At 61.8% G+C, this 55074-nt stretch carries 59 protein-coding genes and 2 riboswitches (2 of these 61 only partly in view); of the genes, 22 read left to right on the forward strand and 37 right to left on the reverse strand.

What is annotated here, in order from left to right:
* The 5 genes from cobJ to AC02Y0_RS08955 all read right to left on the reverse strand — a co-directional run.
* A protein-coding gene (cobJ, locus tag AC02Y0_RS08935) for a precorrin-3B C(17)-methyltransferase (protein ID WP_476383546.1) crosses the window boundary here: on the reverse strand, positions 1 to 966 show its 5' portion. Its footprint begins 870 nt before the window's first position; 966 of the gene's 1836 nt are visible here — the first part of the coding sequence; the start codon lies at positions 964 to 966; its stop codon lies off the left edge, out of view.
* Positions 966 to 1703, reverse strand: a complete 738-nt coding sequence (gene cobI / locus AC02Y0_RS08940) for a precorrin-2 C(20)-methyltransferase (protein ID WP_476383547.1) — start codon at positions 1701 to 1703, stop codon at positions 966 to 968. The genes cobJ and cobI overlap by 1 nt, the downstream gene beginning before the upstream one ends.
* A complete protein-coding gene (cbiE, locus tag AC02Y0_RS08945; RefSeq protein ID WP_476383549.1) occupies positions 1700 to 2941 on the reverse strand; it encodes a precorrin-6y C5,15-methyltransferase (decarboxylating) subunit CbiE in 1242 nt (413 codons plus the stop codon). Before cbiE ends, cobI begins: the two co-directional genes overlap by 4 nt.
* Positions 2934 to 3596 (reverse strand): precorrin-8X methylmutase, encoded by a 663-nt coding sequence (locus AC02Y0_RS08950; RefSeq protein WP_476384002.1) that lies wholly within the window; start codon positions 3594 to 3596, stop codon positions 2934 to 2936. The genes cbiE and AC02Y0_RS08950 overlap by 8 nt, the downstream gene beginning before the upstream one ends.
* A gap of 887 nt (positions 3597 to 4483) precedes the next feature.
* The gene (locus AC02Y0_RS08955; protein ID WP_476383550.1) at positions 4484 to 5845 is read right to left on the reverse strand and encodes a sirohydrochlorin chelatase; all 1362 of its coding nucleotides are present in this window, start codon (positions 5843 to 5845) and stop codon (positions 4484 to 4486) included.
* Positions 5846 to 6194: 349 nt separating this feature from the next.
* Here AC02Y0_RS08955 and AC02Y0_RS08960 point away from each other — a divergent pair, with 349 nt between their 5' ends.
* The 3 genes from AC02Y0_RS08960 to AC02Y0_RS08970 all read left to right on the forward strand — a co-directional run bounded on the left by AC02Y0_RS08960 (position 6195) and on the right by AC02Y0_RS08970 (position 7603).
* Positions 6195 to 6980, forward strand: coding sequence for a TSUP family transporter (locus AC02Y0_RS08960; RefSeq protein ID WP_476383551.1), 786 nt, complete (start codon positions 6195 to 6197; stop codon positions 6978 to 6980).
* Between the two features lie 75 nt (positions 6981 to 7055).
* A complete protein-coding gene (locus AC02Y0_RS08965) occupies positions 7056 to 7310 on the forward strand; it encodes a type II toxin-antitoxin system ParD family antitoxin (protein WP_476383552.1) in 255 nt (84 codons plus the stop codon).
* A complete protein-coding gene (locus AC02Y0_RS08970) occupies positions 7307 to 7603 on the forward strand; it encodes a type II toxin-antitoxin system RelE/ParE family toxin (protein ID WP_476383553.1) in 297 nt (98 codons plus the stop codon). The genes AC02Y0_RS08965 and AC02Y0_RS08970 overlap by 4 nt, the downstream gene beginning before the upstream one ends.
* 27 nt (positions 7604 to 7630) lie before the next feature.
* Here the strand turns inward: AC02Y0_RS08970 and cobO are convergent, their stop codons facing one another.
* From cobO to AC02Y0_RS09030, 12 genes are all read right to left on the reverse strand, one after another.
* On the reverse strand, positions 7631 to 8263 hold the full coding sequence (gene cobO, locus AC02Y0_RS08975) for a cob(I)yrinic acid a,c-diamide adenosyltransferase (protein WP_476383554.1): 633 nt from the start codon (positions 8261 to 8263) through the stop codon (positions 7631 to 7633).
* Positions 8260 to 8706, reverse strand: coding sequence for a GNAT family N-acetyltransferase (locus AC02Y0_RS08980; protein WP_476383555.1), 447 nt, complete (start codon positions 8704 to 8706; stop codon positions 8260 to 8262). Before AC02Y0_RS08980 ends, cobO begins: the two co-directional genes overlap by 4 nt.
* Positions 8703 to 9122, reverse strand: coding sequence for a GFA family protein (locus AC02Y0_RS08985; RefSeq protein WP_476383556.1), 420 nt, complete (start codon positions 9120 to 9122; stop codon positions 8703 to 8705). Before AC02Y0_RS08985 ends, AC02Y0_RS08980 begins: the two co-directional genes overlap by 4 nt.
* Positions 9115 to 12960 (reverse strand): cobaltochelatase subunit CobN, encoded by a 3846-nt coding sequence (gene cobN, locus AC02Y0_RS08990; protein ID WP_476383557.1) that lies wholly within the window; start codon positions 12958 to 12960, stop codon positions 9115 to 9117. The genes AC02Y0_RS08985 and cobN overlap by 8 nt, the downstream gene beginning before the upstream one ends.
* 3 nt (positions 12961 to 12963) lie before the next feature.
* Entirely contained in the window at positions 12964 to 14040 is a 1077-nt protein-coding gene (gene cobW, locus AC02Y0_RS08995; RefSeq protein WP_476383558.1) for a cobalamin biosynthesis protein CobW, read from the reverse strand.
* Positions 14041 to 14043: 3 nt separating this feature from the next.
* Positions 14044 to 14574 (reverse strand): bifunctional adenosylcobinamide kinase/adenosylcobinamide-phosphate guanylyltransferase, encoded by a 531-nt coding sequence (gene cobU / locus AC02Y0_RS09000; RefSeq protein ID WP_476383559.1) that lies wholly within the window; start codon positions 14572 to 14574, stop codon positions 14044 to 14046.
* A 185-nt stretch (positions 14575 to 14759) separates the two neighbouring features.
* A riboswitch (cobalamin riboswitch) is annotated at positions 14760 to 15133 on the reverse strand.
* Between the two features lie 67 nt (positions 15134 to 15200).
* Positions 15201 to 16019 (reverse strand): hypothetical protein, encoded by an 819-nt coding sequence (locus tag AC02Y0_RS09005; RefSeq protein WP_476383560.1) that lies wholly within the window; start codon positions 16017 to 16019, stop codon positions 15201 to 15203.
* Between the two features lie 63 nt (positions 16020 to 16082).
* On the reverse strand, positions 16083 to 16889 hold the full coding sequence (locus AC02Y0_RS09010) for an ATP12 family chaperone protein (RefSeq protein WP_476383561.1): 807 nt from the start codon (positions 16887 to 16889) through the stop codon (positions 16083 to 16085).
* Positions 16890 to 16898: 9 nt separating this feature from the next.
* Entirely contained in the window at positions 16899 to 17552 is a 654-nt protein-coding gene (locus AC02Y0_RS09015) for an HAD-IA family hydrolase (RefSeq protein ID WP_102019915.1), read from the reverse strand.
* On the reverse strand, positions 17549 to 18538 hold the full coding sequence (locus tag AC02Y0_RS09020; protein ID WP_102019914.1) for an RluA family pseudouridine synthase: 990 nt from the start codon (positions 18536 to 18538) through the stop codon (positions 17549 to 17551). Before AC02Y0_RS09020 ends, AC02Y0_RS09015 begins: the two co-directional genes overlap by 4 nt.
* A gap of 96 nt (positions 18539 to 18634) precedes the next feature.
* Complete coding sequence (gene crcB, locus AC02Y0_RS09025; RefSeq protein WP_476383562.1) at positions 18635 to 19012, reverse strand: fluoride efflux transporter CrcB; 378 nt, start codon at positions 19010 to 19012, stop codon at positions 18635 to 18637.
* Between the two features lie 61 nt (positions 19013 to 19073).
* Positions 19074 to 19610, reverse strand: coding sequence for a flavodoxin domain-containing protein (locus tag AC02Y0_RS09030; protein WP_476383563.1), 537 nt, complete (start codon positions 19608 to 19610; stop codon positions 19074 to 19076).
* Between the two features lie 203 nt (positions 19611 to 19813).
* Between AC02Y0_RS09030 and AC02Y0_RS09035 the strand changes: the two genes are divergently transcribed.
* Complete coding sequence (locus AC02Y0_RS09035) at positions 19814 to 20089, forward strand: hypothetical protein (RefSeq protein ID WP_476383564.1); 276 nt, start codon at positions 19814 to 19816, stop codon at positions 20087 to 20089.
* Between the two features lie 77 nt (positions 20090 to 20166).
* On the opposite strand, the gene AC02Y0_RS09040 is transcribed toward AC02Y0_RS09035, so the two are convergent.
* Both AC02Y0_RS09040 and AC02Y0_RS09045 read right to left on the reverse strand, forming a co-directional pair.
* Positions 20167 to 21231: a DUF1775 domain-containing protein gene (locus AC02Y0_RS09040; RefSeq protein ID WP_476383565.1), complete on the reverse strand. Its 1065-nt coding sequence runs from the start codon at positions 21229 to 21231 to the stop codon at positions 20167 to 20169.
* Positions 21232 to 21302: 71 nt separating this feature from the next.
* A complete protein-coding gene (locus tag AC02Y0_RS09045; RefSeq protein ID WP_476383566.1) occupies positions 21303 to 21674 on the reverse strand; it encodes a hypothetical protein in 372 nt (123 codons plus the stop codon).
* A gap of 185 nt (positions 21675 to 21859) precedes the next feature.
* Positions 21860 to 21947: riboswitch (glycine riboswitch) on the forward strand.
* Positions 21948 to 22096: 149 nt separating this feature from the next.
* On the opposite strand from AC02Y0_RS09045, the gene gcvT reads away from it, so the two are divergent.
* The 5 genes from gcvT (at position 22097) to AC02Y0_RS09070 (ending at position 27500) form a co-directional block, all read left to right on the forward strand.
* On the forward strand, positions 22097 to 23236 hold the full coding sequence (gcvT, locus tag AC02Y0_RS09050; protein ID WP_476383567.1) for a glycine cleavage system aminomethyltransferase GcvT: 1140 nt from the start codon (positions 22097 to 22099) through the stop codon (positions 23234 to 23236).
* Between the two features lie 23 nt (positions 23237 to 23259).
* A complete protein-coding gene (gene gcvH / locus AC02Y0_RS09055; RefSeq protein WP_102019907.1) occupies positions 23260 to 23622 on the forward strand; it encodes a glycine cleavage system protein GcvH in 363 nt (120 codons plus the stop codon).
* Positions 23622 to 26480: an aminomethyl-transferring glycine dehydrogenase gene (gene gcvP, locus AC02Y0_RS09060; protein ID WP_476383568.1), complete on the forward strand. Its 2859-nt coding sequence runs from the start codon at positions 23622 to 23624 to the stop codon at positions 26478 to 26480. The genes gcvH and gcvP overlap by 1 nt, the downstream gene beginning before the upstream one ends.
* 135 nt (positions 26481 to 26615) lie before the next feature.
* On the forward strand, positions 26616 to 26942 hold the full coding sequence (locus tag AC02Y0_RS09065) for a DUF1236 domain-containing protein (RefSeq protein ID WP_476383569.1): 327 nt from the start codon (positions 26616 to 26618) through the stop codon (positions 26940 to 26942).
* Between the two features lie 231 nt (positions 26943 to 27173).
* On the forward strand, positions 27174 to 27500 hold the full coding sequence (locus tag AC02Y0_RS09070; RefSeq protein ID WP_476383570.1) for a flagellar basal body protein: 327 nt from the start codon (positions 27174 to 27176) through the stop codon (positions 27498 to 27500).
* Between the two features lie 440 nt (positions 27501 to 27940).
* Here AC02Y0_RS09070 and AC02Y0_RS09075 read toward each other — a convergent pair whose 3' ends face one another.
* The 6 genes from AC02Y0_RS09075 to sufA all read right to left on the reverse strand — a co-directional run bounded on the left by AC02Y0_RS09075 (position 27941) and on the right by sufA (position 31521).
* Complete coding sequence (locus AC02Y0_RS09075; protein WP_476383571.1) at positions 27941 to 28234, reverse strand: hypothetical protein; 294 nt, start codon at positions 28232 to 28234, stop codon at positions 27941 to 27943.
* 1 nt (position 28235) lies between these two features.
* Positions 28236 to 28937: an acyl-homoserine-lactone synthase gene (locus AC02Y0_RS09080; RefSeq protein WP_476383572.1), complete on the reverse strand. Its 702-nt coding sequence runs from the start codon at positions 28935 to 28937 to the stop codon at positions 28236 to 28238.
* A gap of 72 nt (positions 28938 to 29009) precedes the next feature.
* Positions 29010 to 29750 carry a helix-turn-helix transcriptional regulator gene (locus tag AC02Y0_RS09085; RefSeq protein WP_476383573.1) on the reverse strand — a complete coding sequence of 247 codons (741 nt, stop codon included), beginning with the start codon at positions 29748 to 29750 and terminating at the stop codon, positions 29010 to 29012.
* Positions 29751 to 29912: 162 nt separating this feature from the next.
* Entirely contained in the window at positions 29913 to 30548 is a 636-nt protein-coding gene (locus AC02Y0_RS09090) for a LysE family transporter (protein ID WP_476383574.1), read from the reverse strand.
* A 1-nt stretch (position 30549) separates the two neighbouring features.
* Positions 30550 to 30999 carry an Lrp/AsnC family transcriptional regulator gene (locus AC02Y0_RS09095; protein ID WP_102019899.1) on the reverse strand — a complete coding sequence of 150 codons (450 nt, stop codon included), beginning with the start codon at positions 30997 to 30999 and terminating at the stop codon, positions 30550 to 30552.
* Between the two features lie 135 nt (positions 31000 to 31134).
* On the reverse strand, positions 31135 to 31521 hold the full coding sequence (gene sufA / locus AC02Y0_RS09100) for a Fe-S cluster assembly scaffold SufA (protein WP_476383575.1): 387 nt from the start codon (positions 31519 to 31521) through the stop codon (positions 31135 to 31137).
* 445 nt (positions 31522 to 31966) lie between these two features.
* On the opposite strand from sufA, the gene rutA reads away from it, so the two are divergent.
* From rutA to AC02Y0_RS09125, 5 genes are all read left to right on the forward strand, one after another.
* Complete coding sequence (gene rutA / locus AC02Y0_RS09105; RefSeq protein ID WP_476383576.1) at positions 31967 to 33058, forward strand: pyrimidine utilization protein A; 1092 nt, start codon at positions 31967 to 31969, stop codon at positions 33056 to 33058.
* Positions 33055 to 33798: a pyrimidine utilization protein B gene (gene rutB / locus AC02Y0_RS09110; RefSeq protein ID WP_476383577.1), complete on the forward strand. Its 744-nt coding sequence runs from the start codon at positions 33055 to 33057 to the stop codon at positions 33796 to 33798. Before rutA ends, rutB begins: the two co-directional genes overlap by 4 nt.
* A gap of 34 nt (positions 33799 to 33832) precedes the next feature.
* Positions 33833 to 34222: a pyrimidine utilization protein C gene (gene rutC / locus AC02Y0_RS09115; RefSeq protein WP_076396123.1), complete on the forward strand. Its 390-nt coding sequence runs from the start codon at positions 33833 to 33835 to the stop codon at positions 34220 to 34222.
* Positions 34223 to 34419: 197 nt separating this feature from the next.
* A complete protein-coding gene (rutD, locus tag AC02Y0_RS09120) occupies positions 34420 to 35205 on the forward strand; it encodes a pyrimidine utilization protein D (RefSeq protein ID WP_476383578.1) in 786 nt (261 codons plus the stop codon).
* 11 nt (positions 35206 to 35216) lie between these two features.
* Positions 35217 to 35744, forward strand: a complete 528-nt coding sequence (locus AC02Y0_RS09125; protein ID WP_476383579.1) for a flavin reductase — start codon at positions 35217 to 35219, stop codon at positions 35742 to 35744.
* 51 nt (positions 35745 to 35795) lie between these two features.
* Here AC02Y0_RS09125 and AC02Y0_RS09130 read toward each other — a convergent pair whose 3' ends face one another.
* The 6 genes from AC02Y0_RS09130 to AC02Y0_RS09155 form a co-directional block, all read right to left on the reverse strand.
* Positions 35796 to 36170 carry an SUF system Fe-S cluster assembly protein gene (locus tag AC02Y0_RS09130; protein ID WP_006728551.1) on the reverse strand — a complete coding sequence of 125 codons (375 nt, stop codon included), beginning with the start codon at positions 36168 to 36170 and terminating at the stop codon, positions 35796 to 35798.
* Positions 36171 to 36182: 12 nt separating this feature from the next.
* Positions 36183 to 37427, reverse strand: coding sequence for a cysteine desulfurase (locus AC02Y0_RS09135; protein ID WP_476383580.1), 1245 nt, complete (start codon positions 37425 to 37427; stop codon positions 36183 to 36185).
* Complete coding sequence (gene sufD, locus AC02Y0_RS09140) at positions 37420 to 38697, reverse strand: Fe-S cluster assembly protein SufD (protein WP_476383581.1); 1278 nt, start codon at positions 38695 to 38697, stop codon at positions 37420 to 37422. Before sufD ends, AC02Y0_RS09135 begins: the two co-directional genes overlap by 8 nt.
* A gap of 30 nt (positions 38698 to 38727) precedes the next feature.
* Positions 38728 to 39483: a Fe-S cluster assembly ATPase SufC gene (gene sufC, locus AC02Y0_RS09145; RefSeq protein ID WP_102019889.1), complete on the reverse strand. Its 756-nt coding sequence runs from the start codon at positions 39481 to 39483 to the stop codon at positions 38728 to 38730.
* A gap of 249 nt (positions 39484 to 39732) precedes the next feature.
* On the reverse strand, positions 39733 to 41202 hold the full coding sequence (gene sufB / locus AC02Y0_RS09150; protein WP_476383582.1) for a Fe-S cluster assembly protein SufB: 1470 nt from the start codon (positions 41200 to 41202) through the stop codon (positions 39733 to 39735).
* Positions 41203 to 41343: 141 nt separating this feature from the next.
* On the reverse strand, positions 41344 to 42510 hold the full coding sequence (locus tag AC02Y0_RS09155; RefSeq protein WP_476383583.1) for a cysteine desulfurase family protein: 1167 nt from the start codon (positions 42508 to 42510) through the stop codon (positions 41344 to 41346).
* Positions 42511 to 42715: 205 nt separating this feature from the next.
* On the opposite strand from AC02Y0_RS09155, the gene AC02Y0_RS09160 reads away from it, so the two are divergent.
* Genes AC02Y0_RS09160 through AC02Y0_RS09175 form a run of 4 tightly spaced genes read left to right on the forward strand, consistent with a single transcriptional unit; the run spans position 42716 to position 44924 of the window.
* Positions 42716 to 43393 (forward strand): alpha/beta hydrolase, encoded by a 678-nt coding sequence (locus tag AC02Y0_RS09160; RefSeq protein ID WP_102019886.1) that lies wholly within the window; start codon positions 42716 to 42718, stop codon positions 43391 to 43393.
* A gap of 1 nt (position 43394) precedes the next feature.
* Complete coding sequence (locus AC02Y0_RS09165) at positions 43395 to 43835, forward strand: putative toxin-antitoxin system toxin component, PIN family (RefSeq protein ID WP_476383584.1); 441 nt, start codon at positions 43395 to 43397, stop codon at positions 43833 to 43835.
* Positions 43816 to 44025, forward strand: a complete 210-nt coding sequence (locus AC02Y0_RS09170) for a hypothetical protein (protein WP_476383585.1) — start codon at positions 43816 to 43818, stop codon at positions 44023 to 44025. Before AC02Y0_RS09165 ends, AC02Y0_RS09170 begins: the two co-directional genes overlap by 20 nt.
* A 32-nt stretch (positions 44026 to 44057) precedes the next feature.
* The gene (locus tag AC02Y0_RS09175) at positions 44058 to 44924 is read left to right on the forward strand and encodes a patatin-like phospholipase family protein (RefSeq protein ID WP_476383586.1); all 867 of its coding nucleotides are present in this window, start codon (positions 44058 to 44060) and stop codon (positions 44922 to 44924) included.
* Between the two features lie 3 nt (positions 44925 to 44927).
* Here the strand turns inward: AC02Y0_RS09175 and AC02Y0_RS09180 are convergent, their stop codons facing one another.
* Entirely contained in the window at positions 44928 to 46058 is a 1131-nt protein-coding gene (locus tag AC02Y0_RS09180) for an anhydro-N-acetylmuramic acid kinase (protein ID WP_476383587.1), read from the reverse strand.
* A gap of 138 nt (positions 46059 to 46196) precedes the next feature.
* On the opposite strand from AC02Y0_RS09180, the gene tyrS reads away from it, so the two are divergent.
* The 3 genes from tyrS to trmFO all read left to right on the forward strand — a co-directional run bounded on the left by tyrS (position 46197) and on the right by trmFO (position 49412).
* Positions 46197 to 47453 carry a tyrosine--tRNA ligase gene (gene tyrS / locus AC02Y0_RS09185; protein WP_476383588.1) on the forward strand — a complete coding sequence of 419 codons (1257 nt, stop codon included), beginning with the start codon at positions 46197 to 46199 and terminating at the stop codon, positions 47451 to 47453.
* Positions 47454 to 47715: 262 nt separating this feature from the next.
* Positions 47716 to 47859: a DUF1127 domain-containing protein gene (locus AC02Y0_RS09190; protein WP_082511209.1), complete on the forward strand. Its 144-nt coding sequence runs from the start codon at positions 47716 to 47718 to the stop codon at positions 47857 to 47859.
* A gap of 143 nt (positions 47860 to 48002) precedes the next feature.
* Positions 48003 to 49412, forward strand: a complete 1410-nt coding sequence (gene trmFO / locus AC02Y0_RS09195) for a methylenetetrahydrofolate--tRNA-(uracil(54)-C(5))-methyltransferase (FADH(2)-oxidizing) TrmFO (RefSeq protein WP_476383589.1) — start codon at positions 48003 to 48005, stop codon at positions 49410 to 49412.
* Positions 49413 to 49420: 8 nt separating this feature from the next.
* Here trmFO and AC02Y0_RS09200 read toward each other — a convergent pair whose 3' ends face one another.
* The 5 genes from AC02Y0_RS09200 to yajC all read right to left on the reverse strand — a co-directional run bounded on the left by AC02Y0_RS09200 (position 49421) and on the right by yajC (position 54222).
* Entirely contained in the window at positions 49421 to 49870 is a 450-nt protein-coding gene (locus AC02Y0_RS09200) for a hypothetical protein (RefSeq protein ID WP_476383590.1), read from the reverse strand.
* 109 nt (positions 49871 to 49979) lie between these two features.
* Positions 49980 to 50834 carry a phytoene/squalene synthase family protein gene (locus AC02Y0_RS09205; protein WP_476383591.1) on the reverse strand — a complete coding sequence of 285 codons (855 nt, stop codon included), beginning with the start codon at positions 50832 to 50834 and terminating at the stop codon, positions 49980 to 49982.
* A gap of 22 nt (positions 50835 to 50856) precedes the next feature.
* Positions 50857 to 51255 (reverse strand): Mth938-like domain-containing protein, encoded by a 399-nt coding sequence (locus AC02Y0_RS09210; protein ID WP_444557274.1) that lies wholly within the window; start codon positions 51253 to 51255, stop codon positions 50857 to 50859.
* Between the two features lie 4 nt (positions 51256 to 51259).
* A complete protein-coding gene (gene secDF, locus AC02Y0_RS09215) occupies positions 51260 to 53812 on the reverse strand; it encodes a protein translocase subunit SecDF (RefSeq protein WP_102019876.1) in 2553 nt (850 codons plus the stop codon).
* Between the two features lie 62 nt (positions 53813 to 53874).
* Positions 53875 to 54222, reverse strand: a complete 348-nt coding sequence (gene yajC, locus AC02Y0_RS09220) for a preprotein translocase subunit YajC (protein WP_476383592.1) — start codon at positions 54220 to 54222, stop codon at positions 53875 to 53877.
* Positions 54223 to 54428: 206 nt separating this feature from the next.
* On the opposite strand from yajC, the gene AC02Y0_RS09225 reads away from it, so the two are divergent.
* Positions 54429 to 55074, forward strand: partial view of an ATP-binding protein gene (locus AC02Y0_RS09225; protein ID WP_476383593.1) — the 5' portion only. Its footprint extends 227 nt past the window's final position; only the first 646 of its 873 coding nucleotides appear in the window; it begins with the start codon at positions 54429 to 54431; its stop codon lies beyond the right edge, outside the window.

The following is a 55074-nucleotide window of genomic DNA, read 5'->3' on the forward strand; positions in this document are numbered from 1 at the left end:
GACAAGGAGTTCGCCGGACGCGCCGACAGCCGCAAGTGCTGCCCCTTCGGCAACGCCATGGCAGCCGACTTCGGCAAAGACGACCTCGGACGGGTTTTTCAGACGCGGCGCCTCGGCTTCGAGCGTGGCTGCGCTGAAGAAGCGGGCAGGCACGCCGAAATGGGCGGCCACCGCATGGATCGCCGTTTCGTCGGCCTTGAGGTCGATCGAGCAGACGGAAGCGAGGCTTGTCTTCGCGAAACCACCCTTGGACAGCGCTTCCTCGGCCAAGGCAATCGCCTCTTCCGGCTTTGCATGCCGCTCGCAGCCCATGCCGAGCACCAGCGTCTTCGGATGATAGACGAGTTCCAGCTCGCCTGCGGTCTTCTGTTGGTCGGTCACGGTCAGCGTCACGCGGGCCTCTTGTTGGAATGGAAGTCTTGATTGGGTTAGCCAGTTCGCAGATGCACCCTCGAGCCGGGCGCCAGCGCCGGCCACAAGTTCGGCCATCACCGCCTTGGCCCTGTCGGGATTGGCGAGCACATAACCTTCCGGCGGCTGATCAAGCGCTACACCAAATTTCAGGTCGCCGGCCGTCGTGATTGCGGCATGGGCACCGATGGCGGTCGCGATCTGGCGTGCGAGATCATTGGCGCCGTGATGACCGCCGAGCAGCGGCACGACGGATGAACCATCCTCGGCGACGGCGAGCACCGGCGGTTCCGAGTGCTTGTCGGAGAGAATCGGCGCGAGGAGACGAATAAGCGCGCCAGACGCCATCACGGCAACGATCGGTCGGCCTCCGGCAAATAGCGCCTGCACGTGATCCTTGGCAGATGCAAAGCGCAGATCTGCCTCCTCGACGCGGGCGGCAGCGCCATGCAGTTCGCCGCCGATGTCAGCTGCAATGCGGCGACCCAGCGAAGCGGCGGCCTCACTCAGGATGACGACGACCGGTTTGGCCGGGGATGCGGCGATGCTTGTCATCAGACCGCGCTTCCCAGCGTCTTGGCGAGTGCCGGATGCCAGCGCTCCTCACCCTTGTAGATCAGAATCATCGAGAAATAGGGCGCGGTATCCTCGGCCACCTCGGCAAGCGGTGTCAGCTTCTGTTCGGCAAGGCTGACGCGCTCCGCATAGCCAGCCTGCGCGGTCAGCCCAAGGCTTTCGATCAGCGCGCGGATGCGGGCGAAATGACGGCCGAGCTTGATGATCGCGACGGCGCCGGAGGCCTCGATGCGCGCGGCAAGTTCATCATCCGACAGAGGACCGGGGAGCACCGTCAGCACATCGTTGCGGGCTGCAAGCGGCCGACCGAGGCCAGCGGCAGCGGCCATCATCGAAGAGACGCCGGGCACGACCTCTGTCGGATATCGATCCGCCAAGCGCTCGAAGAGATACATGAAGGAGCCATAGAAGAAGGGGTCACCTTCGCAGAGGACGGCGACATCCGATCCGGCATCGAGATGATGCGACAGCGTCTCGGCTGCTTTCGTGTAGATATCCTGCGCTGGAAAGCGCTCGACGCGCATCGGCACGATGATCGGCACTTCCAATTGAGCGGCGGTCAGATAGGGGGCTGCGATCTGGCGGGCGAAGCTCGGGCCGGTGTCGGGGGCCGGATAGGCAACAACAGGGCACTGCGTCAGGATGCGATGCGCCTTCAGGGTCAGCAGTTCCGGATCGCCGGGCCCGAGCCCAAGGCCATAGAGTTTTCCGGTCATTCACCCTCTCCCTTTACAACCGTCCACATCGTGACCGGCATTAGCGACTTCCAGCCGCAAAAGCGCCCGACCGGGGCCGCCCGCGAGACCTGGATACGCACGAGTTCACCGCCGTGCTGGCCGCGCAGTTCCGCCAGTCGCGCTTCACCCTCGATCGTCACGGCATTGGCAACCAGAAGGCCACCTACTCCCAGAGCTGACCAGCAGGTGTCGAACAGCCCCTCCCCGGTAATGCCGCCACCGATGAAGATGACATCCGGGCGCTTGAGACCGGACAGTGCTCCCGGCGCATGGCCCTCGACAATCTCCAGATCCGGCACGCCCAGGGTTTCGGCATTGGCGCGGATCATCGCCACCCGCTCTGGTTTCGGCTCGATGGCAATCGCCTTCGTACCCATGCCCGCGCGCATCCATTCGATGGCGATCGAGCCGCAGCCGGCGCCAACGTCCCAGAGCAGCGCATTCGGAAAAGGTGCCAGTTGCGCCAGCGTCGCGGCGCGGATTTCGCGCTTGGTCAACTGCCCGTCGTGGCGGAAAGCCTCGTCCGGCAGACCGGGTACCGGTGCCAGAAGCGGTCCGTCTTCAGCGCAATCGATGGCCAGCGTATTGAAGTCCGACATCGCAGGGCACGTCTCGGCCATTTCCAGCGCGGTCATGCGCAGAATGCGCTCGCGATGGCTGCCCATGTGTTCGAGCACATGCAGCACCGAGGCGCCAAAGCCACGCTCGGCGAGCAGCACGGCGGCCGCCTGCACGGTGGAGGCATCCGAGGTCAGCGCCAGAATGCGAGCGCGCGGCATGACATGGCGATTGAGGAAAGCGAGCGGTCGGCCATGCAGGGAGATCTGCGTGACCGATTGCAGCGGCCAGCCGAGCCGGGCAGCAGCCAGAGAGAAGGCGGACGGGCTCGGGAGCACCATCATCTCCTCAGCCGCCACATATCGACGGAGCGTGGCACCAATGCCGAAATGCATGGGATCACCGGTGGCGAGAACCGTTACCGGCGTGCCGCGCAGTTTCAAGATCTGCGCCAGCGTCTCGCGGAAACCTGCACCCCAGGTGAGGATGCGTTTCAGCCCGGGCAGGCTCGCGCCATCGATGACTGCATCCAGCCGCTCTCCAATCACGAGCGTCTCCGCCTGCCAGACGACCGCCTGTGCCTCGGGAGTCAGGCTTTCCAGACCGTTGTCGCCGATGCCGATGATGGTGAGCCAGGGGCCGTGCGCGTGCTCAGACATTGGTGCCGAGCCCTCCTGCCAAGGCATTCACCGCTGCGGACGCCATGGCCGAGCCGCCGCGACGACCACGGACTGCGATATAGGGAATGCCTCTGGAATTGGCGATCAACTCATCCTTGCTTTCGGCGGCACCCACGAAGCCAACGGGAAATCCGAGGATGATCGCAGGCTTCGGCGCACCAGCGTCAATGCGTTCCAGCAGGCGGAAGAGTGCCGTCGGCGCATTGCCGATAGCGACGACGGCCCCGCCGAGATGTTCATCCCAAAGGTCGACCTGGGCGGCCGAGCGGGTATTGCCAATCTCAGCTGCCTTCGGGCGCACACGCTCGTCGTTGAGCAGGCAGAGGACCTCGTTTTCCGCAGGGAGCAAGCGGCGGATCACGCCGTGGCGGACCATTTCGACATCAACGAGGACCGGCGCGCCTTTTTCAAGCGCCGCGGCACCCGCCTCGAAGGCCCCGTCCGACCATCTGACGTCATCGGCAAGGTCGACCATGCCGCAGGCATGTATGAGGCGGATGACCAGTGGCTGCAGGACGGTCGGGAAACGCTCAAGATCGGCTTCGTCGCGGATGGTGGCGAAGGACTGGCGGTAGATTTCGGCGGGGTCGCGGATGTAGTCGAGTGGCGCCGCTTCGGCGTCTTCGCCCGTGATCACCAGATCCCGATGCCCGATCCCGAGCACCCAGCCCTCTTCCGCAATGGAAACGGCCACCTCGTCATCCGTCAGCACCGCCGGACGATCAAGCAAGGCGCCAAGCCGGCCATCCGCATCGAACCGCGCAAAGGTGTCAGCAACGGTCCGCACCTGAAGGGCGTCCTTGACCTCGTCGCCCTCTGGCAGCGCAAAGAGCGACGGGTAGATTTCGGCGAAGACCACAGGTTTTTCGAAGGTGCCGGCAAACCCCGTCTCGAACGGCCATACGGCCACGTTTTCACCCTGACCGCTCTCATCGAGGAAGCGGGACAGACGCGCGATGCCAAGCAGTGTCTGGCTGCCCACGGAGCCGTTATAGGTCAGCTGCCAGACGGACTTCGCCCCCTTGGTAAAATACTCCGATCGGCGGAAGGCAAGCGGCCCCGATTGAGGGGCTGGCGGCTTCTTGTCGGAAAGATCGGCATAGGCATGCTGATGCGGCCGCCCCCAGAAGCGCGGCTCGCCGGCAAAATGGGTGGCATTCCAGCGCGAGGCGAGATCGAAGCGGTTGTTGCGGTTGTCAGGCGCATCCTCGATCTCGTCAGCGATCTTGCGCCAGAGGACCCGCCAGTCCGCCCTGCCCGTCAGTCGCTCGGCGGTGCCCGCTGGATAGCCGAAGGCAAAGTCGAAGCCGCAAAGCAGTCGTTGGCCTTCGGCAATCGCAGCGCCGACCACGACATCAAGCCGCTGCATGAAGGCATGACGGGTCGCAAAATTCTCGTTCCAGTCGATCACAACCCGATCGCCCTCGCGCCGGGCGAGGCACGCCCAGAGCGAGTTCTTGCCCGTCACCGGTTGTCCGGCACCGGACCAGTCGACGATCAGGATGCGATCGAAGAGCGGCATTACTTTTTCTTCTGCATCGACTTCGGCCCCAGCGGATGGTCGGCATGGGGGTAAGGTGCGTGATGATGGTCGTGACCGTGACCATGGGAATGACCGTGCGCATGTCCATGGTCGTGTCCGTGATCGTGGCCATGGTGATGATCATGGTCGTGGTGATGTCCGTGACCATGATCGTGGTCATGATGACCACAACCACAGTTGGGACCATGCTCGTGCTGGGCAGCCTTGCCGGAGGACGGAGCGTCCATCACGGCCTGCAGATCGGCATCAGGGGTCTTGTCCTTGAGGCCGGCATACTTGCCACCGAGTGTGAAGGACGGCGCGTAGTCGAAGGTTGGCTCGACGGGCACTGGCTTCAAAGGTGCCGGTTCCGCATGGCTGTGCAGCGGCGTCCACGGCAGGCCATGCTCGCGACAGAAATCGGGATCGCGGCAGGAGGCGTCACAATCGCCCTTGCAGGGACAGTTTTCCAAACCGCCGCCAATGCCCTCGACATGGTGATGATGGCTCTCCTGCGGCTGGCCGACATCGGCTTCGAAGCCGAGCACCTGTTCGCGGTACTTGCACATCTGGCAGTTCATGACGGCCGCGCCTTCGAGGATCTCCTTGACCCGATCCTGGAAGGCATCGAGGACCAGCGGGTGGTCGTTCAGATAGCTCGCCTTGACGAACTGGATCTCCGGGTAACGCGCGGCCACCTCGTCAGTATAGCTGTAGATGCGCTTCACCAGCACGCCGGTGAACAGGAAATAGGGGAAGACGACGATGCGCTTGTAGCCGAGCTTGGCGGCGTGCGTCAGGCCCGGCTCCACCAGCGGGAAGGTGACACCCGAATAACAGGTTTCGCCCCAACCGAAGCCCATGCCTTCCCAGAGCATGCGCATGACCTTGGTGGCGTTGGAATTGGCATCCGGATCGGACGAGCCGCGACCGACTACCATCAGCAGCGTGTCGTGCTTCTCGACGAAGCCGAGCGTTTCGTTCGCCTCGTCGACGGCCGCTTGAATGCGATCACCAGCGGCGCGGATCATCTTCAGGTCGATGCCAAGCTCGCGGCCGTAATTGACCACCATGCCCGGGTTCTGTGCCTGATAGGTGTTGAGCACCGAGGGAATGTCGTTCTTGGCGTGGCCTGCGGCAAAGAGCATGCCGGGCACGGCCAGCACGCGGGTCACGCCCTGTTCGCGCAGGCTGTCGAGACCGGCTGAAATCACCGGATTGCAGAATTCGAGATAGCCGTATTCGACCGGCATGTCGGGGTTGCGGGCGCGCAGCGCCTCTGCGATCACGGCGAATTCCTTCGCCGCGTTCTGATTGCGGCTGCCGTGCCCGCAGACCATGATTCCGAGTTTTTCCGCCATAGGTTAAGGCCTCCCTGCTTCGTTTTGTCTGCCTGTACGAAGCGCCGAACCATCCGCCTCTTCAGGCGTGGTCCATGGCCTTTGGGACAGCTCCGGAATTGGCCCCCTGATTGGGTCGGCCGCACCGGACTATTTCCAGCCTGTCGAACAGGCGCCGTCGCACATTACCCTGAGCTTTATCGAAGCCTAACCCAGCGGTCAAACCGGATTGCGGCGCTTTGTGTGACGGAAGCGGCAGTTCACAGAATGTCCCCTCTGCGACCCGCACGACACGGCCTTGCAAGGTTGCGCGGCCGAGGCGTTTGGTCCACAACGACGGCACCTTCCCTCACCCTTCACGAGTCTCCCCGTGGCCGATCTCGCCTTCCAAGCCCTGCTGCTTTTGTTCATCGCTGCCTTTATCGCCGGCTTCATCGATTCGATCGCCGGTGGCGGCGGCTTGATCACCATTCCCGCCATGCTGATCGCGGGCATTCCGCCACTGGAAACGCTTGGGACCAACAAGCTGCAATCGATGTTCGGGGCTGGCTCCGCGACGCTTGCCTATGCGCGCAAAGGTCATGTGGATCTGAAAAAGCAGCTGCCGATGGCTGTCATGGCGGTCATCGGTGGTGTCATCGGTGCCCTGATCGCAACCGTGGTGCCGGGAGACGTTCTGCGGGTGCTCATGCCCTTCCTGCTTGTTGCCATCGCGCTCTACTTTGCGCTGAAGCCGAACATTTCCGACGAAGACCGCCATCAGCGCATGACGCCCTTCATGTTCGGCGTGACGCTTGTGCCTCTGATCGGCCTCTATGACGGTGTGTTCGGCCCCGGCACCGGCTCGTTCTTCATGCTCGCCTTCGTCTCCCTTGCGGGCTTTGGCATGTTGAAGGCGACGGCGCATACGAAGCTTCTGAACCTCGGTTCCAATGTCGGCGCATTCCTGGTCTTCGTCGCAAGCGGCGTGGTGCTCTGGAAAGTCGGCCTTCTGATGGGCGTGGGCCAATTCCTCGGCGCCCAGACCGGCTCCCGCTTCGCCATGCGCCAGGGCGCCCGGATCATCAAACCGCTGCTGGTGGTGACCTGCGTGGCACTCGCGATCCGCCTGCTCGCTGACCCGACCAATCCTATCCGAGTGTGGATCGGGGTCTGAAGACTCCGTTCTTTGCAGAGCGAGAGCGCAGCGCTATATTCACTCTTGGCAATTCAGGGCCCGCAGAGAGGAACCATGGCAAAGACAGCTCTCGATCTTGGAGCTCATTGGCTGAATTTCATCGATGAAAAGGTGAAGAGCGGTCGCTATGCGTCTGCGGACGAGGTCGTGCGCGATGCGCTGAAAGGCCTGGAGGATCAGGACCGCAAGCTTGCAGACGTTCTTGTACAAATCGATGAAGGCCGGCAACAGGCGAAGGCGGGAGTGTTTGTCGACGACGATTTTCTCGACCGTCTGATAGAGGCGGATGTCGAGGTTGATCACCGTTGAGCGGCCGCTATCGCCTTACGCCGAAAGCGGCTGATGATCTCAAGGCGATCAATGACTATACCGCTCGGCAATGGGGCAATGAGCAACGCCGGAAATACCTTGGCGAACTCAGGCACCGGTTCAGATGGCTTGCCGAGCAACCCCTCCTCGGTCGGGCGCGACCCGAACTCCGTGATAACTGCTATTCCTTTCCTCAGGGCGAGCACCTGATCTTCTACGCCATCCGGTCTCCCGACATCGAAATTCTGTCAGTGATCCACAATAGGTCGCTCCCAGATTTTCTTCGGCGCTGAGTACTCAGCCCTGGGCCGTTCGCCCCCTTAGTACTCCACCCCGCTCTGGGCTTTGATGCCCGAGCGGAACGGGTGCTTTACCAACTCCATCTCCGTCACGAGATCGGCAAGCTCGATCAGCTCGTCCTTGGCGTTGCGGCCGGTCAATACGACATGGGTCATCGGGGGCTTTTCGGTTGCAAGGAACTCCAGCACGTCTGCGAGATCGATATAGTCGTAGCGGATGGCGATGTTGACCTCATCGAGCAACACCATGGAATTCAAGGGATCGCGGATCAATTCCTTGGCCTTCTCCCAGGCAGCCTGCGCCATCTCAATATCGCGCGCCTTATCCTGGGTTTCCCAGGTGAAGCCTTCGCCCATGGTGTGGAAGTCGCACAGATCCGAGAAATGCTTGAGGATCATGTCCCGTTCGCCTGTTGACATGGCGCCCTTGATGAACTGGACCACAGCGCATTTCTTGCCGTGTGCAATGTGACGGAAGATCATTCCGAAGGCGGCGGACGACTTGCCTTTGCCCTTGCCGGTATGAACGATGATCAGGCCTTTCTCGCCCGTCTTCGTTGCCATGATCTTGTCACGCGCGGCCTTCTTCTTGGCCATCTTTTCCGCATGGCGGGCGAGATCGGCCTCGCCGGTCGCAGGGATTTCCTCGGTCATGTCGCACTCCCAAATTCCTGAAATTCTTTTGCAAACCAGATTCGCTGCGGCGCGTCACCGACCTTCGGCAAACGGCCGATCTCGCGATAGCCCTCGCGAAGGTAGAAGCGTGGCGCCTGGAACTCGAAGGTGTCGAGATAAATGCCGACGAGGCTATCCTCGCGCGCCATGGCTTCGGCTCTTGTGAGAAGCCGCGCGCCGATGCCGCCGCCGCGTGCCTCGGGCGAAACAGCCAGAAGCTTGACGAAAAACCAGCGCTGCAGATGGGCGCCAATCAGCCCGCCGAGGAACTGACCCTCGGCGTCCAGGGCCCGCAGCTGAACCTTGCGACCCTCGAACGGGCGTCCCAGCGCTTCGGCGGCCTCATCGAGAATGGCATCGACCGCTCCGGTCAAGAGAGCGTCCTCGCCCTCCACCAGCTCGATATGCACCGACTTCGTCACACGCCGCCCTCGCTCTTCGGCAGGTCGTCGACCACCGTCAACCAGTCGACCCGTTCGTCCCAATGCCAGTGCTCGCGGATCGGGACGGAAAGGCCTTCATCGAGGCTCGCCACATACAGATCGATATCCTCAGGTCGGCGCTCCGTCTCAAAGGACATCGGCGATCCGCAATTGCCGCAAAAGCCGCGGCGCACGCCCGGCGAAGACGCGTAGTAGCGGAGGCTTTCACCAGAGAGCTCCGTTCCCTCTCGCGGGACCGTGAAAAAGGTGGTGACCGGGGACGATGCGGCGCGGCGGCAGCTTTCACAATGGCAATGGCCGGAGGTGCGCACAAAGCCAGTGGTGCGGAAGTGCACGCCTCCGCACAGGCAATGGCCGCTCAAAACCATCGGTTTCCCATCCTGAACGTCAGGCATGCACACCTCCTTCGACCATTTCGCTCAGCGTGAACTTGGCGGAATTGCTCTTCGGCGTCCACAGGCCGCGGTCGATCGCCTCGATCAGCCGCTCGGCGAGCTCCTTCTGAGCCGGTGCATTCTTGTCGGCCATGAAATCGCGGACCCGCTCGTCGAGGATGAACGCCTGGTAGACGGCCTCGAAATGGTGATCCCGCACGGCGCCCGTCGTCGCGGCAAAGGCGAACATATAGTCGACCGTCGCGGTGATCTCGAAGGCGCCCTTGTAGCCATGGCGCATGACGCCCTCGATCCACTTGGGATTGACCACACGAGCGCGCACCACGCGGCCGATCTCTTCCTCAAGGCTGCGGATGACGGGCTTTTCCGGCCGGGAATGGTCGTTGTGATAGACCTTGGGCCTGGCGCCAGCGACATGCTCGATCGCCGCCGTCATGCCGCCTTCGAACTGGTAGTAATCGTCGCTATCGAGCAGATCGTGTTCGCGGTTGTCCTGGTTCTGCACCACGGCCTGAACGGAGCGCAGCCGCTCCTCGAACAAACCGCGTTCCGCCTTGCCCTCCTCGCCCGCGCCGTAAGCGTAACCGCCCCAGACGAGATAGCTTTCGGCGAGATCGGCGCGGTCGGTCCAGCCCTTTCCATCGATCAGTGCCTGCAGGCCCGCGCCATAAGCGCCGGGCTTGGAGCCGAAGACGCGGTAGCCAGCGCGGCGGGCGGCCTGCTTTTCGTCCAGCCCCTCACCTCTCAGCTTTTCGGTTTCGGCCCCCACACGCGCGGCAATCGGATTGTCTCCCTCGTCCTCGTCGAGTGCCGCGACAGCTCGCACCGCCTTGTCGAAGAGTGCGATCTGCTCTGGAAAGGCGTCACGGAAAAAGCCTGAAATGCGCAGCGTCACGTCGACACGTGGTCGTCCGAGGACCGCCATCGGGATCACCTCGAAACCGGTGACGCGGCGCGACGCCATGTCCCAGAGCGGCTTGACGCCGATCAGCGCTAGGGCCTGCGCGATATCATCGCCTCCGGTGCGCATGTTCGACGTGCCCCAGGCGGTGATGCCGAAGGAAACAGGCCATTGGCCATGGTCCTGCACGTAACGCTGGATCAGGAGCTCGGCGGATTTCTTGCCGAGTTCATAGGCCGCCGGTGTCGGCACAGCGCGGCTGTCGACGGAGTAGAAGTTTCGCCCCGTCGGCAGCACGTCAGGTCGCCCGCGCGTCGGCGCACCGGAGGGGCCTGGGGGAACGAGCTGGCCGGCGAGCCCCTTGAGCAGCCCCTGGATTTCGGCAGGGCCGGAGGAGACGACGGCCGGCTTGAGGCGGGTTTCGATTTCAGTGAGCACGGATTGGGTGCGAGGCCAGTCATATGGGCACGTGACGCCGCCTGCGACCAACTGTACAGCGAGTTGCTCGATGCGCTCCACGGTGTCGCCATGAGTGCGCCAAGAGGTATCGATGAGATCGGCGAGGATCTCGGGCTTCGGGCCTGTCCACGGATCTGACATGACGCAGTCGAGAGGGTCGAAGCCTTCAGTCTTCAGCAGATCCCCAGCGATCGCGCGCTGCAAACTCGCATCACCGCCCTCGCCCTGGCCGCGTGGCACCCGGGCCAGCGCGACAACGAGATCGGTCAGCAGCCGCCCCTCCGGCGCGAGCCCGAAGATGTGCAGCCCGTCGCGGATCTGCATTTCCTTGAGGTCGCAGAGATAGGCGTCGAGCTTTTCCAGCGCCTGATCTTCCGCCTCGCCCTCGGCGATGCCCGCATCCTGATCGAGGCCGATGTCGGCGATCAGTTCCAGGATCTGTTTCTTCAAGAGAACGAGCCGGCGCGGGTCGCCGCCCGAGGCCTCATAATACTCGTCGACCAGCGCCTCCAGGTCCTTCAGCGGGCCATAGCTTTCCGCGCGCGTCAGCGGTGGCGTCAGATGGTCGATGATGACGGCAGAGCTGCGACGCTTGGCCTGCGTGCCTTCGCCGGGATCGTTGACGATGAAGGGATAGAGATGTGGCAGCGGTCCGAAGACGGCTTCCGGGAAACAGGTCTCCGACAACGCCAGCGCCTTGCCCGGCAACCATTCGAGATTGCCGTGTTTTCCCATGTGGATGATGGCCTGCACCCCGAATTCCTTTCTCAGGAAAGCGTAGAAGGCGAAATAGCCATGCGGCGGAACGAGGTCCGGCGAGTGGTAGGTTTCCTTCGGATCGATGTTGTAGCCGCGCGCCGGCTGAATGCCGATGACAAGCTTGCCGAAGCGCATGAGCGGCAGGGCAAAAGCGTTGTCGAGATGAAAGGGATCGTTCTCCGGCGCGCCCCATCGGGCGGTGACGCGATCCTGAACCTCTTTGGGAAGACTATCGAATAAGCCCCTGTAATCACGGAGGGATAGCCGTTCTCGGATGACACGTCCGTCATTCGCCGCGTTGGTCGGCCCAGCCATCAGCGCCTGTATCAGCGCATCGCCGTCAGCGGGCAGATCAGCGACGTCGTAGCCGGCGGCGCGCATGGCGCGCATGACTTCGATCGTGCCTGCCGGAGTATCAAGACCGACGCCATTACCAAGTCGTCCGTCACGGTTCGGGTAGTTGGCCATGACCAATGCCACGCGCCGGTCTGCAGGCTCGGTCGCGCGAAGTGTCGCCCAGTTCGCGGCCATTTCGGCGACGAAGCGCATGCGGCCGGCATCCGGCTCGTGGCTGACGAGATTGGCCTCGACCCGCTCATCGAACCGCGCCTTAGACTTGAAGGAAACGGCGCGTGTCAGAACCCGGCCATCGACTTCCGGCAGGGCCACGCTCATCGCCAGGTCCCGGGCGCTGAGGCCCTGGCTCGAATTCTCCCAGGTGGTGCGTGGCGAGGAGGAGAAGATCGCCTGCAGCACGACGGCACCCGTCTCATCGAGCACGGTCGACGGCTTTTCCGCGCCAGGCGTCGAGACGGCGAAACCGGTGGTGTTGATGACAACCGATGGCGGGAAGCGGTTGAATATAGCCCGCAGCGTATCGACGGAGACCTGGTCCTTGAGGCTCGACACGAAGACCGGCAGAGGAACGAGGCCCTCAGCCTTCAAGGCTTCGACCATGGCCTCGACGGGTGCGGTTTCGCCGCTCTGGACAAGGGCACGGTAGAAGCAGAGGGGGGCGATATTCCCTCTCCCTGCAGCCAAGGAGAGGGTCAGGGTTAGGGGCTGGTCTTGCTCGGTGCTTTGCCCCTCATCCGCCCTTCGGGCACCTTCTCCCCGTAGACGGGGAGAAGGAAAGGCCAGGCCCTCCCATTCCTCAACCCCGATCACGCCCCTGCCCGGCCACCAGATTCCGGCTTTCAGCAGCGGACGCGCCGGTTCCGGTCGGTCGGCACCGTCGAGAATAGCCTCGGCATAGGACACAAAAGCCGAGGCATTCCCCGCCCCGCCTTCGGTCAGATAGGTCCACAGCGCGCCGCGGTCCTCGTCTGAGCTGTTCTGGAAGGGCGAAAGCCCCTCGTCCGGCTTGTCGTCACCGGGCAGCACGACGATGGCCGCGCCGCTGCGGCGGGCTGAGGCGTGCAGGGCCTCCAGCGCATAGTGGAAGTAGCTCGCACCACCCAGCGCCCTCACCACGATCAGCCGCGCATGGCGTGCCGTGCGTTCGATGTAGGTGTCGACCGACATCGGATGCTTCAGCGTCATCAGGCTGGCAAGCCGCCAGCGAACCGCCTGCTCGCCCCTCGCCTGTACGGCGGCTGCGATCGCAGCCAGCTCCGTGTCGGCCGCCGAGAGGAACAGCACGTCCCCCGGCGTCTGGCCAAGATCGATCGCCTCGTCGCCGTCGCTAATCGATCCCTTCTGGGCAAGCAGGAGATGCATGGATCAGCCGGCCGCTGCCTGGACGTCTTCAACTACCGCACCGAAATCCCATTCATGCAGGCCGATGACAACGATGCGCGTCTCGCGCTTTTCGGCGCTCGTCCAGGGGCGGTCGAAATAGGTGTCGATCCGGGTGCCGACGGCCTGGATGACGAGGCGCATCGGCTTGCCCGGCACGTCGATGAAGCCCTTCAGGCGCAGGATGTCGTGCTTTTCGATGACAGGCTTCAGGCGATCGATGAAATCGGAAGCGTCCTTGATGGCGCCGAGCTTCAGGACGAAGCTCTCGAATTCGTCGTGATCGTGGTGATGGTCGTGGTCTTCGCCCGAGGCATGCAGGGCCTCATGCTCCAGCTCGTGATGCGACTTGCGATTTTCGATGTCGTCTTCGGTGCTGGCGCCGATGCCGAGCAGGACGAGCGAGGGCACTTCGCCATTCTTTGCCTCGATCATCGAAGGCTTGCGGCTGGTGCGGCCGGTGACTTCCGCGCGCACAGCGGCAATGCCGGCAGCGTCAAGCAGATCGGTCTTGTTGAGGACGATAAGGTCGGCGCAGGTCAGTTGGTCCTCGAAGAGTTCCTCGATCGGGCTCTCGTGGTCGAGATTGTCGTCTCCGGCACGCTGGGCGGCGACTGCGTCATGGTCGTCCGCGAAACGACCGGCAGCGACAGCCGCGCTGTCGACCACAGTCACGACGCCATCGACGGTGACGCGGGTGCGGATATCGGGCCAGTTGAAGGCGGCGACCAGAGGCTGCGGCAGCGCCAGACCCGAGGTTTCGATGACGATGTGGTCGGGCTTCACGTCACGCTCGAGCAGCTTGAGCATGGTCGGCACGAAGTCGTCTGCGACCGTGCAGCAGATGCAGCCATTGGTGAGTTCGATGATGTCATCCTCGGTGCAATTGTCGGCGCCGCAGCCCCTCAGCACGTCGCCATCGACGCCGAGATCGCCGAATTCATTGATGATCAGCGCAATCTTCTTGCCGCCGGCATTCATCAGCATGTTGCGGATGATGGTGGTCTTGCCGGCCCCCAAAAAGCCGGTGATGACGGTCGCGGGGATCTTTTGCTGCAACATGGTTCAACCCTTCATTTTCAACGGCAAACCTGCCGCGATAAAATAGACTTCAGCCGCCTCTGCGGCGATGGCTTGGTGGAGACGGCCGGCATGGTCGCGGAAGGCGCGGGCCATCTTGTTTTCGGGCACGATGCCGAGGCCGACTTCATTGGAGACGAAGATGATGGTGGCCTGGAGTTCCCTAAGGCTGGTGGCGAGTGCCGCGCCGTCTGCGTCGACGTCACGGCCTTCTTCCATCATCAGATTGGTGACCCAGAGGGTCAGGCAGTCGACGAGGATCACACGCTCTGGCTTGTCGAGCGTCTTCAGCGACCCGACGAGATCCAGCGGCTCCTCATGCGTCGTCCAGCCGTCATCGGCACGGTCGGTCTTATGCGCCTCGATGCGGGCACGCATCTCGTCATCCCAGGCGCGGCCCGTGGCCAGATAAACGCGATCCAGGCCGGTGTCGCGCGCCGTTGTTTCGGCAAAACGCGACTTGCCCGAGCGGGCGCCGCCGAGAACGAGGATGGATCGAGATTGGGATGCGGTCATGGCGTGCCAAGGCCCCAGACCGCACGCAGATAACCTGCAGCGCGTGTTTCGAACACGCGCGAAGAATAGATCGATGCACGATCCGCACATACGGACCGGCATCGGCGGGGCCTCAAGGACCCGCGGATGCAAGACGTCGCCACGACAACCTCCGTGCTGGCAACGGGGAAACCTCCCCAGTATGGGCACCATGCCCGTGGATGGCAGGTCTCCTGGCTCGCAGGTCGTGGTCTTTAAAGGACCGTCGGGTTCTCCTCGCCTTCCCAGGGTTTGCAGGCAACACGAAAGAGCGGACGATTCGTAGAGAAAGAGGCGTCCTGCCCCGGCTGATCGTGTTGCCACCCCAGTGGCTTTTCCATCCTGTCGTTCTCGAGAGGCCGGTCACACACTGCGACCCGTCACCACCTGAAACGTCAGAGCGGATGGAGAACCCTCGCTGCAATACAGTCGCGGGGTCGGCTGCGTTCAGCATGCCCGGTTGGGGTCCACGCCTTCGCATTCCCTTTTGCTCTCCGGACAACATCTCTGTCGTCCGGAAACCATCCGTCATGAGGATTAGGCCGAGGTCAGGTTCAAGTCAATCACGGCTGCGCCTTGCAGCTGCGTCATCGCGACCCAAGGGCCGATCATGGGTTCGCGGCGCAATCCGGCGTGACGGACGGATCGCAGTCGGCGCGCAGCCGGATCGTGCCGCTTGCTCCCTGCTCCACAGGTGTGCCGGACCCGACGTCAGCCGCACGACGCGCCGGCTGTGCAGGAGCTGTTGCACGCACAGCCGGAGCCTCGGCAACCGGAGGCGCCGCCATCTCCTGGGGTGCTGGTTGTGCGGCGGCGGCAGGTGGCGTCACCGCCACAGGCTTTTGCGGCTCGACCTTGGGCATAACCGCCGCCGCGCGCGGCACAGAGGCTGGCGCATTCGGCACGATGACCGGCGGCGGGTCGGAGACAAGGCGGGTGGATATCGTGCGTGGTGGCTGCGACTTGCGAATGCGCGGCGTCGTCAGCGAGAAGGCGAAACGGATGCGCGCTGCAATCTCCTCGGCAAGCGCCTGACGCGTCCAACGGGGATCGTCTGTCGGGCTGTTGACGGTGAAGAAGCCTTGCGCCACCGGCTCACCCGTTTCTACGGAGGTCGCTGTCACCGTGAACTTCGCCTGGGCGAGCCTGCGTCGGGCGCCCTCGCCAAAGCCGAGATGGTCGATCTTGACCAGCAGCACGACGCGCTCGGCCCCCGCGGGTGCCCGGGTCGCGGCTATGGCTGACGATACGCGACGATCAACGTTCTCGATCAGGTCGAGCGGGATGCGGGCGTCAGCCATAACAGTGACATTGCGGACGTAGTAGACCAGCGGCCGGTCGATGCTTCGGCCATGCAGCAGCGTACAGGATGCCAACACCATGAGGAGCCCGACGGCTGCGGCGATGCGGAGACTGCGAGCAAACATGACGACCCCGGACAGGTGATTCTGGACCTGCCCGAGAATTCGCCATTTATGGTTAGTGGACGGTTAACTTGCGGGCTGAAGGGCCGCGAAGAGTGAGGCTGCCGACGCGAATTCGCCATACCGCGCCTCACGACGCGCTTCGGCCTCGGCGTCCGAGCCCCAATGCTCGATTGTCCAGTCCTCGTCGAGATGTGCCAGCGACCAGACTTCGTCGAGATCGAAAGCACCCTCGGCAAAGGCCAGGGTCAGAACAGCCGAGCCCGTCAGCGTCGTTACGACGTTGAGGCAGGAGATCTGGAAGGGCTCGCGGTAGCGCTCAAGAGCGCGCGCGTAAGCGGCCACAGCCTCGGCCGGCTGCTCCTGATGCATCACGCCTTCGACAAGAAAGAAACGGGCGCCGTGGGCAGTCGCGACCCAGGACAGCACGGCATCCCAGCGTGCTGCCTGGCGGTCGATCAATTCCGTTGGGCCGTCTGCACGGTAGCAGAGCAGATCGGTGCCGGCGAAACGGACGATCTCGTCGAACACTTCGGAAAGGCTGTTCGAGACAGCGTCGATCGCGGTGTTGGCGAGCTTGGTGACCGGCATGGTCGCCGGGTCGATAAACTCGCCCTGCCCGGCCCATTCTGCCACCACAAGTTCAGCCGCCTCGCGGGTCGGCAGCGTCAACAGGTTCTTGGCCGGCGTCTTCACCGACTTGCCGTCGAGGGTGATCGAGAAGCCGTCCTCACGCTCCTCCATGCCAACGCTCTCGTAGAAGCGCTTCGGCAGCGGCCGCTTCATCTGGATCTGCGCCCGGCGTACCGGGTCCTCATGGCTGGGTTCCGGAATGAAGGTCCCGAAAATGTCCTGGCTGAGTTCGTCGCGCATCAAGGGCTCCTAGTGGATATAGGCCAGAAGGTCGGCGGGGCGTTCGACCACGGCATCGGCTCCGGCCTTCCAGAGTTCGTCCGGATTGGCGTAACCCCAGGCAACACCGATCGCGGTCGCGCCTGCGGCCTTTGCCATCTGCATGTCGTAGATCGCGTCGCCGATGACGATCGTTTCACGCGGCGCCATGCCTGCCTCGTCGCAGCATTCCGTCACCATGGCCGGGTGCGGCTTGGAGGGGCATTCGTCGGCGGTCCGGCAGAACAGGAAATGGGGCTTCAGCCCATGGCCTTCAAGGATCATTTCCAGTCCGCGCCGCGACTTGCCGGTCACGGCGCCGAGCCAGATATCGTCGCGCGCGATCAGGGCATCCAGCACCTCACGGATGCCGTCGAACATGGTCTCGCCAAAACCGGAGTCCCGTCGAACATCAGCGAAGATCTTCTTGTAGTGGGCCGCCATGGCGACCGCCTCATCGTCGGCATGCGGCTTGCCGTCCATACGGGCGATCGCAATGTCGAGCGTCAGGCCGATGATCGATTTGGTCGTCTCAAGTGCTGGCTCTGGCTTGCCAAAGGCGATGAAGGTGTGGCGCATGACCTCGTGGATCAGGCCGGCGCTGTCGACCAGCGTGCCGTCGCAATCGAAGAGTACAAGCTTCATTCGCCGTCCCTGTCACCATCGCGCTGGTCGAGGCCGAGCAGGTTCCAGGTCTGGACCATGTGCGGCGGCAGCGGTGCGGTCACCTTCAGGCGACCACCATTGGGATGCGGCAGGTCGATATAGCGCGCGTGCAGATGCAGGCGCTTCTGGACGCCGCCGGGGAAGTCCCAGTTGTGGTCGTCGATGAAGTATTTGGGGTCGCCGATGATCGGATGGCCAATATGGAGCGCATGGACGCGCAGCTGGTGCGTCCGACCTGTGTAGGGCTCCATCTCCAGCCAGGCGAGGTTCTGGGCTGCCGTATCGATCACACGGTAATAGGTGATGGCGTGGTCCGCCCCGTCCTCGCCGTGCTTGCAGACCCGCATCCGGTCGCCCTCATCGGTCTGGTCCTTGGTGAGCCAGGTCGAGATCTTGTCTTCGTGCTTGCGCGGAACGCCCTTTACCAGCGACCAGTAGATCTTCTTGGTGTCGCGCTCGCGGAACGCAGCCGTCAGCTTCTGGGCAGCGCCACGGGTGCGGGCAACGACGAGCACGCCCGAGGTGTCGCGGTCGAGCCGGTGCACGAGGCGCGGCTTTTCGCCCTTCCTGCTCGTCCAGGCTTCGAGCATCTTGTCGATGTGGCGATTGAGACCCGAGCCGCCCTGCACGGCAAGGCCGGCGGGCTTGTTGAGCACAAAGACCTTTTCGTCTTCATGCAGCAGCATGCGCGACAGGAGTTCGTGGTCGTCGCCATGCTTCAGGTCGTGGCTTGCGATCGGGCCGGTCTTCTTGGCGTCGACATCCATGGGCGGCACACGCACCACCTGGCCGGGCTGAACGCGGGCATCGGTCTTGACGCGACCGCCGTCGACACGGACCTGACCTGAGCGCAGCAGCTTCTGAAGCGCGCCGAAGCCGAGACCCGGATAGTGGATCTTGAACCAACGGTCGAGCCGCATGCCCGCCTCATCGGCTTCCACGGTGATATGTTCGATGCCTGCCATCAGGGAAATCTTTCGTGCTCGGGTTCTCCACCCACTTATCCCGTGCCTTTAGTAGATTTCGGCCGGAAAGGGAAAGCGGAAATGCAGGCAGGCTGCTCAGAACAGGCTGCGCCCAAGGGCAAGGCCGCCAAAAGCGGCCGCGAGTGACAGGGCGACGCTTGCCGCGACATAGGCGAAAGCGGTCAGCACAGCGCCCCGCTCGACGAGCGCCATGGTGTCGAGGGAGAAGGATGAGAATGTCGTGAAGCCGCCGAGGAAGCCGACCACGAGCAGCAGCCGCATCTCCACGGGTGCTGCCAGTTTGCGGGCGACAAGCTCCGTCAGCAGGCCGATCGCAAAGGATCCAACGATGTTGACGGTGATCGTGCCCCAGGGAAAGGCGGGGCCCAAGAGCCGCGTCATCGCCAGCCCGCTCAGATAGCGGGCCACCGATCCTGTCGCGCCACCGATCGCGACCAGCAGGATATGAAACATGGATGCCTCCGGCTTGAGCGGCTGTTGTCTCCAGCCGTTCAAACCCTTCGAGGCTAGCGCGTCAAGCCTTTGCCAGCTTCAGGACGTCGTCGACAAAGGCTTTCAGGGCCACCCAGTCGGTGAATTCATGGTCGCGGCTTACATCGGTCGGCGCATTCTCGTGTTCGGCCATGCGCCGGATGATCCAGCGCTTGAAGAAGTCATATTCGGTGTAGCGCAGTGCGCCGGCCGCATGATGAACACGGGCGGGCTTCCAGCCCGTCTCGGCGAGCAGTCCGTCCGGAAAGTGCGTCGCCTCTTCCTGCTCCTCTTCGAACTCGCTGCGGATCAGCATCGAAACCGAGACAAAAGCCGAAGGCACGCCGTTCAGCCAGGATGCCTCCTGGCGCACAAAGCTTGCAAAGGCGTGTGGATAGCGGGCCGCATGGACGGGTGCACAGAGGATCGCCGCCTCGGGATGGCCAAGCGCGTATTCCGCACCCGACGTGATGTCGAACAGCAGGGCCCGATCGCCTCCCGCCTCGATGTTCGCAGCAATCGCTTCCGCAATCTTGCGCGTCTGTCCCTCGATGGTCGCATAACCGACAAGAATGATCATGTCTCGGCTCCTCGTGTCATGATGAGCCACTATCCTCTCATGGGAAAAATCCGCCTTGATCTGGCGCAATGAGGGCGCCAGTGCGGGCGCGATTATAGCGATTTGCAACCATTAGACTTTTATTCAAATCTCATAATTCGACTTAAAGATGCATAGATAACCGTAGTTTATGCTAATATCGTTATGTAATCTGGAAAACGCCCATGACACAGGTTGTCACAGTCTCAGCACAAACCGCAGCGTATGCGATGGAACCGGTGAAGCCGCCACAGCGCGTCTCCCGTGCCACGTATGTGGAAGAGCATACCCGTGTGCTGGCACAGCAGGCTGCACAGAGCGAAGATCTGCGACTGCGGGCTTTGGTGAATGTCGTGCAGCCGCCGGCACTCGCCCTCTACTTCCTGACCTCCACGCAGGCTCGCTATGAACAGGCGACGCTGAAGGAAACGATCGAAGCCTACAAGAACTCTGTAGCCTGACCTCTCCCTCCCAAGCCCATGAAAAAGCCGCGACCGGTTGACGGTCGCGGCTTCTTTTTATGCGAGACTGAAGTGGATCAGTTGCTTCTGGCCGGGCCGACCGGCAGGACGACGTCCACGGCACCGGCCTTTTCGAAGGTGAGCGTGACGTTGACGGTCGAACCTTCCTTGAAGGCCTCGGCCACCTTGAAGAACATCAGATGCAGGCCGCCAGGCTTCAGCTCGACGGTCTTGCCGGCCGGAACGGCAATACCGTCGGTCAGCTGGCGCATCTTCATGACGTCACCTTCCATCGCCATTTCGTGCAGCTGCACTTCGCCGGCCTGGGCCGAGGTCGCAGACACCAGCTTGTCGTCTTCGCCGCCCTTGTTGGTGATGGTGATGAAACCGCCGCCAACAGGCTGACCGGGGAGCATGGCCTTGGTGAAGCCGGCCGTTAGCTCAAGGTCTCCTGCAGTGACCGTCTCGAAGCCGCCTGGATCTGCAGCCGCCATGTGATCACCATGACCGGCGTGATCGCCATGCGCACCATGGGCGCCATGACCGTCTGCTGCGGCCTGTTCGGCAGGAGCGGCATGACCAGCATGGGCGCCGTGTGCCCCGTGACCGCCATGCGCGTCACCTTCAGCTGCCACGAGCTGCAGAACAGGCGCCGGACCATCGAGGTCATGCGGATCCTGGCCTGGTGCCGCGATCTGATCCCAGGCAACCTTGCCATCCGTGCCGCAGAGCTGAACCGTCGGGAAGGCGAGACCCGTTGCCGGATCGCCGGCCGCGATCTTTCCGTAGACGGTAAAGGTGTCGTAGAAATTGTCCGGCAGGTCACCGTTCTTGAAGCGGATTTCGACCGGGCCGGATTTCACGGCCTTGCCGTGGTTGTCGTAGCTGTTCTGGTAGTCGCCGGTGATGACTTCCACTTCCCAGCCGGCCTTTGGCATCGGCTTGGCGGAGATGAAGCCTTCCGGCAGCTTGATCTGGACTTCGTTGGTTGCCTTGCCGTCACAGCCATGCGGCACCTGAAGGGTGGCGGCGACATAAGAGCCGACCTTGGCAGGCTGGTTGGCGAATGTCGCATGCGCGAACACCGATGTGGTCGTGGCGAGCGTTACGATCGTGGTTGCGAGAATCAGTTGGGTCTTCATGGGTGTCTCTCCGTGCCGCGGTCCATTTTTGCCGTCGGCGGTCGTCCGTCATTGTCTGATGGTGAAAACGATCAGACGGTGAGCGGCGGCCCGCGCAGGCGAGGACGGTCGAGGAGATAACGGGAGCGTTCTGTCGCGGCGACGGGCCTGACCTGCCCAAGGCTTGAAAACGCACTGACAAGCCAGGACTGATCCGAGGGTGAAGGCAGGATGACCGCGCCCGCAAGTCGGCAGGCTTCGCAATCGCCGGCGGACTTGGCGTGTTTCTGACCCTGGTCAGCAATGCATAGGTCGGCAAAGCTGCCGTCAGGAAGGCTGTAGGCAAGCGACTGTACATCTGCCGCGATGGCGGCAGGTGTTCGATGGCCAAAACCAACCGACAGGAAGACCATGGCGCAAAAAATGCGGAAGATGATCGTCGCTGTCTTGACCTTCGGTTTCATCGTCGTCCCCGTTCGGACCATTGCATTATCGCGATGTGACCGTCCTGCCAAGTGGCGAGATGCCGCGCCCGTGGCCCACCCTACTCGAGACCCGGCTGTCGCAAACATGATGCCCAAGCGACAAAAATCTGCTTGCGAGCGACGCAGCCTCTTGCCAAGCCGCCACACTGCCAGATAATGCCTTCATGACCTTGTTGGGAGATACCGGTTTGATCCGGAGCCGAAGGAGCAACCGCCCCGGAAACTCTCAGGCAAAAGGACCACAAGGCGTCGACTGCACTCTGGAGAGAGACCCGTTTCCAAAGCGGGCCGCGCCGAAGGGATAACAATCTCAGGCACAAGGACAGAGGGGGCTCATGAAGCGGCACAACCGTGCCCAGACTTGAGCAAGCGCGCGAGCGCTCAACCCCGGAGGCGACGTCTTGGACGATCAGACCCAACTCAAACGCACCCCCCTTTATGACTTTCACGTATCGCTTGGCGCCAAGATGGTGCCCTTCGCCGGCTACGACATGCCGGTGCAGTATCCGGCCGGCGTGCTGAAGGAACACCTGCACACCCGTTCGGCCGCTGGTCTCTTCGACGTTTCCCATATGGGCCAGGTCGAACTGGTTGCGGCCTCCGGCACTTATGAAGACGCGGCTAGGGCGCTCGAAACTCTTGTTCCCGTCGATATCCTCGGCCTGAAGGATGGGCGCCAGCGCTACGGTTTCTTCACCGACGACAATGGAGGCATCCTCGACGATCTGATGATTTCACGGCTCGGCGAACGCCTGCTGGTCGTGGTCAATGCCGGCTGCAAGGATGCGGATATCGCGCATCTAAGGGCAAAGCTGCCCAATGGCGTTCAGGTTCTCGTGCATGACGACCGGGCACTTCTCGCCCTCCAGGGCCCGAAGGCGGAAGCCGTTCTGGCAACGCTCAATTCCGATGTCACCGCCATGAAGTTCATGGATGTGCGCGAGCTTGCCTTGGGCGAAATCCCTGCCCTCGCCTCCCGTACGGGCTATTCCGGCGAAGACGGCTTCGAGATCTCTGTGCCGGCTGACCGCGCCACCGATCTCGCCAAGGCGCTGCTCGACCAGCCGGACTGTCAGCCCATTGGCCTCGGCGCCCGCGATTCGCTGCGCCTCGAAGCCGGCCTCTGCCTCTACGGCAACGACATCGATACGAGCACTTCGCCTGTGGAAGCGTCGATCGAATGGGCAATCCAGAAGGTGCGCCGCAACGGTGGCCCCCGTGCGGGCGGCTTTCCGGGTGCAGCGCTTATCCTCGCTGAGCTCGAGAATGGCGTTTCCCGCCGCCGCGTCGGGCTGAAGCCCGAGGGCAAGGCGCCGGTGCGTCCGCCGGCAAAGCTGTTTTCCGATGCCGAAGGTCAGACCGAGATCGGTCACGTCTCATCCGGCGGTTTCGGCCCAAGCGCCGAAGGCCCTGTTGCCATGGGCTATGTGCCGACAGAGATGGGCGCCCCCGGCACCCAGGTTTTCGCGGAGGTGCGCGGCAAGTTCTTGCCCCTCACCGTCACCGCCCTTCCTTTCGTCACCCCCACCTACAAACGCTGAAGAAAAATCTCCGGAGAGAACCCATGCTGAAATTCACCGCTGAACACGAATGGCTGAAGATCGAAGGCGATGTCGCAACCGTCGGCATCACCACGCATGCCGCCGGCCAGCTCGGCGATCTCGTCTTCGTCGAACTGCCGGACGAAGGGTCCAGCTTCAAGAAGGATGGCACCGCCGCGACCGTCGAGAGCGTCAAGGCAGCGTCCGACGTCTACTGCCCGCTCGACGGCGAAGTGGTCGAGATCAACCAGGCGATCGTCGACGATCCGTCGCTGGTCAATTCCGATCCGGAAGGTGCCGCCTGGTTCTTCAAGCTGAAGCTCGCCAACCCTTCTGATGCCGACGCCCTGCTCGATGAAGCCGCCTATAAGGAGCTGATCGCCTGATGACGACGGAATTCCAGTTCACGGATTACGATCCTTACGACTTCGCCAATCGGCGCCATATCGGTCCTTCGCCCGCCGAAATGACCGAGATGCTGAAGGTGATCGGTTATCACTCGCTCGACGAGATGATCGACGCCACCGTCCCCGGCTCGATCCGCCAGAAGGTGCCGCTCACCTGGGGTGCGGCGATGACCGAGCGCGAGGCGCTCGACAAGCTGCGCGAGACGGCGAACAAGAACAAGGTCCTGACCTCGCTCCTCGGCCAGGGCTATTATGGCACCATCACGCCTCCGGTCATCCAGCGCAACATCCTGGAAAACCCCGCCTGGTACACGGCCTACACGCCCTACCAGCCGGAGATTTCGCAGGGGCGCCTTGAGGCGCTTCTGAACTTCCAGACCATGGTCACGGACCTGACCGGTCTCGATGTCGCGAATGCCTCGCTGCTCGACGAGGCCACCGCTGCTGCCGAAGCCATGGCGCTCTGCCAGCGCAGTGCCAAGACCAAGGCCACCGGCTTCTTCGTCGACAAGGACTGCCATCCGCAGACCATCGCCGTCATCCAGACCCGCGCCGAGCCGCTTGGCTGGACGGTCACCGTCGGCGATCCCTTCACCGACCTCGATCCGACGGAAGTCTTCGGCGCGATTTTCCAGTATCCGGGCACGCACGGCCATGTCCGTGACTTTTCCGGCCTGATCGCCCGTCTGCACCAGACCGGCGCACTCGCCGCTGTCGCGGCCGACATTCTCGCGCTGCTGCTGTTGAAATCACCAGGCGAAATGGGTGCCGACATTGCCATCGGTTCGACCCAGCGTTTCGGCGTACCCATGGGTTACGGCGGTCCGCACGCGGCCTATATGGCGGTCAAGGATGCGATCAAGCGCTCGATGCCTGGCCGTCTCGTCGGCGTCTCCGTCGATGCCCGCGGTAACCGCGCCTATCGCCTGTCGCTGCAGACCCGCGAACAGCATATCCGCCGCGAAAAGGCGACGTCGAACATCTGCACCGCGCAGGTTCTGCTCGCCGTCATGGCCTCGATGTATGCCGTCTTTCATGGTCCGCAGGGCCTGAAGGCGATCGCCCAGCAGGTGCACCAGAAGACGGTCATCCTGGCGAAGGGGCTGGAAAAGCTCGGCTACACGATCGAGCCGGAGACCTTCTTCGACACGATCACCGTCGAAGTCGGCCACATGCAGGGCCTCGTCATGCGCGCGGCAGTCGCGGAAGGTGTGAACCTTCGCAAGGTTGGCCAGACCAAGGTCGGCATCGCGCTCGACGAGCGCACACGCCCAGCCGTGCTCGAAGCCGTCTGGCGCGCCTTCGGCGGCAGCTTCAAGGTCGAGGACTTCTCGGCAGACTACCGCCTGCCGACGGATCTGCTGCGCACCAGCGAGTATCTGACGCATCCAATCTTCCACATGAACCGTGCGGAAAGCGAGATGACCCGCTACATCCGCCGGCTCTCGGACCGCGACCTCGCGCTCGACCGGGCGATGATCCCGCTCGGCTCCTGCACGATGAAGCTGAACGCGACAGCGGAAATGCTGCCGATCACCTGGCCGGAATTCTCCGACATCCATCCCTTCGTTCCGGCCGATCAGGCGCTGGGCTACAAGGAGATGATCGACGATCTCTCGGAGAAGCTCTGCGCGGTCACCGGTTATGACGCGATCTCGATGCAGCCGAATTCGGGCGCGCAGGGTGAATATGCCGGTCTACTGACGATCCGCGCCTATCACCTCGCTCGTGGCGATAACCATCGCACCGTCTGCCTGATCCCTACCTCCGCACACGGCACCAACCCGGCATCCGCCCAGATGGTCGGCATGACGGTCGTGCCGGTCAAGTCGAAGGAAAACGGCGACGTCGATCTCGACGACTTCCGCGCCAAGGCGGAACAGCACGCGGACAATCTCTCCTGCTGCATGATCACCTATCCCTCGACGCATGGCGTGTTCGAGGAGACGGTGCGCGAGATCTGCGAGATCACCCACCAGTTCGGCGGTCAGGTCTATCTCGACGGGGCGAACATGAACGCCATGGTCGGCGTCTCGCGTCCGGGCGACATCGGCTCGGACGTTTCCCACCTCAACCTGCACAAGACCTTCTGCATTCCGCATGGTGGTGGCGGTCCGGGCATGGGTCCGATCGGCGTCAAGGCGCATCTGGCTCCCTTCCTGCCGGGCCATGTCGTCACCGACGGTCGTCCGGGTGCGGTTTCGGCCGGCCCCTATGGCTCGCCGTCGATCCTGCCGATCAGCTGGTCCTACTGCCTGATGATGGGCGGCGAAGGTCTGACACAGGCGACGAAAGTCGCGATCCTCAACGCCAACTATATCGCGGCACGGCTGAAGGGCGCCTATGACGTGCTCTATACGTCGGCCTCGGGTCGCGTGGCGCATGAATGCATCATCGACACCCGTCCGCTGCAGGCCTCTGCCGGCGTAACCGTCGACGATGTTGCCAAGCGTCTTATCGACTGCGGCTTCCATGCGCCGACCATGAGCTGGCCGGTGGCAGGCACGCTGATGATCGAGCCGACGGAATCGGAGACCAAGGCCGAGATAGACCGCTTCTGCGATGCGATGCTGGCGATCCGCGAGGAAGCCCGCGACATCGAGGAAGGCCGGATGGACAAGGCCAACAACCCGCTGAAGAACGCACCGCATACGGTGGAGGATCTGGTGGGCGAATGGACACGTCCCTACAGCCGCGAACAGGCCTGCTACCCGCCGGGCGCCTTCCGGGTGGACAAGTACTGGTCATCGGTCAACCGCGTCGACAATGTCTACGGCGACCGCAACCTGGTATGCACCTGCCCGCCGATGGAAGCCTACGCGGAAGCGGCAGAGTAACAGCCTGAAAATCGCCATGAGAACGCCGCCCTTGAGGCGGCGTTCTTCATTTGTGGTGACACGCCGAAACGCCCTGTGATGGAACGGAATGGCCGCGCACCCGTTCTTCAAGCTGTCCAACACAGGAGAACAGACATGCGCAATACTCTTATCCTCGCTGGTGCAGCGGCACTCATGACGCTCTCGGCGTCGGCCAATGCGCAGGAAACTGTCATCATCCAGCAGGCTCCGGTCGCCTCCCAGTCGACCATCGTCATACCGGCACCGGTCGAAACCTATGTCATGGAGCGCGAAGTGCGCTCGGTTCCTTATGAAGGCGACGTGCTGGTCGGCCGCGTAATCGAGGATCCGGTCGAGCTTTATCCGGTCGATGGCTATGAGGATTATTCCTACACTGTCGTCAACGAGCGCCGTGTGATCGTCGATCCGCAGACCCGTCAGATCATCCAGATCATCGAATAAGCCCGACGATCGCATGCAAAGACCTGAAACCCGGTGCGACGCGCCGGGTTTTTGTTTGCGGATTGGGTCGGAGACTCAACATGACAGCAGGAGCCGCCCGCCTGTGTGTATCGAAACAGATCATGTCTTCGGCGCTGCGTTGCCAACGGGAAACCATCGCCGTTCGCATTATGCTAACCGGCACAGCTTATTCTGATGTTCTGAATATCGGTATGAAAGCAGGATACAGCCATGAGCATTTCAGCCGTCATGGGCATTTCCCTTTCCGGCATGCAGGCGCAGCAGACGCGGCTTGCCGCATCGGCGAACAATATCGCCAATGCGTTGACACCCAAATACGACAAGCTGGAAACCAGGTTTTCCAGCACGGCGCCGGGCGGCGTTACCGCGTCTGTCGCACCATCCGGCGACGAGACCTTTGCCGATGGTTCGAATGTGGATCTCGCGTCGGAAATGATGTCGCTTGTTCAGAGTGAACTCGGCTTCAAGGCCAATGAAGCCGTCTGGGAGACAGGCGCCGAGATCTGGGATGTTTTGAACAGCATCAACAGGCGCTGATTCGACTCCCAACGTCTGGCGAAACCAGGATGCCTCTTCGGAGGCTTCCGATTTGATCATCGTCAAGTAGACGGGCGCTCTCAGAAAATCGCAGTTGGCATGAGTATTTTTGGGCTATTCACGGCTAGGCGAGCAAAAGCACAGCCGCTGGAGAATTCGGCGATTGCAAATTTCGCCGCTTGCGGACACAGTCTTGAGTTGCAGCAGGTTGCATAGAGGAATTCATGTATAACGACGCGCTAAATCGCCTGAAGACCGACCTTCTCTCAGCGCATCATATCGATGGCCCTCGCCTCAGAACGCTCGTCGACCAGCACCTCGAAGACATCCTCCAAAGTGTCGTGCCCACCGATTACGTCGAGGACTGCCTCTTTCAGATCGATGAGGCCCTCGAGAGGCTGTGTACCAGCCCGCAGGAGAGCCTCACGCTTCAGGTCTACCTACTGGGCGCGATCGAGGCCCTTCGGGACGAACTCCATCTTTGCGAGGTCGACATGGATATCCCGCAGGCCGCTGTCGGCTTCTGACGACTGCCGCTTGCGGCCAGTGCGGCGATCCAACCCGTCTGCGGCCGCCAGAGACACCATCTGCAAAAGATGATCGAGAAAGAGAGCCTCTTCGCTGAGCGGCGCCTTTTGCGATACGCCCCTGATGATCTCCCTGAGGCTACGCACCTGCTCTTCGACGATCGAGCGAACGTAGATATCGGAGGATGGGAATTGGCCATCCGTCATGTCATTCTCCTGCCATTCTTGCATAATCGATACTTCCATGGGCCAGCTCGGCGAAGGGAACGCGCCTGAGCGCCGATGCTGAAAAAGGGTTGCCCGGGGCGAGTTCCAGGTCGAGCACACTACCCGTGATGCCGTAGAGCTCATGGTGCCGCAAAAGCCCCGCCATCGACGGCTTGGCCGTAATCGGCACAATCAGGGCTCCTTCCAGAACGCTGGGCGCCGCGAGCGGCATGACGTCCCAACCGGTGCTCACCAGAAGGTTGACCAGCTTCGGATGGGTTTCGACAACAAGCGTCTGGATGCCTGCAACCAGGCAATACTCCATCACCCCGGTCATCAGGATGTTGGAGATCGGCACGCCGGCGATTGTCTTTTCGGAAACCTCGGCGATGCAGCGCGTCCATTCGAAGATGCGCTGGCCGCGCGGCCAATCGGCCCCACCCATGAGGTAGGGGTAAACATCCGAAAGCAAGTGCGGCTTCAGCGTCGGGAGAAGCCGGCTGTAGCCGACGACGTCACCATCGACGAGAAGTGGCAGATGGATTGCCTCTTCACTGTCGAACTGATCGATCTCGCGATCGTCAGCGCGGCGACACGCTTCCCAGCCCAGCCTTTCGACGAACTGCCGATGCCGGAAGCGCCAGACCTGCTCCATGATGTCCGCATAGTCACGCGTGTCTGCGCCCAGAATCGTCGCAAGCATCCACACCCCCAAAATCACCCGGGTGGACACTGCGGCATGGGGGAGAAATGCAATATAGGCAGTTCGGCCTATTTATCTGATTAAACCAAGCCTGATCGATTCGGCGATCAATTGAGCACGGTTCACCGAGTTCAACTTGCGGCTGGCAGATGCAATTTCATGCTGGACCGTTTTCTCAGAGATTCCAAGAATTTGGCCAATTTCCCAATTGGTCTTTCCAGCCGAACACCACAATATGACCTCGCGCTCGCGGGGGGTCACTTTTGCGGCAGCGGCGGCGCTTCGTTCGCTGCTATCGGACATGAAGGCGCGCAACCGGTTGTGCGCATAGATTGAAACGATATGCAGCGCGCCCCGCTGCTCACTCGACAGATCGACCTTCCTCGCGCCGAAGGTCACGATCGCCTGAAAGCCGCCCACCGAGTGGAGCGGAACGCTGTAGCCGTCCAACATCCCGAACTCGGTCGCCTCGTTCATCACACGCTTCGCCGACCGACTGAGCGGCTGGTCAGCCAAGGCTTCGGACCAGACGAAGGCCTCGTTCGACATCTTGGTGCGGTAAATCACGGGATCGACATGCACGTAGTTCTGCTGCACGTAGCGTTCGAACCAGCCATCCGGCCAGGCATTCAGCATGAAGTAGGGGTCGATGCGCTCGGTGGGCAGCGGAATGCCCGAGATCGCGTAGCAGTCCATACCAAAGGCCCTGGCCGCCTTGTCCAGGCTGGCCAGCACCGCATCGTTGTTGCGGGCCTGCGATGATTCCGTGATGAAATCGAACATCGCATTGGCCGTCGCCTGCCTGTGTGACATTGACACCCCCAAGGCAGAAATGCTGCCTGCTCCGCTGTGATCTGTAGCACAATCGAATGGAAATCCGAGCGGTTTAACATTGGATTTCCAAGGGAATTCTTGGTCGCAGCCTGAATTGATACGGGCCTGACGAACTCGTGACAGCTTCTGCTGGCAGGACGGTCAGAGCAACGCCATCAAGGCGTGCAGGAGGGCCACAAGACCAAAGGCGACAAGGACGAATGCCGAGATGCGGGCGACGAGAATCGCGAATCCCTCCGGCAAGCGCGCGCGCAACAGGCTCACGACACCACTGAGGAAGAACCACCAGACAAGCGAGCCCAGAAAGACGCCGGCGACCAACAGGAAACCGGCTGCATCGCCCTCGCCGGCATTCTGACCGGCGGCAAGCCCGAGCCCTGCGAAGATCGCGGCGAAGGTGAGGATCGTTGCCGGATTGGCGATGGTGAGTAGAAACGTCGCCGCTGTGGTTGTGAGCAAGCCACGTGCGGCAACAGGTGCCGCGGAGACGTTGACGCGCGGCTTGAGGCTGCTCAGGCCGAGATAGAGGAGAAACAGGCCACCGATGACCTGCAAGGGCAGTTGGATAAAGCCGAGCGAAGAGCCGAGGGCCGTAAAACCTGTCGCTGCCAGTGCCGCATAGACACCGTCGGCAAGTGCAGTGCCCAGACCGCCTGCGACGCCCGCCCAGAAGCCACGCTCCAGCGTCCGGTTGATACACAGCGCGCCGATCGGCCCGAGGGGGGCAGCGATCGCAATGCCGAGCACCAGTCCCTTGCCGAAGACGAGCGCATCCATGTCAATCGGTGCCGATGACGTAGCTGCGCTCGCTCGCTGTCGACAGCGCGATCATCGTTTCGCTGCGGGCGATCAGTCGCTCACCCTTGAGATCGGCCAGGAAGGTTTCGATGCCGGTCAAGTCGGCTGTGCGGATCTTCAGCATGTAAGACCAGCCGCCCGTGACATGATGACATTCCAGTACGGCGGGATGCGCTTCGGCATAGTCCCGGAATGCCGCCTGCTCCGTATCCTGGGGCAGCGTCACCAGCATGAAGGCGGTGATCGGCAGACCGAGGGCCACCGGATCCACCTCCAGCGTGAAGCGCCTGATGGCACCTGCTGCAACGAGACGACGGATGCGCTCATTGACGGCAGAGGGTGAAAGTCCTACCACATCGCCAATGCTGGCGAGCGAGCGGCGGGCGTCTTCTGCGAGAAGATCGATGATTTTGCGGTCACTTGTATCCATGGCCGCAGTTTATTTAGCAAAATCAGCGCTTCGCAAGATATTTTTTCGCATTTCGGCAAAAAAGAATGATTCGATGCATACATCCATGCATCGCACCTCTTCCAACATGCAGGATAATGGCGCTGAGCCGGCCCGTCAGGCCGGTGTGGCCTGACGCTGTTTTGCAAGTTCCGTCAAGTCGGCAGCCTGGAGCTCGACCGACTCGCCGCAGCCGCAGGCCGAGGTCTGGTTAGGATTGTGGAAGGTGAAGCCGGAGCGCAGTGTGGTGGTCTCGAATCCCATTTCGGTGCCGAGCAGATAAAGAACTGCTGCCGGGTCGATCCAGACCGACGCGCCATCCTTTTCAATCCGGTCGTCCCGTGCGCTGGGCTCGGTCACCAGATCGATGGTGTATTCCATCCCGGCGCAGCCACCCTTCTTGATCCCCACGCGGATGCCCTTGGCATCGGGACCGGAATTCTCAACAATCGCCCTGACGCGTGCGGCAGCCGCATCGCTCATGGTCATTACCTGAAAGCCCATCGGCACAGTCTCCAACAACAACCGGATTCAAGGTCCGGCGTTTCCAGTTGCAATGTAATGGACACGCCTCGCCCGTTCAATAGCTTAGGCGGCCCGGCACGGGCGTCGGCGGGAATTCCAGACCAGCAACGATCTGACGATGATCAATCCGTGGGCAGAAGCAGCACATTCTAAAACTTGATGTTTGTCAGAAGCTTGGGAGCCGCTGACTTCGGCCAGCGCTATCGCCCGCGATCAAATTTCACGCAGCGCATCCGCTTTTCGGATGCAAAGACGAGCAAATAGAGCCAGATCGCTCCCAAATTTTGACCATTCGGTAAAAATATTTCAGCCTCCAAAACCAAGTCACTGTTTCTGAATGCATTTTCAGTCTGGCACGGCGATTGCTTCGTCTCTGGCGAAACAAAAACGGCGCCCAGCGCGCCTCCAGAAGCGGAGAACAGGAATGGAAATCGGCGTCTTCATCCCGATCGGCAACAATGGCTGGCTCTTGTCGGAGAATGCCCCGCAATACAAGCCGACCTTCGAGCTCAACAAGGCGATCACGCTTAAGGCAGAACATTACGGCTTCGACTTTGCACTCTCGATGATCAAGCTGCGTGGTTTCGGCGGCAAGACGGAGTTCTGGGACTACAATCTCGAAAGCTTCACATTGATGGCGGGCCTTGCTGCCGTCACCTCGAAGATCAAGCTCTTCGGCACGGCTGCAACACTCATCATGCCGCCGGCGATCATCGCGCGCATGGCCACCACGATCGATTCGATCTCGAACGGTCGCTTTGGCGTCAACCTGATCACTGGCTGGCAGCGCCCGGAATACAGCCAGATGGGCCTGTGGCCCGGCGACGACTATTTCTCCGACCGCTACGAATATCTGACCGAATACACGACCGTCCTGAAGGACCTGCTCACGACCGGCCAGTCGGATCTGAAAGGCAAGCATTTCCAGATGGATGATTGCCGGATGAAGCCGATCCCGGAAGGTGATGTGAAGCTGATCTGCGCCGGCTCATCCAATGCCGGCATGGATTTCTCGGCCAAGTTCGCCGACTACAGCTTCTGCTTCGGCGTCGGGGTCAATACGCCCAAGGCCTTCGCGCCCACCAACGAACGCTTGCTGGCTGCCACCGAGAAGACAGGCCGCGACGTGCGCTCCTTCGTACTGACAATGGTAATCGCCGAAGAGACGACGGAAGAAGCCTTCGCCAAGTGGGAGCACTACAAGGCAGGCGCCGACGAGGAAGCGATCAAGTGGCTCGGCCTGCAGAGCGCCGTCGACACCAAGTCCGGCTCCGACACCAATGTCCGTCACATGGCGAACCCGGTATCGGCGGTCAACATCAACATGGGTACGCTGATCGGCTCTTATGCCGAGGTCGCCTCGATGCTCGACGAGATGAGCGAAGTGCCCGGCACCGGCGGCGTGATGCTGACCTTCGACGACTTCCTTGAAGGTATCGAGAAGTTCGGCAAATACGTGCAGCCGCTGATGAAGAGCCGCGCGCATGTGAACCAGATGCTGGAGGCCGCCGAATGAGCGAGGCCATTGTTGCAGGCTATCAGCCGCGCCTGGAACTGACGAAAAGCGTCACGCTTCCGGCACGCCCCGAGCCGATCACCCTGAAGCCGTCGGAAACGGCCGTGGTCGTCGTCGATATGCAGAACGCATATTCGACCGAAGGCGGCTATGTCGATCTCGCCGGCTTCGACATTTCCGGCGCCAAGGGCACGATCTCCAACATCAAGAAGACGCTCGATGCGGCCCGCGAAGCCGGTGTGCTGGTCGTCTATTTCCAGAACGGCTGGGACCCTGACTATGTCGAGGCTGGTGGCCCCGGCTCGCCCAACTGGCATAAGTCGAATGCGCTGAAAACCATGCGTAAGCGTCCCGAACTGCAGGGGCAACTGCTCGCCAAGGGCACCTGGGATTATGCCATCGTTGACGAATTGCAGCCTAAGCCCGGCGACATCCTGGTACCGAAGAGCCGCTATTCCGGCTTCTTCAACACGAACATGGACTCGGTGCTCAGAGCCCGCGGCATCCGCAATCTCGTCTTTGTCGGCATTGCCACCAATGTCTGCGTCGAAAGCTCGCTGCGCGATGCCTTCCACCTCGAATATTTCGGCGTGATGCTTGAGGACGCAACGCATCACCTCGGCCCCGACTTCATCCAGCAGGCAACCGTCTACAATGTCGAAAAGTTCTTCGGCTGGGTCGCGACCGTCAACGACTTCTGCGGCGCGATCGGACAGGCAGCGCCTGCCGATGCCGCTTGATACCACCACCATTCAAGAAACGGAGAGAGTGAGAATGCCCAAGACCATCGTCGTTCCCGAAGGCACATCCAAGCCGCTTGCCCCCTATTCGCCCGGCACGCTCGCCGATGGCATCCTCTATGTCTCGGGGACCCTTCCCTTCGACAAGGACAACAACGTCGTGCATGTCGGCGACGCGAGTGCCCAGACCCGCCATGTGCTGGAGACGATCAAGTCCGTCATCGAGACCGCCGGCGGCACCATGCAGGATGTCACGATGAACCACATCTTCGTCACTGACTGGGCCAATTACCAGGCGGTGAACAAGGTCTATGCCGAATACTTCCCCAGCAACGAGCCGGCCCGCTACTGCGTGCAATGCGGCCTGGTGAAGCCGGACGCGCTGGTCGAGATCGCGACCGTCGCGCATATCGGGAAGAAGTGATCGGGCTTTAAGCAGCCCCTCATCCCCGGCGCAACAAGTTGCGCCTGACCTGCCGCCACCTTCTCCCCCGCGAGCGGGGAGAAGAATCCAGACCGCAATCGCCTGCACCTGGGCTTCCCTAAACAAAGGGTGGCCATCCCCTCTCCCCGCCTGCGGGGAGAGGGTCAGGGTGAGGGGCAAAGCCAGAGCACAAACGCATGCATTACGACATTCACGGCCTGACCTCCCCCGATGCGCCGACCATCCTGCTCTCGTCAGGGCTTGGCGGCTCGGGCGGCTATTGGGCGCCGCAGATCCCCGCCCTCTCGGAGCGCTTCCGCATCGTTACGTATGACCATCGCGGCTGCGGCAAGACGGGTGGCGTGGTCCCTGAAATTGGCGGCATTTCCGCCATGGCCGACGACGTGCTCGACGTCGTCGAGACGCTGAAGATCGAGAAATTCCATTTCATGGGCCATGCGCTGGGCGGTCTGATCGGGCTGGATCTAGCGCTCCGCCGGCCGGAACTGATCGAGAGCCTCGTGCTGATCAATGCCTGGAGCAAAGCCGATCCGCATTCCGGGCGTTGCTTCGACGTGCGTATCGCGCTTTTGGAGAACGCCGGTGTCGAGGCCTTCGTCAAGGCACAGCCGCTGTTTCTTTATCCGGCTATCTACATGGCAGACAATCCGGAGAAGATGGCGGTGGAAGAGGCGCATGCGCTCGCCCATTTCCAGGGTCGCGACAACATCCTGCGCCGGATTGCGGCACTGCGCGCCTTTGATATCGACGACCGTCTCGGCGAAATCCAGACGCCGACGCTTGTCATCGCCACCCGCGACGACCTGCTCGTCCCCTATTCCCGGTCGCTGCGCCTCGCAGAAGGCCTCTCAAACGCAAATCTCGTGCTCACCGTCGCCGGTGGACACGCCGTCAACGTCACCTATCCGCAAATATTCAACAGCGCGGTGATCGACTTCCTGTCGACCCTCGAACACGCTTGAAGGAAACGCCCATGCTGGCCACCAAGTCCATCGCCCCCGTTGCCTCCGCACCGGACAGCGTCTCGCCGGAAAAAAGTGCGGCCTATCGCAATGGCATGGCCCGCCTCGCCGCAGCCGTGACCATCGTCACCACCGATGGCCCAGCCGGACGTGCGGGCTTTGCGGCCACCGCCGTCACCAGCGTTTCGGACAATCCGCCGACGCTGCTGGTCTGCCTCAACAAGGGCAGTTCAGCCTATCCTGCTGTCAGCGCCAATGGCCTTGTTTCAGTCAACGTGCTCGCCGCCGAGCATGAACCGGTCAGCCGTCTCTTTGGCGGCAAGACGCCCGTCGACGAGCGGTTCGCTGCCGCCACCTGGGAAACCACAGAGACCGGCACGCCGCGCCTCTCAGACGCCCTCGTCTCGTTCGAATGCCGGATCACGGAGGTGCATGACGGAAGCACGCATGACGTCCTGTTCTGCGAAGTGCTCGACGTCACCACCCGCGAAGACGGCCAGGCGCTCGTCTATTTCGACCGTGGCTATCGCACCGTGTAAATGCAAAACGGCCCGCGCGAGGCGGGCCGTTTCGATAATTGCCTAATTCTCTCAGTACCAACCTACGGCGACCTGCGCCTCTTCGGACATGCGGTCCGGCGTCCATGGCGGATCGAAGCTCATCTCGACCTCGACGCCCGAGACGCCTTCGACCGAGCCGACGGCATTTTCGACCCAGCCCGGCATTTCGCCGGCAACTGGGCAACCGGGGGCCGTCAGGGTCATGACGATCTTGACCGTGCGGTCGTCTTCGATGTCGATCTTGTAGATCAGGCCGAGTTCGAAGATGTCGGAGGGAATTTCCGGATCATAGACCGTCTTCAGCGCGGCGATGATATCGTCCGACAGGCGGGCAACTTCGTCCGCCGGGATCGCGGTGTGGATGATGCCGTCGCGGACATCGGGCTTTGTTTCGGTGTCACTCATGGTGTTCATTCCTCAGGCGAAGAAGCTGCGGGCGTAATCCAGCGCGTCCGCCAGCGCATCGACTTCTTCCCTTGTGTTATAGAGACCGAACGACGCCCGGCAAGTGGAAGTCACGCCGAAGCGGGCGAGCAGTGGCTGGGCGCAGTGGGTTCCGGCGCGAACGGCAACGCCGCGACGGTCGATCATGGTGGAGACATCATGGGCATGAATGCCGGCGAGTTCAAAGGAGAAGATCGCTCCCTTGCCCGGTGCATTGCCGATGATCCGCAGAGAATTGATCGCGGAGAGACGCTCATGCGCATAGGCGCGCAGGCTTTCCTCATGGGCGGCAATCGCCGGACGCCCGAGGCTTTCCATGTAGTCGAGCGCATAGCCAAGACCAATCGCCTGAACGATCGGCGGCGTGCCGGCCTCAAAGCGATGCGGCGGCTCGTTATAGGTCACGCGGTCTTCGGCCACCTCGATGATCATCTCACCGCCGCCCATGAAGGGATCCATGTCGCGCAGGCGGTCCATCTTACCCCAGAGCACGCCAATGCCCGAGGGGCCATAGAGCTTGTGGCCGGTCACAGCATACCAGTCGCAGCCGAGATCCTGGACGTCGACGGGCATGTGCACAGCACCTTGGCTGCCATCGACCATGACGGCGATACCGCGCTCATGCGCGATGCGGCAGACTTCCTTGATCGGGACAACGGTACCAAGCGCGTTCGACATATGGGTGATGGCGATCAGCTTTGTGCGCTCGGTCAGGCAGCCGACAAAGGCATCCATGTCGAAGGCGCCATCATCGGTCACCGGCGCCCAGACGAGCTTGGCGCCCTTGCGTTCCCGCAGGAAATGCCAGGGCACGATGTTGGAGTGGTGCTCCATGATCGAGAGCACGATCTCGTCACCCTCGCCGATATGCTTCATGCCCCAGCCATAGGCGACAGTGTTGATCGCTTCGGTGGAAGACTTGGTGAAGATCACCTCGTCGATCGATGGAGCATTCAGGAAGCGGCGCACCTTTTCGCGCGCCGCTTCATAGGCGTCCGTCGCGGCATTGGACAGGAAATGCAGACCACGATGCACGTTGGCGTATTCGTGGGAATAGGCATGGCTGATCGCATCGATCACGCTTTGCGGCTTCTGCGAAGACGCCGCATTGTCGAGATAGACCAGCGGTTTGCCGTAGACTTCGCGCGACAGGATCGGGAAATCCCGCCTGACGGCTTCGACGTCATATCCTGTCTTTACCGCGATCGTGTCAGCCATGATGCTCCAGCCAGTCCGTGATGATCTCTTCCAGGGCCTCGACGAGCGGCTCGTTTTCGAGCTCCTCGACGATTTCGGCAACGAAGCCGTTGATCAGCAGCGCGCGGGCCTTCTTTTCCGGAATGCCACGCGACATCAGGTAGTAGAGATGGCTCTTGTGGATGTCGGCAACCGTCGCGCCATGGGCGCACTGGACGTCGTCGGCGAAGATTTCGAGCTCGGGCTTGACCGAGAACTCGGCATCGTCGGACATCAGCAACGTGTTGCAGGCCATGCGGGCATCGGTCTTCTGGGCATCCGGGGCAACCCGGATCATGCCCTGGAACACACCCTTGGCGCGATCGAACAACACGTTGCGGATGATTTCCGTCGAGGTGGTGTTCGGGACGTCGTGGCCGAGCGTCATGGTGACGTCGGTATGCGTGTCACCGCCGAGCAGGTTGACGGCGCGGAGCGTAAAGTCGGAGCCTTCGCCAGCCGTCTTCACATGCACTTCCTGGCGCACCAGCTTGCCGCCGGCATTGATGATGAAGAGGCGGAACTTGGCGTCTGTGCCAAGCTCGGCGCGGATCTGGCCGAGATGCGTGTCGGCATCGCCTTCGCCCTGCAGGATCACCCAAGTGATCTCGGCGCCTTCGCCGAGCTTCAGATCGGCGACGACGGAGGCAAGGGCTGCCGAACCGCTCTGGCCGACATGGCGCTCGATGACGGTGGCCTTCGAACCCTTGCCGAAGGTGGCAGGGAAACGCAGATGCAGCTGGCCCGCGGCATGAACCGACTGCAGCTCGATCGGCGCTTCGATCTCGGCCTCGTCGGCGATCTCCAGCGTGAAGCCGTCGCGCACGAAGGCGCCGTTCAGGCGGCCGATCGTGTCATCGGCGTTAAAGGCGGTCAGGCCTTCTGCGGCGGCCCCATCGGTCAGCGCGTCGCGATAGAGCGAAATGCTCACTCCGTCCGGAAGTGCAGCCGGCCTCTGGGCAACTCCTTGCAACACGTTCAGCACATGGGCACCCGCCACCAGCGGGTTGATCGCCTTGGCGACAGCCTGGGGCTCTTCGGCCGGAAGCGCGCGCAGAAGGGCCTTGAGGTCTGTGTAGTGGAAGGTCTCGACGCGGCGCGTCGGCAGACCCTGGCGCTTCAGCGCGTCGAACAGGCCGTCGCGCTTGAGAAGCACGGCGCCGTCGCCCGGAAGGCTGCCGATCTGGTTGGTATAGGCGTCGATGAGCTGGGTCTCGGCTACGGTGAGCCGGTTGGCCGCTTGCAATGTCATCGGTGCAACTCCTTTAAAACTTGAGAGCCCTTAGGCAGCCTGACCGGTGATGTCGGCATAGCCGTTGGCTTCGAGTTCCAGTGCCAGGCTCTTGTCACCCGACTTGATGATCTGGCCCTTGTAGAGGACGTGAACGCTATCCGGCACGATGTAGTCGAGCAGGCGCTGGTAGTGGGTGATGACGACGGTGGCACGGTCCGGACGCTTCAGGGCGTTCACACCATCAGCAACAATCTTGAGCGCATCGATGTCGAGGCCGGAATCGGTTTCATCAAGGATGCAGAGCTTCGGCTCGAGCAGCGCCATCTGCAGGATCTCGGCGCGCTTCTTCTCACCGCCGGAGAAGCCGACGTTCAGCGGACGCTTCAGCATATCCGGGTTGATCTTCAGTTCAGCCGAGGCTTCCTTGACGCGACGGATGAAGTCCGGCGTCGTCAGTTCCGCTTCGCCGCGCGCCTTGCGCTGCGAGTTCATTGCGACCTTGAGGAACTGCATGGTGGCCACGCCCGGGATTTCGACCGGATACTGGAAGGCGAGGAAGATGCCCTTGGCAGCGCGCTCGGCCGGGTCGAGCTCGAGGATGCTCTCGCCGTTGTAGAGAATGTCGCCTTCAGTCACTTCATAGTCTTCGCGACCCGACAGGATGTAGGACAGCGTCGACTTACCCGAACCGTTCGGGCCCATGATGGCAGCGACTTCGCCGGCCTTCACGGTGAGGTTCAGGCCCTTGATGATTTCGGTGCCGTCTTCGGCGATGCGGGCATGGAGATTGCGAATTTCAAGCATGTCTGTGTTCCTGTTTCAGGCAGCCGGATCACTTCGACCGCGTGTAAGAATGATGAGCAGCCCCCGCCAGATCATTTCCAACCAGTTGTTGGAAAAGAAGGCGACGAAGAGAACTAGAAGGACCCAAGAAATCAGGAAAACCTGCGAGGATCGCCTGCCGATGGCCTGCATCCTCTTCTTAAGATACTTATGCTCCTGCTTCTTCGTCTCGGGCGTCTCCGTTTCCATCAATGGAGTTTCAAGCCGACCTTAGCCGACCGAACCCTCGAGCGAGATGTTGATCAGCTTCTGCGCTTCAACCGCAAATTCCATCGGCAACTGCTGGATGACGTCGCGGACGAAGCCGTTGACGATCAGGGCGATCGCCTCTTCTTCCGGGATGCCACGCTGCATGGCGTAGAACTTCTGGTCCTCGGAGATCTTCGAGGTCGTTGCCTCGTGCTCCACCTTGGCCGTCGAGTTCTTCACCTCGATGTACGGCACGGTATGCGCGCCGCAGGTGTCGCCGATCAGGAGCGAATCGCAATTGGTGAAGTTGCGGGCATTTTCCGCCTTGCGGTGCATCGAGACCTGGCCGCGATAGGTGTTCTGCGACACGCCGGCCGAGATGCCCTTGGAGATGATCCGGCTCTTGGTGTTCTTGCCGAGATGGATCATCTTGGTGCCGCTGTCGACCTGCTGGTGGCCGTTCGAGACAGCGATCGAGTAGAACTCGCCCTGGCTGTCGTCGCCGCGCAGGATGCAGGACGGGTATTTCCAGGTGATGGCCGAGCCGGTTTCGACCTGCGTCCAGGAGATCTTGGAGCGGTCGCCACGGCAATCGCCGCGCTTGGTGACGAAGTTGTAGATTCCGCCCTTGCCGTCCTTGTCGCCGGGATACCAGTTCTGCACCGTCGAATACTTGATCTCGGCATCATCCATCGCAACGAGTTCGACCACGGCTGCGTGCAGCTGGTTTTCGTCGCGCTGGGGTGCCGTGCAGCCTTCAAGATAGGAAACGTAGGCGCCTTCCTCGGCAACGATCAGCGTGCGCTCGAACTGGCCGGTGTTCTTCTCATTGATGCGGAAATAGGTCGACAGCTCCATCGGGCAGCGGACGCCCTTGGGGATGTAGACGAAGGAACCGTCGGTGAAGACGGCGCAGTTCAGCGTCGCATAATAGTTGTCGGTGACGGGTACGACCGTACCCAAATACTTCTTCACCAGGTCAGGATATTCGCGGATCGCTTCCGAGATCGACATGAAGATCACGCCGGCCTTCATCAACTCTTCTTTGAAGGTCGTGACGACCGAAACCGAATCGAAGACCGCGTCGACGGCGATCTTCGAGGTCTGGACGCCAGCCAGCATTTCCTGCTCTTTCAGCGGAATGCCGAGCTTCTCATAGACCTTCAGGAGTTCGGGATCGACTTCGTCGAGCGACTTCGGACCAGCGGCCGTCTTCGGCGCTGCATAATAGTAGATGTCGTTGAAGTCGATCTTGGGATAGTCGACGCGCGCCCAGGTGGGCTCGACCATCGTCAGCCAGCGACGATAGGCGTCGAGGCGCCATTCAAGCATCCATTCGGGCTCGTTCTTCTTGGCCGAAATGAAGCGGACGATGTCTTCCGACAGGCCCTTCGGGGCCTTGTCGACTTCGATGGTAGTTTCAAAACCATACTTGTACTGATCCACATCGATCTGGCGGACCTGATCGATCGTTTCCTGCACAGCAGCCATGGTCGTTCTCCAATCTTGCCGGGCCAAATTCCGGCAGCTTGTTAACGTTGGGCGGTGACCCGCCATACTTAAGGTTCCCGAGCCATCATTTCACCCCTCTTGGCAAGGGAAAAACGACGTTTGGCTCGGTTTTTCGCCGCCTCAGGCGGCCTGCCCCGCCGGTTTGCGGCGGGCAGCAATCTTCACAAAGGCGTCCATAAAGCGATCGATGTCGCTCTCCGTCGTATCAGGGCCAATCGACAGGCGCAGAGCCCCGGTCGTGGCATCCTCGCCCATGGCGGTCAGCACGTGGCTCGCGCCGACCTTGCCCGACGAGCAGGCGGCTCCCGCCGACAGTGCGATGCCTTCGAGATCGAAGGCGATCTGCCCGGTTTCCGCCTTCAGCCCCGGCAGATGGAAGAAACTCGTATTGCCGACCCGCGCCTCGCTGCGGCCATAGATCACAGTTTCCGATGCTGCCGAGACGATGCCCGCCTCCGCCCGGTCGCGCAGTGCAGCAATCCCGGCATTCCGGTTCAACAGATCTGCCGACATCCGCTCTGCCGCCGCACCGAAACCCGCGATCGCCGCAAGATTCTCGGTACCGGCCCGATGCCCCTTTTCCTGACCGCCACCGCGCACCAGCGGTTCCGGCATGAAAGTCTCGCCCTGCGACACCAGCGCACCGACGCCCTTCGGGCCGCCAAGCTTATGGGCCGACAGGATCAGGAAGTCGGCGCCGAGTTCTGACATCGACAGCGGAATACGGCCTGCCGCTTGCACGGCATCAACCACCTGCAATCCGCCGAACTTCTTTACGATGGCGGAGACCTCGCGGATTGGCTGGATGATCCCCGTTTCATTGTTGACCAGCATCACGGCGACCAGCGGCAGCCCCTCGGACGCGTCATGGCCGGCCAGTGTGCTTGTAAGCGCATCGAGATCGATCAGCCCCGCAGGCGTCACGGCAAGTTCCGTCACAAGCTCCTTGGGGAATCGCCCGCCAGCCCGCACAGCCGGATGCTCGATTGCCGAGACATAGAGGCGTCCAAGGTCGACACGCGACTTACCCATGCGGTAGACCGGCGACAGAACCTGATTGGCGGCTTCCGTCGCGCTTGCGGTAAAGGTCACATGCGCGGCTTCCGCACCAACAAGCGTTGCGACGGCGCGACGCGCCTTCTCGATCACGGCCCTTGCTGCACGCCCTTCGGCATGCACCGAAGACGGGTTGCCGGGCATGGCGAGCGCGTCGAGCATGGCATCGCGCGCCGCTGCCATCAGGGGCGCGGTGGCGTTCCAGTCGAGATAGATGCGCTCAATCGCCATCCTCAGTTCGGACTCCCATGCATCATGCGGTGCATTTTCCTTGAAATTTCCGCCGGGCTTGCCTTATGACACCTTCACCCCGGATGCGACGCCATCCAGTTTCGAACGGTTCTAAACTTCGTTCTAGAAAAGCTGACTGACGCCGTCAAGTCAGCTTTCTAATTTGGTGTTGACGAACCGCAAAAATGTCAGGGACCGGAACCTAATGCCCGAAGTGATTTTCAACGGCCCCGCGGGTCGTCTCGAAGGCCGTTATCAACCCTCCAAGGAAAAGAGCGCACCGATCGCGATCATCCTTCATCCGCATCCGCAATTCGGCGGGACGATGAACAACCAGATCGTCTACCAGCTGTTCTACATGTTCCAGAAGCGCGGCTTCACCACGCTTCGCTTCAACTTCCGCGGCATCGGCCGCAGCCAGGGCGAATTCGACCATGGCGCCGGCGAATTGTCGGATGCAGCATCTGCCCTCGACTGGGTGCAGAGCCTGCATCCGGATTCGAAGAGCTGCTGGGTTGCCGGCTACTCCTTCGGCTCCTGGATCGGCATGCAGCTCCTGATGCGTCGCCCGGAGATCGAAGGCTTCATGTCGATCGCGCCGCAGCCGAACATCTACGACTTCTCCTTCCTCGCCCCCTGCCCGTCATCCGGCCTGATCATCAACGGTGACAGCGACAAGGTGGCTCCCGAGAAGGACGTCATCGGCCTCGTCGACAAGCTGAAGACCCAGAAGGGCATCCTGATCACCCACAAGACGGTGCCGGGCGCCAACCACTTCTTCAACGGCCAGGTGGAAACGCTGATGGCCGAGTGCGAAGACTATCTCGACCGTCGCCTTGAGGGCGAACTGGTTCCCGAACCGGCTGCCAAGCGGATCCGGTAACATGATCCGGATCGTGGCCGATACAAATGTGCTGGTCAGCGCTTGTATCGGCCGCGGCCCAGCCTCGAAGGTTATCGAGGCTTGCCTGGACGGGCGTCTCGTCCCTTTTCTTTCCGGTCCACTTCTCCTCGAATACCGAGACGTACTCTCCAGAACAGAGCCCTTTGCAAACGGACGAATGTCCGCCAAAGAACGGCTAGCGCTGCTGGAGATCTTTGTTTCTCGCTGCCACTGGCGCACCGCGCATTTCAAGTGGCGACCAAATCTCGTCGATGAAGCCGACAATCACCTGCTCGAATTGGCAATCTCCGCCAACGCGCATATACTCGTTACATCGAACATCCGAGATTTCGAAAAGGCGGAGCTCAGGTTCCCGCATATCAAGATCGAGACACCCGCAGCGACCGTTCGGAGGCTTGAAGATGAACGCTTTAACCGTTGAGCTGAGTTCAGAGGTTCACGAAAAGGTGGATCTGATTGCAGCTGAGAAGGGTGTCTCTCCTGAACGCTTGGTCTCAGAGATGGCGGCGGAAATGGTCAAGCAACATGAGGCCTACCGGCTGTTCGAGGAAATGGCAGCGCGCGGCAAGGGAAGAGAAGCGGAAGCTCTCGAACTTCTTCAGCGTGATTAAACACTCTCTTCGATTTCAGACTGCGATTTTGAATGACCTCACATCCGAACTTTGACGCCGTCGGCCTCGCGGGTGGCGGTAACCGCTGCTACTGGCAAAGCGGCTTCCTGAAAGCCTTCAGCGAACATCAGACGCTCAATCCGCGCTTCTATGTCGCCGTTTCGGCCAGCGCCTATCACGGCGCGATGCATCTTGCCGGCGTTGGCGACCGGGTGCGAGCCTCCGCCTTCGCCTTTGCCGAACAGCGCCATCGCGGTGTTGACTGGCGGGCGCTTAGGCGGCGGGAATCGCCGCTCGTGGTCGGCGCCCTCTTCCGGCAACTGCTCGCAGATGCGTTCGGCGAACAAGAACTCGCCGCGCTCAAGGCGGCGCCGCCGATGTTGATCCAGCTCTCCGGCCTACCGGACTGGATGCCCGGTGCGCTCGGGGCACTGGGGTCGATCGGCGCCTATCAGATCGAGAAACTTCTGACCGATGGCACCCATTCCAAGGCTGGTCTGCGGATGAAATTGCGCCCCACCTGGATCTCGACGCATAATTGCGACTATCCCGGCGAACTGGTCGATGCGCTGATGGCGACCTCTTCCGTGCCGCCCTTCATGCCGGTCGGGCGTGTCAGGGGACGCGCATATCTCGATGGCGGCCTCGTCGACAATCCGCCACTGATGAAGCTCACGGAAGTCGAGGCGAAGGGCTGGAAGACACTGCTTCTGACCACCCGATTTGGCCGGAAGCCGCCCTCTGCCCCCAATCGCGTGGTGGTGGGCCCGAGCGAAGACATCCCGGTCGGCAAGTTCTCCGTCGGCGACGCTGCCGGAATCCGCCATGCCTATGAAGTGGGATTGCGGGACGGGCTCGCTTTTGCCCGGCAAGGCCTGGCTGCGGAGCCGGTCAAGTAAATCTCACGGCTGCTGCGCGGCTGTCGCACACACACCGCCGCTCACCGGCTGCCGAACACCCGTCGTTCCCGGAAAGGTCAGCGGAAGCCCGCTCGCCGAGCGCACGGCCAGATAGGCCCAGGCCTCCGCCTCCATGGCATCACCATCGAATCCAGCCTGCTCGGCGGTCACCACCCTTGCACCCCGTTCACCAGCAAGGCTGACAAGATCGCCCATGATCGTTCGATTCAGGCGCCCCCCGCCGCAGATCACATAGGTCTTCGGAGAGCTGGGGAGATGGCCGGCCGACTTCAGGATAGCCGCCGCCGAGACAAAAGCGAGCGTGCGGGCGCCGTCCGAAAGCTCTGCCTCGTGGCCTTCAGGCGGACGAAAATCGTTGCGGTCCAGCGAGCGGCGCTTGCTTGCCGTGAAGAAGGGATTGTCCAGATAGCGTTCGGCGAGCCCCATGATGACCGAACCTTCGGAGGCGATGCGGCCGCCGTCGTCATAGGGAATGCCGGCATGGGCCTCCACCCATTGATCGATCAACGTGTTGCCCGGTCCGCTGTCGAAGCCGACGATCGTGCCGTCGCGATCGAGAAAGGTGAGGTTCGAGATGCCACCGATATTGACGAAACAGACCGGCCATTGATCCACCGGGATCTGATGCGCCAGTGCCTGGTGATAGACCGGCACCAGCGGGGCGCCCTGCCCGCCATGCAGCATGTCATTGGCGCGCATGTCATAGACGACGTCGATGCCGGTTTCGGCTGCCAGCAGCGGCCCGTCGCCGAGTTGCACGGTCAGGGCCTCATCCGGCCTGTGCAACACCGTCTGGCCGTGAAAGCCAATGAGGTCGATGTCCTCACGCTTGAGCTTCTCTTGCTGCAGGAAGAGACCGACCGCTTCTGCATGACGTAGAGTCAGGTCCCTCTCCATACGGGAGAGTTCCCCCGGCCGTTCGTCGCGTTGCTTAATGTCCTTCGCGTCTTCCAATGCCTGCTTGAGCCGGTCTCGGAAAGCCGGCTCGTAGGGAACGGACAGAAAACCGCCGCGCTCAACGACTGCCCCGCCATCGGTGCGAACCAGCGCCACGTCGATGCCATCCATCGACGTACCGCTCATCAGGCCGATCGCCGTCTTCATTTCCGCCATATGCCACCCGATTCGAACGCCTGTGTTTCCGGACATTCATGACCGAGACGGGTGCACAATTCAAAAAACAATGCTAAAGCCCGCGCGGATTTTAAAGTGTGCCACCGAAAGACCAGAGAAACCGAAAGCAACAGCGTCATGACGAAGTTCAAGTCCGATTTCCTCCGCATCCTCTCCGAGCGCGGCTTCATTCATCAGATGTCCGATGAAACGGGGCTCGACGACCTGCTCGCCAAGGAAAGCGTGACGGCCTATATCGGCTATGACCCGACGGCATCCAGCTTGCATGTCGGTCATCTGATGCAGATCATGATGCTGCGCTGGTTCCAGCAGACCGGCCACCAGCCGATCTCGCTGATGGGCGGCGGCACCGGCATGGTGGGCGATCCCTCCTTCAAGGAGGAGGCGCGCAAGCTGATGACCATCGAGACGATCGAGGAGAACATTGCCTCGATCAAGCGCTGCTTCTCGCACTACCTCGACTACAACCAGGGCCCGAAGGGCGGCGCCCTGATGATCAACAATGCCGAATGGCTTCGCCCGCTGAACTACCTCGAGTTCCTGCGCGATGTCGGCCGGCATTTCTCGGTCAACCGCATGCTCTCCTTCGACAGCGTCAAGACGCGCCTTGATCGCGAGCAGTCGCTGTCCTTCCTGGAATTCAACTACATGATCCTCCAGGCCTATGACTTCGTCGAGTTGAACCAGCGCTATGGCTGCCGGTTGCAGATGGGCGGTTCCGACCAGTGGGGCAACATCATCAACGGCATCGACCTCGGCCACCGCATGGGCACGCCGCAGCTTTATGCGCTGACGGCTCCGTTGCTGACCACCTCCTCCGGCGCCAAGATGGGCAAGTCGGCCTCGGGCGCCGTCTGGCTGAACGCCGACCTGTTGCCGGTCTATGAATTCTGGCAGTACTGGCGCAACACCGAGGATGCGGACGTGGTGCGCTTCCTCAAGCTCTTCACCATCCTGCCGATGGACGAGATTGCGCGTCTCGCGGCACTTGGTGGCTCGGAGATCAACGAGGCCAAGAAGATCCTCGCGACCGAAGTGACGACGCTGCTGCATGGTCGCGACGCTGCTGAACAGGCTGCCGAAACGGCGCGCAAGACCTTCGAGGAAGGGGCGCTTGCCGATACGCTGCCGACCGTCGAAGTCGCGGCCAGCGAGCTGGAAGCCGGCATTGGCCTGCTGGGACTGATCGTCAAGGCAGGTCTTGCCGCCTCGAACGGCGAAGCTCGTCGTCATGTCCAGGGTGGAGCCGTCAAGATCAATGACGCCGGCGTCTCCGATGAGCGCATGTCTGTCGGCACTGCAGAGGTCACCGCCGATGGCGTGATCAAGCTTTCGCTGGGCAAGAAGAAGCATATTCTCATCAAGCCTGTCTGACTGCCTAAAAACACAGACTGAAGACACCCGAAAAGCCCGCGATTGCGGGCTTTTCTGCGTTCGTAAACACCCATTAACTCATGGCGCGTTTTTCACCAGCCTATCGAGACTGCTGCTTATGGCGGCAACCCCATGCACAAACGCATAGCAGTCGCATATTATTTGCACTGCACAATCTTGTTTTACAGGCGTATAAGAACGTCAATCGCTGATGCGGGAACGACCGCAAGATCAGCCACCAAGCTTCACCGAGGAAACCACCATGAACCCGATCCGCATTGCCAAGAACTGGATGAGCTACCGTCGCACGATGGCCGAACTGGGCAACCTTTCCAGCCAGACCCTGAACGACATCGGCATCACCCGCTACGAAATCCGCAACATCGCTTCGCGCTCCTTCCGTTAATCGGATCCTGCGCCAAGCAGTCTGTCAGACGGCACCGCCTGGTGCCGTTTTTGATTCCAGCCTCTCGAATGTGATCGACAGGCGTCGTCGGAAGCCTGCCACCCGATGGACCTCGCGCCGCGAGGCGTGATATGGAGCCGCCCATGACAAACAGCTCCTTCTCCCCCATTCACATCATCGGCGGTGGCCTTGCAGGCTCGGAGGCCGCCTGGCAGGCAGCAGAGGCCGGTGTCCCGGTCATCCTGCACGAAATGCGCGGCGTGCGCGGCACGGATGCGCACAAGACCGATGGCCTTGCCGAACTGGTCTGCTCCAACTCCTTCCGCTCTGACGATGCGACATCGAATGCCGTCGGCGTCATCCATGCCGAGATGCGGCTCGCCGGTTCGCTGATCATGGCCTGTGCCGACAAGCATCAGGTGCCGGCGGGTGGCGCGCTCGCCGTTGACCGTGATGGCTTTTCAGAAGCCGTGACCGCCGCCCTGCATCAGCATCCGCTGATATCAGTGGTCCGCGAGGAAGTGACCGGCCTGCCGCCCGAGGATTGGGATCTCGCCATTATCGCGACGGGTCCTCTCACCTCGCCGGCCCTGGCCGAGGCCATCCGCGAGCGGACTGGCAAGGATGCGCTTGCCTTCTTCGATGCGATTGCACCGATCGTGCATACCGACAGCATCAACATGGATATCTGCTGGTACCAGTCGCGCTACGACAAGGTCGGCCCTGGCGGCACGGGCAAGGACTATATCAACTGCCCGCTCGACGAGACCCAGTACAACGCCTTCATCGACGCGCTGATCGAGGGTGATGCCGTCGGCTTCAAGGAGTGGGAAGGCACGCCCTATTTCGATGGCTGCCTGCCGATCGAGGTTATGGCCGAGCGCGGTCGCGAGACGCTGCGCCACGGGCCGATGAAGCCGATGGGCCTCACCAATGCCCATAACCCGACCGTCAAGGCTTACGCCGTCGTACAACTTCGCCAGGATAATGCGCTCGGCACGCTCTACAACATGGTCGGTTTCCAGACGAAGCTGAAATACGGCGCCCAGGCCGAGATCTTCCGGATGATCCCGGGGCTGGAAAATGCCGAGTTCGCCCGCCTCGGCGGCTTGCACCGCAACACTTATATCCACTCACCGACCCTGCTCGACCAGAGCCTGCAGTTGAAGGCCCGTCCCGGCCTGCGCTTTGCCGGCCAGATCACCGGTTGCGAGGGTTACGTGGAAAGCGCCTCAATCGGCCTGCTCGCCGGCCGCTTTGCTGCTGCTCAGCGCAAGGGAGAAACGATCAGCTTACCCCCGGCGACAACGGCACTCGGCGCACTGCTCAACCATATCACCGGCGGCCATATCGTCTCCGACGAGGAGCCGGGCAAGCGGTCCTTCCAGCCGATGAACATCAATTTCGGGCTATTCCCGGAGCTGGAACCCGGCTCGATTGTCAAGCCGGAGGGCGTCAAGCGCTTCCGTGGCAAGGACAAAACGATCATGAAGCGTCAGCTGATTGCGGCGCGCGCGCTCGAACACTGCAAGACCTGGCTGGGTACTGCCTGACGGCAGCCTCAGCCGGTCGTGCCGGATGCCGCATCCGGCTCCCGGTCTGCGTGACCCACATAGTTGCCGAGCAGCCAGAGTGAGACCTCCGCCACCACGGCGGCATTCGCGAAGGTGAACTCGCCATTGTGGAAGGGCGCATCAAGAAACTCGACGGCAATGCCCTTACCATTCGGCAAAGGCCGCACACGGACAGTGCCCGGTTCGATCAGATGGCAGGCGAAGTGGTTGCGCATGCTGCGCATGAAGCCCGCCTTGTTGTCATGCAGGCGAACGAAGACGGCCTTGCCGTCTGCCGTGGCGTGAAGACTGCGGATTGCCTCCTGGGGAAAGGCGCGACCAAACTCCATGATCGCAAGGCCTGCATCCTGGAAACCCTCGTCCTCCTGGCGCACCATGCGCGAGGAGAAATAGGCGAGCGCCAGGATGAGCGCAAAGACGATACCCCAAGTCACCATGATCCGCTCTCGCCTCCTTCTTCCCTCATTCTATCGCAATGCCTGCTAGCAGGCGAGCCTTGCGCGAACGTGGCGCCCGCAACACTGCCGCCGCGATGATGGGAAGGCGTCAGAGACGCCCGGTCAGCAGCAGACGCATCATGGCGAGCTGCCGGCGCCACTGGGGCGGCCGGATATCCGACACGAGGCAGGCCGCTCCCATGCTCATCGCCCGTTTGAGAATCGGCTCGGCGAGCGTCACAGGCAGAAATGCCGACAGCAGGCTCTTGGGAATGCGACCGGCGGCACGGGCCTTGCGCAGATGGTCGAGGCCGAATCCGGCGAAAGCCTGGATGGCCGCCCCCATCCGTTCATCGGCGGCTGGAGCAAGAAACGTCTCCCGATCTAGACCGACGGAAGCCAGGATCTGGGTTGGCAGATAGACCTGCCCCCGTGCCCGGTGGATCGGCATCAGCAGGATCGCGCCCGCCACTGCCAGAGCCACGCCTGCATGCCCTGCGATCTCCGCCACTCCTTCGGCAGCCTCGGTATCGAGCACCAGGGCTGCAAGCTGAATGAGGGCCGCCGCCGTCTCTCCGGCATAGCCTTCGAACATGGCGGTCGTTTCCATCGGGTCGTCATAGAGATCAAAAATGCGCGCATCGGCCATCGCAACGAGCGGTGCCACGGGAAGCCGCCTGGCATCAACCGCGCGCAGCAGTTCAGCGGCGACAGGATTGGCCGCCGTCTCGCCATGGGCTGAGCCTTCGAGCAGATCGCGCCAGTACTGCAGACGCACCTCGCCGGGCAGAGGCTCGCGCACCACGTCGCGAACGCGGGCGAGTTCTGCATTGTAGGCGTAGAGGGCGACGATGGCGGCCCGCCGATCGGCCGGCGTCAGAAGGCTCGCGAGATAGCGGTCGCGATCCGTCTCTTGCAGGGCCTGCAGGCAAAGAGCCTCATTGGCCGACGGGGTCTCGCTCACGATGCACCTTTCGAGGGACGGTTCAGACTGCGATCAACGCGGCCGCGACCGGACGCTGCTCAGCCAGCATGATGTTATACGTGCGGATTGCAGCACCGGTTCCCATCGGGTCGGTGGCGATCCCCTTTGCCTTCAGTGCCGCCCGAAGATTGGGATCGACAAGGCGCAGCTGACGTCCTGTTCCGAGGATCAGGAACTCGATCCCCGTTTCGGCAAAGACGCGCTCCAGCGAGGCTTCAGTCAGGGGATCGTCTTCCGTCTGCTCCCAGCCATAGACGCCGGAGGGCAGCAGAAGAAGCGAACCGCGATGCGACATGTCGGCAAAGCGAAAGCCGCCATTGCCATAGGAATCGATACCGGGCCGACCGGGAAAATGGGCATCACGGATGGTGATGCCCTTGTCTCCGAAGCCGAAGACCATCGTCTCAGGCCCCTGCCTTTGCCGGCACCTTTTCGCCTTCGGACTCGTCCCGCTGGAAGTTTTCCGGACGCAGCTTGAAGGCAATCAGGATCGGGCCGGCGATGTAGATCGACGAGAAGGTACCGATCAGAACGCCTGCCAGCATGGCAAAGGTGAAGGATGCGATGACTTCACCGCCGAAGAGATACAGCGCGCCGAGAGCGAGGATCGTACTACCGGCGGTCAGAACCGTACGCGACAGCGTCTGGTTGATCGATTCGTCGATCAGCACCTCGAGCGGCATCTTCTTGTAGCGCCTCAAGTTTTCGCGCATTCGGTCATAGACGACGACGGTGTCGTTCAGTGAGTAACCGATAATGGTCAGGATGGCCGCGATACTGGTCAGGTTGAACTCGATGCCGGTCACCACGAAGAGGCCGAGCGTGAAGATCACGTCGTGCAGCGTCGCGATGATGGCGCCGAGGGCGAACTGCCACTCGAAGCGGAACCAGATGTAGATCAGGATGCCGAGCAGGGCCGCGGCGACACCGATCGTTGCGGAATAGGTCAGGTCACTGGAGACCGACGGACCAACAACTTCGACGCGGCGGAAGTCGTATTCGGCTTCCAGCTCGCCACGCACCTTGGTCAGCGCCGACTGTTCGGCATTCTCGCCGCCATCCTGCGCCTGCAGACGGATCAAGGCACTGGACTCATCCCCGAAGCCCTGCGCCTGAACTTCTCCGAGGTTCAACTGGCTGAGGCGATCGCGGATGTCGGAAAGATCGGCCGTTCCATCGCGGGCCTGGACCTCGATGATCGAGCCGCCCTTGAAGTCGATGCCGAGGTTCATGCCGACGGTCGCAAAGCCGATCAGCGAGGCCACGGAAATCACCATGGCGAGGCCGAAGTTGAACTTGCGCGCCGCCATGAAGCGGATGTTGCGGTTGTCGAAGAAGCCGGTGCGCACGCTCTTCGGCATGTGCTTCGGACGCTTCCAGCGATACCAGAAGGCCATCAGCCAGAAGGTCAGCGTGAAGGCGGTGAAGACGGTCGTGACGATACCGATCGACAGCGTCACGGCAAAGCCGCGGACCGGACCGGATCCGAGGAAGAACAGAACAACGGCAGCGATCAAGGTCGTCAGGTTGGCATCGACGATGGTCGCGAAGGCCTTCTTGAAGCCGATGTCGATCGACTGAATGAGAGGTCTGCCGTTTCGGGCCTCCTCTCGGATACGCTCATAGATCAGAACGTTCGAGTCGACCGCCATACCCATGGTGAGCACGATACCTGCGATACCGGGCAAGGTGAGCGTCGAGCCGATCAGCGACAGCGCGGCCAGGATCATCGCAATGTTCGCGGCAAGCGCGATATTCGCCATCACGCCGAAGGTGCCGTAAAGCGCGACCATGAAGACGACGACGGCAATGCCGCCGATGATGCTGGCGGTGACGCCGGCATTGATCGAATCCTGGCCGAGGCCAGGACCGACGGTGCGCTCTTCGACCACGGTCAGGGTTGCCGGCAAGGCACCCGCACGCAAGAGAACGGCGAGGTCGTTTGCGCCTTCAACCGAGAAGTTGCCGGAAATCTGGCCGGAACCGCCGATGATCGGCTCGCGGATGACGGGCGCCGAGATGACCTGCTGGTCGAGAACGATGGCGAAAGGCTTGCCGACATTCTCCTGCGTCGCCTGGGCGAAGCGCTGGGCGCCACGGCTGTCGAAGCGGAAGCTGACGACCGGCTCATTGGTGCGCTGGTCGAAGGAGGCCTGCGCATCGACGAGGTTTTCACCCGAGATCAGTGCACGGCGTTCGATCAGATAGGGAACGGCCGGGTCGTCGGTCGAATAGAGAACTTCCGACTGCGCGGGCGGGCGATTGTTGATTGCCTCGGTCACCGGCATGGTCGTGTCGACCATGTGGAAGGACAGTTTCGCCGTCTGGTTCAGCAGGGCCTTGAGGCGCTGCGGATCGGTGAGACCCGGAACCTGCACGATGATGCGGTCGTCGCCCTGGCGCTGGATGAGCGGCTCGGTGGTGCCGAGCTCGTCGACGCGGCGGCGCACGACTTCCATGGACTGGGTGAGCGCCGAAGTGACGCGATAATCGATGCCTTCATCGGTCAAAGCGAGACGCAGCAAGCCATCATCACCCTGCTCGATCGTGACTTCGTTCACGGTGCCGCCGGTCAGGCCGCCGACGCTGACCGGATCGGTCAATGTGCGCAAAGCCTCGATGGCAGCGGGGATCTTGTCGGCATCGGTGATGCGCACCTGGATCTGCTGGCCGACGCCGGAAAGGCCCGTGTAGCGGACACCGGCTTCACGCAACTGCGTGCGCACGTCGCCAACGATCGTCTCAAGACGCTCCTTGACGATGTCCTGGCGCTCCATCTTCAGCATGATGTGCGAGCCGCCCTGGAGGTCGAGGCCGAGCGTCACCTTATGTGTGGGGAACCACGAGGGAAATGCTTCCAGTTCCTCGTCCGTGAAGGCATTGGGCAACGCGACAAGGACGCCGAGCGCGACGGTCAACCAGATGAACAATGTCTTCCAGCGGGAAATGTAAAGCATGGAACTCTCGGATTAAGGCATCGGAAAATGGCAAAGGCCGGCTCGAGGCCGGCCCAGCGGGATCAGGCAGCGGTTTCGGTCTTGACCGGTTCGCCCTTGACGCGGACTTCCGCCACATACTGGCGCATCGCACGAACCTTCACGCCGTCGGCGATTTCCAGTTCGAGTTCCTTGTCGTCAATCACCTTGGTCACCTTGGCAACAATGCCGCCGCCCATGATCACCTGGTCGCCACGACGGATGGAGGAGAGCGTTTCCTCACGCTTCTTCATCTGCGTGCGCTGCGGACGGATCAGGAAGAAGTACCAGACCACCATCAGCGGTGCGAAGAGCAGCAGCATCTCCAGTCCGGACCCCATAGCGCTCGAAGCGGCGGCGCCGTCCTGGGCAAAGGCCTGCGTGATAAACATGAAAGACTCCCTCTTGATGCGTTCTGTTAGAGCCGCGCGGCCCCCTCGTCAGGTCGCCGGAATATAGTGAGAGAGCCCGTGAATGCAACAGAAACAGCAAGCGAGCGTACCATTTTCGAGACCCCTACCCTTTATGCCCGCAATTCTGCGTGATACGGCCCGGCATCAGGCTTTCTAAGCCGAAGCAGATGACGAGGAGGATGACGATGGCCGATCAGACCGTGGCAGCACTTCTGGCTGAAGTAAAACGGCTCTCCGATGCGGTGGAGCGGCTTGCAGGCCCGCCACCCGCCATCAATGACTGGCAGGCAGCCGACTGTTTCGTCTGGTCTCCGGCCCGTCTGCATCTGCAGCCCGTCAAGCGTCCCAACCGTGTGGAACTCGGGCTTATCTGCGGCGTCGATCACGTGCGCGACATCCTGCACGAAAACACGCTGCGTTTTGCCGAGGGTTTCCCCGCCAACAACGTGCTGCTCTGGGGTGCGCGCGGCATGGGCAAGTCCTCGCTGGTCAAGGCCGTGCATGCCGACATCGTCAAGACCAATGGCATCACGCTCAAATTGGTCGAGGTGCATCGGGAAGACATCTCCACCCTCCCCTCTTTGCTCGACATCATCAAGGATGCCCCGCACCGGATCGTCGTTTTCTGCGACGACCTGTCGTTCGACCATGACGACACGGCCTACAAGTCACTCAAGGCAGCCCTCGACGGAGGCGTTGAAGGCCGGCCTGACAATGTCCTCTTCTATGCAACATCCAACCGACGCCATCTCCTGCCCCGCCACATGATGGAGAACGAGCAGTCGACTGCGATCAATCCGTCGGAGGCTGTGGAGGAAAAGGTGTCGCTGT

It is taken from the genome of Allorhizobium sp. nf9_anc (assembly GCF_056323085.1).

What these genes read in the sequence shown, in the direction of transcription:
- AC02Y0_RS09045 (WP_476383566.1), bottom strand. Translation starts at nt 21,674, where the DNA reads ATGAAACCGAAGGTCAAGACAGCGACGATCATCTTCCGCATTTTTTGC.
- rutB (WP_476383577.1), top strand. Translation starts at nt 33,055, where the DNA reads ATGAGCGAGGCCATTGTTGCAGGCTATCAGCCGCGCCTGGAACTGACG.
- AC02Y0_RS09160 (WP_102019886.1), top strand. Translation starts at nt 42,716, where the DNA reads ATGCCCGAAGTGATTTTCAACGGCCCCGCGGGTCGTCTCGAAGGCCGT.
- rutD (WP_476383578.1), top strand. Translation starts at nt 34,420, where the DNA reads ATGCATTACGACATTCACGGCCTGACCTCCCCCGATGCGCCGACCATC.
- crcB (WP_476383562.1), bottom strand. Translation starts at nt 19,012, where the DNA reads ATGTTTCATATCCTGCTGGTCGCGATCGGTGGCGCGACAGGATCGGTG.
- cbiE (WP_476383549.1), bottom strand. Translation starts at nt 2,941, where the DNA reads ATGTCTGAGCACGCGCACGGCCCCTGGCTCACCATCATCGGCATCGGC.
- cobW (WP_476383558.1), bottom strand. Translation starts at nt 14,040, where the DNA reads ATGTTGCAGCAAAAGATCCCCGCGACCGTCATCACCGGCTTTTTGGGG.
- AC02Y0_RS08965 (WP_476383552.1), top strand. Translation starts at nt 7,056, where the DNA reads ATGGCAAAGACAGCTCTCGATCTTGGAGCTCATTGGCTGAATTTCATC.
- tyrS (WP_476383588.1), top strand. Translation starts at nt 46,197, where the DNA reads ATGACGAAGTTCAAGTCCGATTTCCTCCGCATCCTCTCCGAGCGCGGC.
- trmFO (WP_476383589.1), top strand. Translation starts at nt 48,003, where the DNA reads ATGACAAACAGCTCCTTCTCCCCCATTCACATCATCGGCGGTGGCCTT.
- AC02Y0_RS09080 (WP_476383572.1), bottom strand. Translation starts at nt 28,937, where the DNA reads ATGCTTGCGACGATTCTGGGCGCAGACACGCGTGACTATGCGGACATC.
- AC02Y0_RS09090 (WP_476383574.1), bottom strand. Translation starts at nt 30,548, where the DNA reads ATGGATGCGCTCGTCTTCGGCAAGGGACTGGTGCTCGGCATTGCGATC.
- sufA (WP_476383575.1), bottom strand. Translation starts at nt 31,521, where the DNA reads ATGGGCTTTCAGGTAATGACCATGAGCGATGCGGCTGCCGCACGCGTC.
- cobU (WP_476383559.1), bottom strand. Translation starts at nt 14,574, where the DNA reads ATGACCGCATCCCAATCTCGATCCATCCTCGTTCTCGGCGGCGCCCGC.
- gcvH (WP_102019907.1), top strand. Translation starts at nt 23,260, where the DNA reads ATGCTGAAATTCACCGCTGAACACGAATGGCTGAAGATCGAAGGCGAT.
- cobO (WP_476383554.1), bottom strand. Translation starts at nt 8,263, where the DNA reads ATGACCGAGGAAATCCCTGCGACCGGCGAGGCCGATCTCGCCCGCCAT.
- AC02Y0_RS09040 (WP_476383565.1), bottom strand. Translation starts at nt 21,231, where the DNA reads ATGAAGACCCAACTGATTCTCGCAACCACGATCGTAACGCTCGCCACG.
- gcvP (WP_476383568.1), top strand. Translation starts at nt 23,622, where the DNA reads ATGACGACGGAATTCCAGTTCACGGATTACGATCCTTACGACTTCGCC.
- AC02Y0_RS09125 (WP_476383579.1), top strand. Translation starts at nt 35,217, where the DNA reads ATGCTGGCCACCAAGTCCATCGCCCCCGTTGCCTCCGCACCGGACAGC.
- AC02Y0_RS09085 (WP_476383573.1), bottom strand. Translation starts at nt 29,750, where the DNA reads ATGTCACACAGGCAGGCGACGGCCAATGCGATGTTCGATTTCATCACG.
- AC02Y0_RS09010 (WP_476383561.1), bottom strand. Translation starts at nt 16,889, where the DNA reads ATGCGCGACGAACTCAGCCAGGACATTTTCGGGACCTTCATTCCGGAA.
- sufB (WP_476383582.1), bottom strand. Translation starts at nt 41,202, where the DNA reads ATGGCTGCTGTGCAGGAAACGATCGATCAGGTCCGCCAGATCGATGTG.
- rutA (WP_476383576.1), top strand. Translation starts at nt 31,967, where the DNA reads ATGGAAATCGGCGTCTTCATCCCGATCGGCAACAATGGCTGGCTCTTG.
- secDF (WP_102019876.1), bottom strand. Translation starts at nt 53,812, where the DNA reads ATGCTTTACATTTCCCGCTGGAAGACATTGTTCATCTGGTTGACCGTC.
- AC02Y0_RS09030 (WP_476383563.1), bottom strand. Translation starts at nt 19,610, where the DNA reads ATGATCATTCTTGTCGGTTATGCGACCATCGAGGGACAGACGCGCAAG.
- sufD (WP_476383581.1), bottom strand. Translation starts at nt 38,697, where the DNA reads ATGACATTGCAAGCGGCCAACCGGCTCACCGTAGCCGAGACCCAGCTC.
- AC02Y0_RS09035 (WP_476383564.1), top strand. Translation starts at nt 19,814, where the DNA reads ATGACACAGGTTGTCACAGTCTCAGCACAAACCGCAGCGTATGCGATG.
- AC02Y0_RS09135 (WP_476383580.1), bottom strand. Translation starts at nt 37,427, where the DNA reads ATGGCTGACACGATCGCGGTAAAGACAGGATATGACGTCGAAGCCGTC.
- AC02Y0_RS09170 (WP_476383585.1), top strand. Translation starts at nt 43,816, where the DNA reads ATGAACGCTTTAACCGTTGAGCTGAGTTCAGAGGTTCACGAAAAGGTG.
- AC02Y0_RS09175 (WP_476383586.1), top strand. Translation starts at nt 44,058, where the DNA reads ATGACCTCACATCCGAACTTTGACGCCGTCGGCCTCGCGGGTGGCGGT.
- AC02Y0_RS09095 (WP_102019899.1), bottom strand. Translation starts at nt 30,999, where the DNA reads ATGGATACAAGTGACCGCAAAATCATCGATCTTCTCGCAGAAGACGCC.
- AC02Y0_RS09210 (WP_444557274.1), bottom strand. Translation starts at nt 51,255, where the DNA reads ATGGTCTTCGGCTTCGGAGACAAGGGCATCACCATCCGTGATGCCCAT.
- rutC (WP_076396123.1), top strand. Translation starts at nt 33,833, where the DNA reads ATGCCCAAGACCATCGTCGTTCCCGAAGGCACATCCAAGCCGCTTGCC.
- AC02Y0_RS09070 (WP_476383570.1), top strand. Translation starts at nt 27,174, where the DNA reads ATGAGCATTTCAGCCGTCATGGGCATTTCCCTTTCCGGCATGCAGGCG.
- AC02Y0_RS09130 (WP_006728551.1), bottom strand. Translation starts at nt 36,170, where the DNA reads ATGAGTGACACCGAAACAAAGCCCGATGTCCGCGACGGCATCATCCAC.
- AC02Y0_RS08985 (WP_476383556.1), bottom strand. Translation starts at nt 9,122, where the DNA reads ATGCCTGACGTTCAGGATGGGAAACCGATGGTTTTGAGCGGCCATTGC.
- AC02Y0_RS09165 (WP_476383584.1), top strand. Translation starts at nt 43,395, where the DNA reads ATGATCCGGATCGTGGCCGATACAAATGTGCTGGTCAGCGCTTGTATC.
- yajC (WP_476383592.1), bottom strand. Translation starts at nt 54,222, where the DNA reads ATGTTTATCACGCAGGCCTTTGCCCAGGACGGCGCCGCCGCTTCGAGC.
- sufC (WP_102019889.1), bottom strand. Translation starts at nt 39,483, where the DNA reads ATGCTTGAAATTCGCAATCTCCATGCCCGCATCGCCGAAGACGGCACC.
- AC02Y0_RS09075 (WP_476383571.1), bottom strand. Translation starts at nt 28,234, where the DNA reads ATGACGGATGGCCAATTCCCATCCTCCGATATCTACGTTCGCTCGATC.
- AC02Y0_RS09155 (WP_476383583.1), bottom strand. Translation starts at nt 42,510, where the DNA reads ATGGCGATTGAGCGCATCTATCTCGACTGGAACGCCACCGCGCCCCTG.
- AC02Y0_RS09015 (WP_102019915.1), bottom strand. Translation starts at nt 17,552, where the DNA reads ATGAAGCTTGTACTCTTCGATTGCGACGGCACGCTGGTCGACAGCGCC.
- AC02Y0_RS09190 (WP_082511209.1), top strand. Translation starts at nt 47,716, where the DNA reads ATGAACCCGATCCGCATTGCCAAGAACTGGATGAGCTACCGTCGCACG.
- AC02Y0_RS09200 (WP_476383590.1), bottom strand. Translation starts at nt 49,870, where the DNA reads ATGGTGACTTGGGGTATCGTCTTTGCGCTCATCCTGGCGCTCGCCTAT.
- AC02Y0_RS09180 (WP_476383587.1), bottom strand. Translation starts at nt 46,058, where the DNA reads ATGGCGGAAATGAAGACGGCGATCGGCCTGATGAGCGGTACGTCGATG.
- AC02Y0_RS09065 (WP_476383569.1), top strand. Translation starts at nt 26,616, where the DNA reads ATGCGCAATACTCTTATCCTCGCTGGTGCAGCGGCACTCATGACGCTC.
- cobI (WP_476383547.1), bottom strand. Translation starts at nt 1,703, where the DNA reads ATGACCGGAAAACTCTATGGCCTTGGGCTCGGGCCCGGCGATCCGGAA.
- AC02Y0_RS09020 (WP_102019914.1), bottom strand. Translation starts at nt 18,538, where the DNA reads ATGGCAGGCATCGAACATATCACCGTGGAAGCCGATGAGGCGGGCATG.
- cobN (WP_476383557.1), bottom strand. Translation starts at nt 12,960, where the DNA reads ATGCATCTCCTGCTTGCCCAGAAGGGATCGATTAGCGACGGCGACGAG.
- AC02Y0_RS09005 (WP_476383560.1), bottom strand. Translation starts at nt 16,019, where the DNA reads ATGTTTGCTCGCAGTCTCCGCATCGCCGCAGCCGTCGGGCTCCTCATG.
- AC02Y0_RS08955 (WP_476383550.1), bottom strand. Translation starts at nt 5,845, where the DNA reads ATGGCGGAAAAACTCGGAATCATGGTCTGCGGGCACGGCAGCCGCAAT.